Origin of the sequence: Enterobacter sp. WCHEn090032 (genome assembly GCF_003986875.1) — a bacterium.
In the GTDB taxonomy this organism is placed as follows: Bacteria; Pseudomonadota; Gammaproteobacteria; order Enterobacterales; family Enterobacteriaceae; genus Enterobacter; species Enterobacter sichuanensis.
Genome location: NZ_RXRN01000021.1, coordinates 1 through 57671, shown reverse-complemented (window position 1 = coordinate 57671; position 57671 = coordinate 1). Strand labels below are relative to the sequence as shown.

The 57671-nt window shown below is 50.4% G+C and carries 49 protein-coding genes (1 of these 49 running past the window's edge); 3 read left to right on the top strand and 46 right to left on the bottom strand.

Features of this window, described 5'->3' with window-relative positions; genetic code table 11:
* From rfbA to EKN83_RS16845, 42 genes are all read right to left on the bottom strand, one after another.
* Nucleotides 1-343 carry the 5' portion of a glucose-1-phosphate thymidylyltransferase RfbA gene (gene rfbA, locus EKN83_RS17050; RefSeq protein WP_126801340.1) on the bottom strand. The gene continues 539 nt to the left of window position 1, outside the view, so 343 of the gene's 882 nt are visible here — the first part of the coding sequence; it begins with the start codon at nt 341-343; its stop codon lies off the left edge, out of view.
* A complete protein-coding gene (gene rfbB, locus EKN83_RS17045; protein WP_126801339.1) occupies nt 343-1428 on the bottom strand; it encodes a dTDP-glucose 4,6-dehydratase in 1086 nt (361 codons plus the stop codon). The genes rfbA and rfbB overlap by 1 nt, the downstream gene beginning before the upstream one ends.
* Nucleotides 1429-1522: 94 nt before the next feature.
* Entirely contained in the window at nt 1523-2929 is a 1407-nt protein-coding gene (gene gndA, locus EKN83_RS17040; RefSeq protein ID WP_025759323.1) for an NADP-dependent phosphogluconate dehydrogenase, read from the bottom strand.
* Nucleotides 2930-3042: 113 nt separating this feature from the next.
* Entirely contained in the window at nt 3043-3441 is a 399-nt protein-coding gene (locus EKN83_RS17035) for a WbuC family cupin fold metalloprotein (protein ID WP_126801338.1), read from the bottom strand.
* On the bottom strand, nt 3428-4639 hold the full coding sequence (locus EKN83_RS17030; RefSeq protein ID WP_126801337.1) for a glycosyltransferase family 4 protein: 1212 nt from the start codon (nt 4637-4639) through the stop codon (nt 3428-3430). Before EKN83_RS17030 ends, EKN83_RS17035 begins: the two co-directional genes overlap by 14 nt.
* A complete protein-coding gene (gene wecB / locus EKN83_RS17025; RefSeq protein ID WP_126801336.1) occupies nt 4639-5769 on the bottom strand; it encodes a non-hydrolyzing UDP-N-acetylglucosamine 2-epimerase in 1131 nt (376 codons plus the stop codon). The genes EKN83_RS17030 and wecB overlap by 1 nt, the downstream gene beginning before the upstream one ends.
* Nucleotides 5769-6872 carry a UDP-2-acetamido-2,6-beta-L-arabino-hexul-4-ose reductase gene (wbjC, locus tag EKN83_RS17020; protein WP_126801335.1) on the bottom strand — a complete coding sequence of 368 codons (1104 nt, stop codon included), beginning with the start codon at nt 6870-6872 and terminating at the stop codon, nt 5769-5771. The genes wecB and wbjC overlap by 1 nt, the downstream gene beginning before the upstream one ends.
* Before the next feature lies 1 nt (nt 6873).
* A complete protein-coding gene (gene fnlA / locus EKN83_RS17015; protein WP_126801334.1) occupies nt 6874-7908 on the bottom strand; it encodes a UDP-N-acetylglucosamine 4,6-dehydratase/5-epimerase in 1035 nt (344 codons plus the stop codon).
* A gap of 20 nt (nt 7909-7928) precedes the next feature.
* Entirely contained in the window at nt 7929-9029 is a 1101-nt protein-coding gene (locus tag EKN83_RS17010; RefSeq protein WP_126801333.1) for a glycosyltransferase, read from the bottom strand.
* 53 nt (nt 9030-9082) lie between these two features.
* Entirely contained in the window at nt 9083-10339 is a 1257-nt protein-coding gene (locus EKN83_RS17005) for an O-antigen polymerase (RefSeq protein ID WP_126801332.1), read from the bottom strand.
* 19 nt (nt 10340-10358) lie between these two features.
* The gene (locus tag EKN83_RS17000) at nt 10359-11561 is read right to left on the bottom strand and encodes a lipopolysaccharide biosynthesis protein (protein ID WP_126801331.1); all 1203 of its coding nucleotides are present in this window, start codon (nt 11559-11561) and stop codon (nt 10359-10361) included.
* Complete coding sequence (locus EKN83_RS16995) at nt 11554-13143, bottom strand: hypothetical protein (RefSeq protein ID WP_126801330.1); 1590 nt, start codon at nt 13141-13143, stop codon at nt 11554-11556. Before EKN83_RS16995 ends, EKN83_RS17000 begins: the two co-directional genes overlap by 8 nt.
* Nucleotides 13144-13238: 95 nt before the next feature.
* Complete coding sequence (locus EKN83_RS16990; RefSeq protein ID WP_126801329.1) at nt 13239-14006, bottom strand: oxidoreductase; 768 nt, start codon at nt 14004-14006, stop codon at nt 13239-13241.
* Between the two features lies 1 nt (nt 14007).
* Complete coding sequence (locus EKN83_RS16985; protein ID WP_126801328.1) at nt 14008-14709, bottom strand: cytidylyltransferase domain-containing protein; 702 nt, start codon at nt 14707-14709, stop codon at nt 14008-14010.
* 1 nt (nt 14710) lies between these two features.
* Entirely contained in the window at nt 14711-15673 is a 963-nt protein-coding gene (locus tag EKN83_RS16980) for a Gfo/Idh/MocA family protein (protein WP_126801327.1), read from the bottom strand.
* The gene (locus EKN83_RS16975) at nt 15673-16731 is read right to left on the bottom strand and encodes a nucleotidyltransferase family protein (protein WP_126801326.1); all 1059 of its coding nucleotides are present in this window, start codon (nt 16729-16731) and stop codon (nt 15673-15675) included. The genes EKN83_RS16980 and EKN83_RS16975 overlap by 1 nt, the downstream gene beginning before the upstream one ends.
* Before the next feature lie 20 nt (nt 16732-16751).
* Nucleotides 16752-17387 carry an acetyltransferase gene (locus EKN83_RS16970; RefSeq protein WP_126801325.1) on the bottom strand — a complete coding sequence of 212 codons (636 nt, stop codon included), beginning with the start codon at nt 17385-17387 and terminating at the stop codon, nt 16752-16754.
* The gene (gene neuB, locus EKN83_RS16965) at nt 17380-18453 is read right to left on the bottom strand and encodes an N-acetylneuraminate synthase (protein WP_126801324.1); all 1074 of its coding nucleotides are present in this window, start codon (nt 18451-18453) and stop codon (nt 17380-17382) included. Before neuB ends, EKN83_RS16970 begins: the two co-directional genes overlap by 8 nt.
* 6 nt (nt 18454-18459) lie before the next feature.
* A complete protein-coding gene (gene neuC, locus EKN83_RS16960) occupies nt 18460-19623 on the bottom strand; it encodes a UDP-N-acetylglucosamine 2-epimerase (protein ID WP_126801323.1) in 1164 nt (387 codons plus the stop codon).
* Nucleotides 19624-19628: 5 nt separating this feature from the next.
* A complete protein-coding gene (locus EKN83_RS16955) occupies nt 19629-20771 on the bottom strand; it encodes a LegC family aminotransferase (RefSeq protein ID WP_126801322.1) in 1143 nt (380 codons plus the stop codon).
* Between the two features lie 15 nt (nt 20772-20786).
* Complete coding sequence (locus EKN83_RS16950) at nt 20787-21977, bottom strand: UDP-N-acetylglucosamine 4,6-dehydratase (RefSeq protein WP_126801321.1); 1191 nt, start codon at nt 21975-21977, stop codon at nt 20787-20789.
* Between the two features lie 432 nt (nt 21978-22409).
* On the bottom strand, nt 22410-23306 hold the full coding sequence (galF, locus tag EKN83_RS16945; RefSeq protein WP_013097865.1) for a GalU regulator GalF: 897 nt from the start codon (nt 23304-23306) through the stop codon (nt 22410-22412).
* Nucleotides 23307-23482: 176 nt separating this feature from the next.
* Nucleotides 23483-24874 (bottom strand): colanic acid biosynthesis protein WcaM, encoded by a 1392-nt coding sequence (gene wcaM / locus EKN83_RS16940; RefSeq protein WP_025758743.1) that lies wholly within the window; start codon nt 24872-24874, stop codon nt 23483-23485.
* 12 nt (nt 24875-24886) lie between these two features.
* Nucleotides 24887-26107, bottom strand: coding sequence for a colanic acid biosynthesis glycosyltransferase WcaL (gene wcaL, locus EKN83_RS16935; protein ID WP_094919006.1), 1221 nt, complete (start codon nt 26105-26107; stop codon nt 24887-24889).
* Complete coding sequence (wcaK, locus tag EKN83_RS16930; RefSeq protein ID WP_126801320.1) at nt 26104-27384, bottom strand: colanic acid biosynthesis pyruvyl transferase WcaK; 1281 nt, start codon at nt 27382-27384, stop codon at nt 26104-26106. Before wcaK ends, wcaL begins: the two co-directional genes overlap by 4 nt.
* Before the next feature lie 17 nt (nt 27385-27401).
* A complete protein-coding gene (wzxC, locus tag EKN83_RS16925; protein WP_045285625.1) occupies nt 27402-28880 on the bottom strand; it encodes a colanic acid undecaprenyl disphosphate flippase WzxC in 1479 nt (492 codons plus the stop codon).
* Between the two features lies 1 nt (nt 28881).
* Entirely contained in the window at nt 28882-30276 is a 1395-nt protein-coding gene (gene wcaJ / locus EKN83_RS16920) for an undecaprenyl-phosphate glucose phosphotransferase (RefSeq protein WP_025758738.1), read from the bottom strand.
* A gap of 123 nt (nt 30277-30399) precedes the next feature.
* Nucleotides 30400-31770 (bottom strand): colanic acid biosynthesis phosphomannomutase CpsG, encoded by a 1371-nt coding sequence (gene cpsG / locus EKN83_RS16915; protein ID WP_045285624.1) that lies wholly within the window; start codon nt 31768-31770, stop codon nt 30400-30402.
* 109 nt (nt 31771-31879) lie between these two features.
* On the bottom strand, nt 31880-33316 hold the full coding sequence (cpsB, locus tag EKN83_RS16910) for a mannose-1-phosphate guanyltransferase (protein ID WP_126801319.1): 1437 nt from the start codon (nt 33314-33316) through the stop codon (nt 31880-31882).
* 3 nt (nt 33317-33319) lie between these two features.
* Complete coding sequence (gene wcaI, locus EKN83_RS16905) at nt 33320-34543, bottom strand: colanic acid biosynthesis fucosyltransferase WcaI (protein WP_025758734.1); 1224 nt, start codon at nt 34541-34543, stop codon at nt 33320-33322.
* Entirely contained in the window at nt 34540-35019 is a 480-nt protein-coding gene (locus tag EKN83_RS16900; protein WP_126801346.1) for a GDP-mannose mannosyl hydrolase, read from the bottom strand. Before EKN83_RS16900 ends, wcaI begins: the two co-directional genes overlap by 4 nt.
* A gap of 2 nt (nt 35020-35021) precedes the next feature.
* Entirely contained in the window at nt 35022-35987 is a 966-nt protein-coding gene (locus EKN83_RS16895) for a GDP-L-fucose synthase family protein (RefSeq protein ID WP_025758731.1), read from the bottom strand.
* A gap of 2 nt (nt 35988-35989) precedes the next feature.
* Complete coding sequence (gmd, locus tag EKN83_RS16890) at nt 35990-37111, bottom strand: GDP-mannose 4,6-dehydratase (protein WP_095450367.1); 1122 nt, start codon at nt 37109-37111, stop codon at nt 35990-35992.
* Between the two features lie 21 nt (nt 37112-37132).
* Nucleotides 37133-37687, bottom strand: coding sequence for a colanic acid biosynthesis acetyltransferase WcaF (gene wcaF / locus EKN83_RS16885; protein ID WP_126801318.1), 555 nt, complete (start codon nt 37685-37687; stop codon nt 37133-37135).
* Between the two features lie 15 nt (nt 37688-37702).
* Nucleotides 37703-38449, bottom strand: coding sequence for a colanic acid biosynthesis glycosyltransferase WcaE (gene wcaE / locus EKN83_RS16880; RefSeq protein ID WP_025758727.1), 747 nt, complete (start codon nt 38447-38449; stop codon nt 37703-37705).
* Between the two features lie 12 nt (nt 38450-38461).
* Nucleotides 38462-39682, bottom strand: coding sequence for a colanic acid polymerase WcaD (gene wcaD, locus EKN83_RS16875; protein WP_025758726.1), 1221 nt, complete (start codon nt 39680-39682; stop codon nt 38462-38464).
* The gene (gene wcaC / locus EKN83_RS16870) at nt 39657-40874 is read right to left on the bottom strand and encodes a colanic acid biosynthesis glycosyltransferase WcaC (protein WP_126801317.1); all 1218 of its coding nucleotides are present in this window, start codon (nt 40872-40874) and stop codon (nt 39657-39659) included. The genes wcaD and wcaC overlap by 26 nt, the downstream gene beginning before the upstream one ends.
* Complete coding sequence (gene wcaB, locus EKN83_RS16865) at nt 40871-41362, bottom strand: colanic acid biosynthesis acetyltransferase WcaB (RefSeq protein WP_014170825.1); 492 nt, start codon at nt 41360-41362, stop codon at nt 40871-40873. Before wcaB ends, wcaC begins: the two co-directional genes overlap by 4 nt.
* The gene (gene wcaA / locus EKN83_RS16860; RefSeq protein WP_095450370.1) at nt 41362-42204 is read right to left on the bottom strand and encodes a colanic acid biosynthesis glycosyltransferase WcaA; all 843 of its coding nucleotides are present in this window, start codon (nt 42202-42204) and stop codon (nt 41362-41364) included. Before wcaA ends, wcaB begins: the two co-directional genes overlap by 1 nt.
* A gap of 127 nt (nt 42205-42331) precedes the next feature.
* Nucleotides 42332-44494 (bottom strand): tyrosine-protein kinase Wzc, encoded by a 2163-nt coding sequence (wzc, locus tag EKN83_RS16855; protein ID WP_126801316.1) that lies wholly within the window; start codon nt 44492-44494, stop codon nt 42332-42334.
* A gap of 2 nt (nt 44495-44496) precedes the next feature.
* On the bottom strand, nt 44497-44940 hold the full coding sequence (wzb, locus tag EKN83_RS16850; RefSeq protein WP_025758721.1) for a low molecular weight protein-tyrosine-phosphatase Wzb: 444 nt from the start codon (nt 44938-44940) through the stop codon (nt 44497-44499).
* Between the two features lie 6 nt (nt 44941-44946).
* Nucleotides 44947-46086 (bottom strand): polysaccharide export protein, encoded by a 1140-nt coding sequence (locus EKN83_RS16845; protein ID WP_014170829.1) that lies wholly within the window; start codon nt 46084-46086, stop codon nt 44947-44949.
* A 692-nt stretch (nt 46087-46778) separates the two neighbouring features.
* Between EKN83_RS16845 and EKN83_RS16840 the strand changes: the two genes are divergently transcribed.
* Nucleotides 46779-48362: a TerC family protein gene (locus EKN83_RS16840; RefSeq protein ID WP_025758720.1), complete on the top strand. Its 1584-nt coding sequence runs from the start codon at nt 46779-46781 to the stop codon at nt 48360-48362.
* Nucleotides 48363-48489: 127 nt separating this feature from the next.
* On the opposite strand, the gene asmA is transcribed toward EKN83_RS16840, so the two are convergent.
* The 3 genes from asmA to udk form a co-directional block, all read right to left on the bottom strand.
* Complete coding sequence (gene asmA / locus EKN83_RS16835; protein WP_126801315.1) at nt 48490-50337, bottom strand: outer membrane assembly protein AsmA; 1848 nt, start codon at nt 50335-50337, stop codon at nt 48490-48492.
* 22 nt (nt 50338-50359) lie between these two features.
* Nucleotides 50360-50941, bottom strand: a complete 582-nt coding sequence (dcd, locus tag EKN83_RS16830) for a dCTP deaminase (protein WP_020883257.1) — start codon at nt 50939-50941, stop codon at nt 50360-50362.
* A 91-nt stretch (nt 50942-51032) separates the two neighbouring features.
* Complete coding sequence (gene udk / locus EKN83_RS16825; RefSeq protein WP_008500855.1) at nt 51033-51674, bottom strand: uridine kinase; 642 nt, start codon at nt 51672-51674, stop codon at nt 51033-51035.
* Nucleotides 51675-52017: 343 nt separating this feature from the next.
* Here udk and EKN83_RS16820 point away from each other — a divergent pair, with 343 nt between their 5' ends.
* On the top strand, nt 52018-55347 hold the full coding sequence (locus tag EKN83_RS16820; RefSeq protein WP_126801314.1) for a diguanylate cyclase: 3330 nt from the start codon (nt 52018-52020) through the stop codon (nt 55345-55347).
* On the opposite strand, the gene alkA is transcribed toward EKN83_RS16820, so the two are convergent.
* Nucleotides 55312-56184 (bottom strand): DNA-3-methyladenine glycosylase 2, encoded by an 873-nt coding sequence (alkA, locus tag EKN83_RS16815; protein WP_126801313.1) that lies wholly within the window; start codon nt 56182-56184, stop codon nt 55312-55314. The genes EKN83_RS16820 and alkA overlap by 36 nt on opposite strands.
* 129 nt (nt 56185-56313) lie before the next feature.
* Between alkA and yegD the strand changes: the two genes are divergently transcribed.
* Nucleotides 56314-57666 carry a molecular chaperone gene (gene yegD, locus EKN83_RS16810; protein ID WP_045285615.1) on the top strand — a complete coding sequence of 451 codons (1353 nt, stop codon included), beginning with the start codon at nt 56314-56316 and terminating at the stop codon, nt 57664-57666.
* Nucleotides 57667-57671 lie beyond the last annotated feature (5 nt).

Here is a 57671-nt window from a genome sequence, read left to right as displayed (position 1 = left end):
AGAAAATATTGTCGCCTAAAACCAGCGCACAATTGTCCTCGCCGATAAACTCTTCGCCAAGAATAAACGCCTGAGCTAAACCGTCCGGACTCGGCTGTATCTTATATTGCAGGTGTAACCCCCACTGGCTGCCATCACCCAGAAGTTGCTCAAAACGAGGGGTATCCTGCGGTGTACTAATGATAAGAATATCTTTGATACCAGCGAGCATCAGCGTTGAAAGCGGATAGTAGATCATCGGCTTGTCATAGATGGGCAACAACTGCTTACTCACTGCCATTGTGACGGGATAAAGACGAGTGCCCGAGCCACCCGCTAAGATAATACCTTTACGCTTCGCCATTACTTGCGCTCCCCATAATTCTGTTCAATCCAGCTCTTATAGGCGCCACTTTTAACATTCGAGACCCATTCCGAATTGTTTAAATACCATTCAACCGTTTTACGTATACCGCTTTCAAATGTTTCCCTGGGTGTCCAGCCCAGTTCACGGCTAATTTTATGCGCATCTATAGCGTAACGGCGGTCGTGCCCAGGCCGGTCTGCGACATAGGTTATCTGCTCGCGATATGATTTTTCCTTCGGAACGATTTCATCCAGCAAATCGCAAATAGTGTGTACAACCTCAATATTTTTCTTCTCGTTGTGACCACCGATATTATACGTTTCGCCAGGTTTACCAGTTGTCAGAACGGTATAAAGCGCACGGGCATGATCTTCCACATATAACCAGTCGCGAATCTGATCGCCCTTCCCGTAAATCGGTAACGATTTGTTCTCAATGGCATTAAGAATAACCAGCGGGATTAATTTTTCCGGGAAGTGGAAAGGTCCATAGTTATTTGAGCAGTTAGTGACTATTGCTGGCAAGCCGTAAGTACGGATCCACGCCCGGACTAAATGATCGCTGGATGCTTTGGAGGCGGAGTAAGGGCTACTCGGTGCGTATGACGTGGTTTCTGTAAAAAGCGGTAATGGCGCAGAATCAGTTTGCTCATCAGGATGAGGTAAATCACCATACACTTCATCCGTTGAAATATGATGAAAACGGAAGGCTGCTTTTGCCGCGTTATCCAGTGAAGACCAGTAAGCGCGGCAGGTTTCCAGCAGGACGTAGGTACCGACAATATTGGTTTCAATAAACGCCGCCGGCCCGGTTATAGAACGATCGACATGGCTTTCCGCCGCCAGATGCATTACAGCATCCGGCTGATGAGCGGCAAAAATGCGCTCCATGGCAACTTTGTCACAGATATCAGCATGTTCAAATACGTAACGTGCGTTATCGCTGACTTCTCGCAAGGATTCCAGGTTACCGGCATAGGTCAATTTATCAACGTTAACTACGCTATCCCGAGTATTGCGAATAATGTGTCGGATAACCGCGGAGCCAATAAAACCGGCCCCACCAGTAACAAGAATTTTCACGCGATCTATTCCGTTAAAAAGTGAGTGGATTGGGCGGGATAAAAAAGCCCGGTATCGCTACCGGGCTTGATAGAATGGCAACAACTAATTCAGATTAATCCAGCCATTCGGTGTGGAACACACCTTCTTTATCAGTGCGTTTGTAGGTATGCGCACCGAAGTAGTCACGCTGAGCCTGAATCAGGTTGGCAGGCAGAACGGCAGCACGGTAGCTGTCGTAATAGGCCACTGCAGCGGAGAAGGTTGGAACCGGAATACCGTTCTGCACAGCGTAGGCAACCACGTCACGCAGCGCCTGCTGGTATTCGTCCGCAATTTTCTTGAAGTATGGTGCCAGCAGCAGGTTCGCGATACCTGCGTTTTCCGCATAGGCATCAGTGATTTTCTGCAGGAACTGCGCACGAATGATGCAGCCCGCACGGAAAATCTTCGCGATTTCACCGTAGTTCAGATCCCAGTTGTTTTCGTCTGATGCCGCACGCAGCTGAGAGAAGCCCTGTGCGTAAGAAACGATTTTGCCCAGGTACAGTGCACGACGCACCTTCTCAACGAACTCAGCTTTATCGCCGGCTGGTTTAGCCTGCGGGCCAGACAGCACTTTGGATGCCGCCACGCGCTGCTCTTTCAGAGAAGAGATGTAACGCGCGAATACGGATTCGGTGATCAGAGACAGCGGTTCACCCAGATCCAGAGAGCTCTGGCTGGTCCATTTACCGGTACCTTTGTTTGCTGCTTCATCCAGAATCACATCAACCAGGTATTTACCTTCTTCATCTTTCTTGGTGAAGATATCTTTGGTGATGTCGATCAGGTAGCTATTCAGCTCGCCTTTGTTCCACTCGCTGAAGGTCTCGGCAAGTTCTTCGTTAGAGAGGTTCAGGCCGCCCTTCAGCAGCGAATACGCTTCAGCGATCAGCTGCATGTCGCCGTATTCGATACCGTTGTGAACCATCTTCACGTAATGGCCTGCACCGTCTGCGCCGATATAGGTCACACACGGTTCGCCATCTTCCGCGACAGCGGCGATTTTAGTCAGGATAGGAGCGACCAGCTCGTACGCTTCTTTCTGGCCACCAGGCATGATGGATGGGCCTTTCAGTGCCCCCTCTTCACCACCGGAAACACCAGTACCGATGAAGTTAAAGCCCTCGGCAGACAGTTCACGGTTACGACGGATGGTGTCCTGGAAGAAGGTGTTACCGCCATCAATGATGATGTCGCCTTTGTCCAGGTAAGGTTTCAGGGAGTCGATAGCAGCATCGGTACCTGCACCCGCTTTCACCATTAACAGGATACGACGAGGCGTTTCCAGGGACTCAACAAACTCTTTAACCGTATAGAAAGGAACCAGTTTCTTACCTGGGTTCTCAGCGATGACTTCTTCGGTCTTATCACGGGAGCGGTTGAAAACGGAGACGGTATAACCACGGCTTTCGATGTTGAGCGCCAGGTTGCGCCCCATCACTGCCATACCGACAACGCCGATCTGTTGCTTGGACATTACATACTCCTGTCAGGTGTGGTCACCGCGACTGTGCGCGGCTTGAAATGTGGCTTAGATGTTAACTCAGGTTGAGCCTGAGTAGATAGCGGAAGATGCGATTCAGCAGGGCTTTAGATGAACGCCTTAGCAAAGGAGGGGTTAAATGGCCCCTCTTTGACTTCCATCATAAGCGCTCTCGGAGACATACATTCGACACTGTGTATGTCACCTGGAGAAAACTCGACCACGTTTATTCCAGTATTCTCTCCGGCAACAAATTGATTAATCACTTTGCCATCTTTGCCATACAAGCAGACCTGAACCTGCCCCTGCATAACGATAAACATCTCCCATTGATGAGGTAGCTCATGGTAATGCGGGTCGACATAGCTACCCTGAACCAAGGCAATGAGCAGACGTTGCACTTTCTCCTGGTGCGAATTGTGCAATAAGAGATGAGCGCGCAAGCGTGCAGATTTTCCGGCTTGTTCGTATAAAGCTTCAAGCTGGCGAGTATCAATGAGTCGCATTACATGCCTCTAACCTCATTTCTATAGTCTGTGCCGCAGACTCAACGGAGAACTGTTCTCTCAATAATGCATTCGCGCCTAAGCCGAATTGACGTCGCGCAACAACATCCTTAAGCATTAACAGTGCGGACTCATGAAGCTTGTCATCCTCACCATTGATATGAATTAATCCGGCATTATTTTGATTGACAACATCAAGCAAATCATTACCAGCATTCACACTGCCTAGTATAGGTAAGGACTGAACCATATACCCTAGCAATTTACCCGGGAAATTATGCGAAGAATGTCTGGCGGAAAGTGAAAACAAGCCAATATCCATTTCCGAGAGGATAAATTTAAATTCATCCTGATTGACAGAGGCCAAATACGTGAAGTTGGGCAATGACCACTCGGCAGCCAAAGAATTGATTAACTCAACTTCATCCCCCTGCCCGATAAATAAAAAATGGGCTTGCGGATACTCAGCCATTTTTCGGGCAAGACGCATCAGATTCCCCATATCCTGCGCATGACCGATATTCCCTCCATAGAAGAAAATAACTTTATCATCAAGGCCAAGACGCTGACGCAATGGGATATAACCCTGGGGTGGTACCGTCGGTGTGAGAGAAGCCCAGTTACGCAAAACCTCACAAGGATAACCTTTGTTGTTCACCCGAAAGACCTCAAGATTCTTCTCTGACATCAGCCCGATACGGTTTGCCTGGCGATAAGATGATCTTTCGAAAACGCGGAAATAGCGTTCGATGAGGGAACCGGCTTTTAACATGCCAGCGTCTATCACCCATTGCGGGAACATATCTCTCAAAATCAGGTAAGCCGGACACTGGCAACGGGATTTAATTTTCTTGACTAAGTGCCCCCAGAAAATGGAGGGTGAGTAATAAACTACCCCATCAAAAGTCTCTTTTTTTATCTGGCTTTTAATGGAATTCCAGGCACGATAGGATAGAAGTGTTTCATTGATGGCTCGTTGAATTTTGCTCACATCCTTGAGAGGCCCACTTTTGAAACGCCATGTCTTGACCCCCTGGAAGGTGCTAAAGGACACATCTTCCTGGAGACAGTTGTCAGGTGTAATTACCGTAACATCATGCCCACGGCGAATAAATTCCTGAGCCAATTCATGAAACATTTTTGCACCAACTCGCGTACTATTGGGCAGGTAATCATCTATGATTAAAGCAAGTTTCATCAGTATTCTTTCCAGACGACTCGCTTGACATAATCTGTATAAGAATGAACGATTCTGACGACTTTATCTGACACATTAGGCATGCTGTAGTCACTGACTTGTCGTAAAAGACGGGTTTCGCCGCGAGGCTGTGTTGCCAGAATATCCAGTGCCTGTAGAACACGTTCACACTCCAGACCCACCATCATGACAGAGGCTTCTTCAAAGCCCTCTGGACGCTCATGTGCTTCCCGAATATTTACCGCCGGGAAATTCATAATGGAAGATTCTTCAGTGATCGTTCCACTGTCAGACAGCACAGCACGTGAGTTTTTCTGCAAATGGTTGTAATCATGGAAACCTAATGGTTTCAGCAAATTAATATTTGGGTGGAACTCAATCCCTTGCTCGTTAATACGATTACGTGTCCGCGGATGCGTGGATACAATAACCGGCAAATCATATTTTTCAGCAATAGTATTCAGAATGGTCGCAAGCTTTACAAGCTGTTTGGGCGAATCAACATTCTCTTCCCGATGCGCGCTGACGACGAAAAATTCACCTGGACGCAATTTCAGACGCGCAAGTACATCCGAATTATCAATTTGCGGCATGTAATGCGTAAGTACCTCAAACATTGGGCTACCGGTTTTAATAATTCGGTCCGCCGGGAGGCCTTCAGCAAGAAGGTATTCACGTGCAATATCGCTGTAGGTCATATTGATGTCAGCGGTATGGTCTACAATGCGCCGATTAGTCTCTTCCGGGACGCGCTGATCGAAACAACGGTTGCCAGCTTCCATATGGAAGATAGGCACTTTACGGCGCTTGGCCGGGATAGCAGAAATACAGGAGTTAGTATCACCCAGCACCAACATTGCTTCAGGCTTTTCGGATTCAAGTACCTCATCAACTTTGATGATAACCTGACCGATAGTTTCTGCAGCATTTTTCCCTGCAGCATTTAAAAAGTAGTCGGGTTTTCGTACACCAAGGTCATTAAAGAACACTTCGTTTAGCTCATAATCATAATTTTGACCAGTATGGACAAGAATATGTTCGCAGTGTTCATCAAGCTTAGCGAGAACGCGTGACAGGCGGATAATCTCAGGACGCGTACCAACAACAGACATAATTTTTAATTTTTTCATTATAGAGGTCTCGCAATAGTATCAGGCTCATCACGATTGAAAATTTCGTTTGCCCAGAGCATGACTATCAATTCATCAGTTCCAATGTTAGTTACATCATGTGTCCAGCCAGGGACTGTCTCAACGATTTTGAACTCATCTGAGGAAACATTTAGTTCATATCGTGCACCGGTAATCACATGTTCAAACTTGAAGCATGCCTGGCCGCGAATGACCAGAAACTTCTCATTTTTGGTGTGATGATAATGACCACCACGTGTAATGCCGGGATGCGCTGTAAAAAATGAAAACTGCCCCGCCGAAGGAGTTTTTAACATCTCACAAAAGACCCCTCGGGCGTCTCCGTAAGAGGGAACTGAATACGCAAACATATCAGCTGGTAGATAACTTAACCACGTCGAATACAGCGCGCGGATGAACCCTGTACCCACAGCTTCGGTGACAAGAGTGGAACGGCTTTCTTTGAAGCGATAAAGTAAATCCGCAACCTCACCTACTGTCGTCGAATATACTGGCTTAACTGTTTTGTACCCGCTTTCAACCTTTCCAGACAAGAGCTTTATCGCATCAGAACAGACATCATCAATGTAAACAAGATTAACAGGCGCGAAAGAGTCATTGATCGTAATATCTATATTGTTGGCAATATTATGGCAGAAGGTCGCTACGAACGAATTATAATTAGGCTTACACCACTTACCAAAAACATTCGGATAACGATAAATAAAATAAGCTGCACCGCTTTCAGCTGCATAGCGTTCAATATGTTTTTCTGCTGCAGCTTTACTTTGACCATAAGCATTATCCAGTTCAGCCTGAATGGAAGAGCTGATCATAATAGGTATGCTTTTATGCTTGGCTAAAAGAGAATCCACAATCTGTTGAGTCAGATTGCTATTCCCCTCGGCAAATTCATCGACATTTTTAGGTCGATTGATGCCCGCGAGATGATAGACAAAATCAGCATCTTGAAGGCCAGTTTCCAGATCAGCCGCACTTGAACCGCGGTCAATCTTAACAAGGTCACAGTACCCTGCTTCCTGAAGGCGTAAGCACAGGTTACGTCCGATAAAGCCATCAGCTCCAGTAATCAGGATTTTCATGTCACGCGTCCAGATCATAATGTTCACCCGCGCGCAGTGCGCGAATAAAAGGTAATTTCAGAAGAAGTGTTTTCATCCCTTCAACATCAAGTCTCTGTGTATTGTGTGAGTTATAATCTTCTACAACAGAGATACGGCTGTCCCCTTGTTCTACGTATTTTCCATAGTTTAGATCGCGCAGATCTGGTGGAACACGGTAGTAATCCCCCATGTCGATGGCGGCGATCATCTCTTCACGGCTAAGCAGCGCTTCATAAAGTTTCTCACCATGGCGCGTTCCGATAACATTAACAGGATGTTGCTCAACGTTAAGAAGTTCTTTGAGAGCAATGGCTAATGTTTCAATCGTTGCAGCAGGCGCTTTTTGGACAAATATATCGCCATTATTACCATGTTCAAACGCATATAGGACCAGATCGACAGCATCTTCAAGCGTCATCATAAAACGGGTCATATTTGGGTCAGTGATCGTCAGCGCTTTGCCCGCTTTGATCAGATCAACGAATAAGGGAATAACGGAACCACGTGAAGCCATCACGTTGCCGTAGCGAGTACCGCAAATCACAGTTTTGTCGCTATTAACATTACGTGATTTTGCGACCATCACTTTTTCCATCATTGCTTTGGAAATACCCATGGCATTGATAGGATAAACTGCTTTATCAGTACTTAAGCAAACAACACGTTTTACTTCGTTGGCAATCGCAGCTTCGAGAACATTTTCAGTGCCGAGGACGTTAGTTTTAACAGCCTCCATCGGATGGAACTCGCATGATGGCACTTGTTTAAGTGCTGCTGCGTGATAGATGAAGTCAACCCCACGACTGGCATTAAGAATGCTACGATAATCCCTAACATCGCCTATGTAAAATTTAAGTTTCTCGCTATTATATTTCTTACGCATATCGTCTTGCTTTTTTTCATCGCGCGAGAAAACACGAATCTCCTTAATGTCGGTATTAAGAAATCGTTTTAATACCGCATTGCCAAATGAACCTGTACCACCAGTAATCAAAAGTACTTTATCTGAAAACATTTAACACCTCTTATGAAATCTTACAATTTGTCAATGCTGTGCATATACATCAAGGTCCTTTCCCTCGCCGTTGGAAGCTGGCTAAAAAGCTGATCGGCCTTTTTTTGTTTCATCGCTCTTTCCTGCACATTCTCCATCCCGGAAATGATTTTATCGCTGATATCGTTAACACTATAGGGATCGAAATAGAATGCGCTATCATGGCATACAGTATGAGCAAACGATAAATCGGATGTAAAGATAGTTTTTTTGAAATACATTGCCTCTACATAACTGGCACTAAAGCATTCCAATAACGTAGGTAAAAAGAGTGCATCACAATAATGATATAACGCCGGGCATTGATTAACAGTGATAGGTCCGATGTTAATTATACGATGCCGATGTTGCTCTGGAATATTTTCCACTTGGCTATTTAATGTAATTATAAATTTATAATTATCGGGTAACCTGCCGAGTAATTTAGGAATAACACTCAAATTTTTGTGTGGATAATCATGTGAAATTGTCAAAAGATAAACATCGCCGTCTTCCTTTGCCGGCAATGAACTTACGATGCTATTATCATACAATGTGGAGTCTTGAAGAATCGCATTTATCGTATTTGAAACAGTGATTACATGACTTTGCGGAAATTGATACCGCTCAATAAGTTTATTTTTAGCATCCTCGGTTTCAACAAAGATAAGATCTGCATTTTTTTTATAAAAATAAGGCTGTAACCACATTAATAAAATTTTCTTTGCTTTTTCAGAAAAAGTTAATTTAGAAAATACTCGACGCGTATCATAAATCAACCATGGCAAAGCAAAGCCTACTGCATGTTTAACGCCTTTAGGGTTCCAGTAACTGGGGCCAAAAATAGTGAATACTTTACGGATGTTATTATCTGTCACTATTTTATCTAAGGCTCTTCTTGATTCAAAGTTAAAAACATTAGATGGTGTCTTGTCAATGATCCGACAATTTATTAATGTTTCTTCCGAAAGCTGTCTCGCAACCAAGGGGGAAACCGCTGCAATAAATTGTCGCTTAGAATTAGTTAATTCTTCTAATACAGAAACTGCAACCTGAACGCCACCACCTACATACAGGTTCGATGCATTAATCAGCAAACTCATCAATATATCCTTTTACTTTGATAGCTTAGACACACTCCTGGAATAAATATTCTTTAATTTTTGTCGGAGTAATTAGAGATAAGTTTCACCTCTGTCTTTCTAAGTTCAACTTTCGGAATAAGTAGCAAAAGGAACAGTATAATACCATAAGGAATAATTAACACAAACTCTCCAAAAAAATAATTACCAAATAACATGAAAACTACAGCTTTCATAAAGCATGCCTGTAAAAGACAGTACTTAACATTGCAAACCATTTTGTTATAAATCACCTGAAGTAAAAGGCCAATTATAAACGAATAGATCATTACCCCTGCCAAACCCAGGTCGTTATAAAAATAATAGATAAACGTTTTGGCATTAAAAAAACTAACTTCATAATCCGAGAAGCCCATTGCATTACTATCATAATAAGCACCGAAAAATGGTTTAAGTAAAAACTTAAGTCCTCCCCATATATACGTCGGTTCGAAAGATGAATTAACAAGCAAATTCAGATTCTGAAAGTTCATTGCCACATAAGTATAAATTTGGCTGAAAATCGAATTCGCTACCCCCTCACCAAACTGAGTTGATGCGCGGCTAGTTTCAGAAATTCGCAATGCACCAATATATAAGAGCAGCGCCATCGGCAGCATTACCAACATTAATTGCTTGAATCCTAAGCTAATTTTTCGTGGAATCAAAAGTATATAAATAGCTCCCATCATAAACACTAAAAACTCGCCTCTGGAAGCTTTATATATTAAAGCAGCAACAATAGTGAAAATGACAAAGAAAATAAGTAAAATCCTTCGTCCACGCCTTAAACGATATGAATACTTGAGTTCGAAAAGAGCAGTCAAAGCTATGTACGGCATAGACACATCGATAAAATTTAACAACGGGGGTGCATTAGGAACCAAAGATTTCAAATCACTACCGGCACCAGACAGGAGTGGTGGGTGAGTTAGCATCGAACCAAATCGCATTAAAAATGTGATTAGAGTTAAAAGGACAATAAAGTTAAATACTAAGCGATAGAAAAAGTTAAAATCGAACCGTTGATAACTAAAAATAGTTTTGTCTATTTTTTTTGAGAATAAAAAAGGAAGCGTAAAGAACAAGCCAGCAAGAAAAATAGCCGCAAGGGTCTCAAAACTTAACTCTGACTGCAACTGTGGATCATAAAACACATCAATTGTCGAGAGAGATGCAGAAAAAAACCAAAAGATGATCCCAATACCTATGGGATGAATAATATCTTTTGTTTTAAACACTATTAGTGAATAAATGGTTAGGGCTAATACGAAAAAAGCAATTGAGATCATATGAAATTCTACCAAGAATTTATTTATTATGATGCGTACCAATTTTTACACGCAAAATAAAAAAAACATAGCCAAGCAATACTAACCATCCTGTCGCCAGCTTCGCATACAAGTAATCATGAAGCTCAAATTTCACATGAGTGAACACAGGAATACAATAATAAACAAATAAAATAAGACAAACCGCAGCACTGACTGCTACCATTTGCTTGCGAAGATCTAATCCATTCATTACATGATAGTAAATTGCTGTAAACGCGAAGGGAATTACAGCAAGAGTGGCTAAATGTAATTCAGGAACAAGATATCCATATCTTGTGAAATTATCAATGAAAAATTTCATTACTACATTCGCAACTATTACACCCAACATAGTGACAGCGAACATAATAAAACATTCTTTGATGAATAAACATCTTCCCGTTTGACTACATTGCTTAATAACTTTGACGAAAAGCAACTCAGCACATGTTGAAGGTATAATCATAAGTGCGCTGAAAGCGAATATGATAACACTAAAATTGCCCAACTGATCACGACCGCCTGTGCCATCAATAAAAAATCTATCCATAACAAGATATAGGAACGTGAATATTGCGTTTAAAAACAATAAAAGAGAGGGTTTAAATAAGAATATCAATCTTTTAGATAATAATTTCAGGTTAAAATAATTTTTTAAGCTCCTTTCAATCCGATATAATCTTATTATTGCTAATCCATAACATCCTAAACTTGAATACAAATAAAATTCAAAACTATGCGTAAAGAGATATATAATTAGCGGAAGCAGAGCTGGCAGAAGTTGTGAATATATCACAAGCCATAACATTTCATCGATGCGATTAGTTGCACGATAATATGCTTTGATGATATTACTAATCGAAATAAATACTCCACAGAGAGTAAGAATAACCACAGTAATATTGGAATAATTAAAAACTAATGCAACTATTAATACTGCTAGTGCCCCGATAATATTCGTTAGCAATACTGATGTAACTAATAACTTCTTTTCTCTATTTTTGCTTAATGGTATAAAGCGGTCCAAAGAAAAACGAGAACCGAGGTGTGAATAATCGACGAACTGCTGCCATGTTCTTGCGAGTGTAAGATCGCCAAGCTGGGCAGTTGTGAGATATTTCATCATGACCAAGCTAAGAAATATATTGATAAATTGAATGGCATAATTTACCAGTATATATAATAAGCCCTTTTTAAACATGATTCTTCACCACATCCCTAACAATCTCCTCATAGAATTCATCACGCATTGGGATTTCACATTCAATATTAGCAATAATTTCTTTGTATTTTTCGAGATATATCTCGTTATAATTTTCATGTGGCATGATGTGCTGTTTAGGTAAAATTGCAGAATGTCTCCTGCTTAACGAAACCATATAAAGCAATACCATGGCTCGTTGTCGAGTTTCGTCACTAAGATTTACCAGATCCGATATCGAGTCTAAAATATCATAATATGACTGAACAGATTCAGGTTCAAGGGTAATACCAAACCCAGCATAATAACCCTTCCCAGCAGTTACAGCGGGGATTCCTAGGCATGAAAATTCCAGACCAGCAGTCCCTTTAGCAGTCACGATACTGTCAGCAAAATCCGCAATAGAATTGGTATTCAAGTCAACTGGCATCATATGGATATGATCCAATTTATTTGCCTCAATCAAACTTTCAACACCTCCTTTTTCATTCCACATATAAGAACTGGGATGTGCCTTTACAAAACAATTTATATTAGTATTTTTATTTAGTCGAATTAATGTTTTCTCAAGGAAATCATAATAGTCATTGAATAGGAGTCCCTCACCGACATGTGGAGAATCTGAAAATGCATGGGACATAACCACAACATTTTTCTTTTCAGTATCAATAGTTGGGTAGATCGCTTTCAATTGTTCTATGCTATATTTCTTTTTATTTTTAAAAGCATTTTTTACATCTATTTGATCGACATTACCTGCAAGCCGATCATGAAAATATTTATGCGCATTATTGACATATTCACTCGATTTAAGATTTTGTAAAAAATCATCATAATCTGGCTTAAGAAAGTGCTCTTTGACATTAATTTGAGTACCATAACACTTATAAGCATAAATATCCTTGAGGAATATAACCCCATTGTTATGATGTCTTATCTGACGTGGCAACATGCCAAATTCAGCATATACATTGTGGCTAGTCACAAGATATTTGGGATTGTATTTAGCCAACATAAGTTCGTTATTGTGAAATGTCAAAAATGATCTAAAAATCAATCTCAGATGCTTAAATTGTATTTTTTTTACTGTATATTCATTTGGCCGAAATCGAATTAAAGTATCGTAGATAAGGTCTCCAATATCCACGCCTCGATAGTTCAGATTGATCAATGCCTCTCCAGATCTAGGTCCTAGCATTATTTTTGAAGTAGCTACTATAGCTGGGATAAAGACTTTCGGATGGAAGAACCCACGCCACCAGCAATAAAATTGATTAATATTAAAGGATTGATATATATGACTTACATTACTCCCAGCAATATTAAAGCCGCGAACAAAGACGACAGGCTCAGAGCCTGTTTCTTGCTGTATAGCCTTTGCTATCCTTGCTTTGTCCATAATACTGGCCGGGCAAGCAATAATCCCCTCAACCAGACAAAATGATTTATCATCGGAATTTTTCTGGGTTGTTAATGGTTTTGCCTTCCATAAATTTCTGTTCAACTCCACAAACTTGTTTTCAACAACATCTGGCTGATAGGGTGTAAAATAGCGAAGAATCGCTTTTATTTTAGAAAACATTAAATTTAATTACCCTTGTAATTTCTACATTTAAAAACAAAATTAAAAACAGATGGAAAAAGCAGACTCAGTATCAAGTATAAACATTATTATTGTTAGAGTGAAAAACCATCATCAACGATAATATTTTGACCTGTGACATATCTTGATTGTTCTGAAAGAAGGAAAACAATGGCTCCAGTCATTTCACTAACATCCAGCATCCCCGCTCCATGAGTATTCTTTCTGTATGCTTCACAAAATGCGGCTGGCTGATTGTCGTAAATGCCACCAGGACTAACAGAATTAATTCGGAAGTCACTGTTATTAATATAGGAAACTATATATTTATTCAAATGCAATAATGCTGATTTGATCGCAGCATATTCTACTGGCATTGTCATTTGTGTATTATCGTAAATATTAAATTTAGGAGCAATAACACCATATATTGACGATATATTGACCATTGAGAGTGGAGATTTAAGACGTAAGAATAGTTTTGCAGCTTGTTGGCTAATTAAAAATGAGCTTCCCAAATGTAAAGATAAATTTTCATTAAAACTAGCGACAGTCACATCAAATAACTTGCTACCATAAGTTTTATTCCTTGGATAGGTAGCATTGACAATCCCGTCAATATTAACGATACGGTTAAAAAAGTCCATGACAGATTGTTCATTAGTAACATCAACCTCAGCATAAGTGAGATTGTTCTCAGAAGAAGTTACTATGCCCTGGGCCTGTAATTTGGTCTTAATGTGATTAATATTTAGATCAACAGCGATAACCTTAGCGCCATTTTCGATACATGCTTTCGTTAAACAAGCCCCTAACAACCCACCGGCACCAAAAACAATAATCTCTTTATTTTTTAGTAACATTTTATTGCTTCTCTTTTTTCATTTTTAAAATGGTTTCAGCCATATAAAAATCATAAATATCATCTATATCCACAGCTCTTTCTTTGGGTACTTCTATCGAAGCGACCACCCCTGAGAATAACCCAACATTATTGAGGATGAATTGTGGTGTAGAAACGTAAACAACCGTAGTGATATCGAATACATGGGGGCAGTCCTGACGTCTAGTCACATCCCCTTCAGGGCTTATAACAAGTTCGTTCATGCCTTCGTGGTTTATCTTAACCATATTAAAATAGGGACTGCGTGATGCTGGCGTTACTGCAATACAAATGTCTGCCTTTGTTTGGACACGTTTTGCAATAGCTCGTTCTACATCTTGCACTTCACGCAGAGGACTTGTCGCAGGAAGGCTGATAAATTGATCAAATTCTCCATAATGCTCATTTACCCAGCCAATTGCGTGTCGCCATGCAAACCATTCAGGACTTTTATCTCCAGACAGGTCATCAGGCCTGTCAATGACAACTACGTCTTTTAATTCTAATGCTTTTTCTTTTATATCTGCATCATCTGTTGAGACGAATACCTTATCGATGGATGGAGACTGTTGAGCAATATCAAGCGCATAATGCAACAACGGTTTACCAAACAATTCTTTAATGTTTTTGCCTGGAAGGCCTTTAGAACCACCGCGAGCGAATATAAATGCATAGTTTTTCATTTTATTCTGCCGTTCCTTTAATCTTATTAATCAATGCTAAAGTTTTAATCGCATCTGCCAAAGTTATACATTGATTATCACGACCATGCACATAATTTTCAAAATCCTTCAGCATATCTAAATACATTTTATTTTTATCATATTGAGGTTCATTATAAACCACGCACTCATCTGATTTATAAATTATCTTAACTTGGTTGTTAATCAGATCCCATTCAATACGTCCATCCGTACCTAAAAATTTGCACTTTCGGAATGCTTTTCTTTGCAGAAAATCAAGATGGATATTAATAATAATGTTATCTTTAGTGAAGGTTACAATGTCAGCAATCTCTTCAGCATCAATGCCTAATGCACCATAATTACGAACTGATGCATGCAGAACATCTAACTCCCCAAAAAGCCAACGCGTATAATCAAATTCATGACTTAACTCGAGGAGTGCTCCACCACCAAGAGTTTTACTCGCTGAGACGCTGTCTTTATAGTTTTTACTTGCGCGCCAGTCTGGAAGGTACTGGCCTATCTCAACAAATGCATTGAATATCGTGCCTGCTTTTTTCTCTTCTAATAGCTTTTTTACAGAAAGTGCAGAGGGTAAATATCGCAAGCAATATCCCACCGCAATGACTGTATTAAAACGCTTTGCAGCATCCAACAGTACTTCTGCGTCAGAGACCGAGACTGCAACTGGCTTCTCAATTAAAACAGGTATACCTGCTTTGATAAAGGGTAAGGCGTGTTCAGTGTGCAGGGGCGCGGGTGATGCGATGATGGCCATATCTACGGCGTTTAAGAGTTCAGGTAAAGCATTCACAACCTGATCGCAATTATCTATTACATTTTGAACTTTACGGCCAGAAGCAGACATCGCATAAACTTTTATACCTGGATAAAGTGATTTAAGATTGCGACGATGCCTATCTGCAATATTACCTAATCCTATTACCGCTGCTGCTTTCATCAATCTAAACCTAAGGTAAAGTAATCAACCTGAGCTTTTTTGAAATCATCCATTCGCCCAATATCCAGCCAGTATTCATGTATTGGAAACATAAGAATGTTTTTGTTGTTATCCATATGCTGTTCAAGCAGAGTTGGCATATCAACACGATGGTTTTTCGGAACAGTTTTAAAAATATTTGGTGAAACTACATAAATACCTGCATTGACAAAAAATCTTTGTATTGGTTTCTCTTCCATTGATATGATTTTATTACCCTCTCCTTTTATGACACCGTAAGGAATTTGGTAGTCGTACTCTCGCACACACATTGTTGCATCCGCTTTGCTTTCAATGTGGAATTTGATCAGACGCTCATAATCGACATTGGTCAAGACGTCCCCGTTAATCATAATTAGAGGATGCTCATTAGATAAATCTTCAGGCAGCAAGCCTAATGCACCACCTGTGCCTAAGGGATTCTCCTCATAAACATAATTAATTTTGGAATCAAAACGCTCACCATCACCAAAATGTTCTTTAATAGTTTCAGGCATATAGTGAGTAGAAATATAGAAATTATTGAATCCAGCCTTAACGAAACTACGAACAACAGTTTCTAATATTGGCTTCCCGCCTATGCACAACATAGGTTTTGGGCAGGTATCAGTTAAAGGTTTCAGCCTTGTTCCAAAACCACCAGCCATAATGAAGACAGGGTTTGGATATTTTTTCTTGTCATTTACTGACTGGATAGTTTCCAGGCCAACAACTTTACCATCATTAAGGATGGGTATAGACAAAATCCCTTTTGCTTTCATCAGTGAATTTAATTCAGCTGAAGAAACGCTACTTGCCGCTGTAATAGGCTGAGTATTCATTACTAACTCGGCTTTTGCTGACAGGTCCAGATTATTCAGCAGTCCTCTTCTGATGTCGCCATCAGTGATAACACCTAACAGCTGGTTATTATTGTCAATAACTAATGCGATGCGTAGAGCCTCACGGTTAATAATTTCTAGAGCTTCACGCAGTGTACTGTCCGGTCGGATCAGCACATTTTTCCAATGCTGCATCATGAATTACCTTTTGTAAGACACTATTTGATTACCGACCTTGCCGGATAACAAATTTGCCCATTTTCTAATGATTGTACCAATACGGCACCTGCCCCCACTATAGAACTATTACCTAGTTTCATTCCTGGAACTATTGTGGAACCCGCGCCAACAAACACTGATTCGCCAGTATTTACCTGTCCACATAGCACCGCACCGGGACCAATAAAACAGTAGTCACCTAAATGACAATCGTGCTCAATAACAGCTCGGGTATTTATTATTGAATGACAACCTATAGTAGACCCTGCGTTTACTATCGCACCGGAAAGAATCTGCACGCCATCTGTTAGAATGGCGTGTGTTGATATCAATGCATCTGGCGCAATAACGCTTGCAAACCGGTATCCATGAGAAACATAGAATTCTGAGACATTCTTTCTGAGTGACGATCGCGGAATCAAACCAATGCCGTTTACTAATTCAATTTCTTCACTTGAATACATGAATATGTCGTCATCTGAGTGAAGTACTCTCATTCCTGCGAAGATAGACCGTTCTGAAACGTCATGTGGGCTCACGACGGCAATAACATTACGCTTATTTGAACGCAGTATATCAAGCAGTACACTGGCATGCCCACCACCGCCTATTAGAACGACAGGTTTGTTATTCAATAATCAAGTCTCCCGGTAAATACTCTTTTGTCGATAGTTTCTCCAGTATATCCCAGTAGCTATAAGGCGACATACCGTTTCCAGGTCTTTTGATCGTAATATTTGTTGATGTGAAAGGTTCGCCCTCACTGATCTTCTTTGCGGCTACCAGACTTTTTCTTGCAACCGACTTGTTTTTTATTTCTGAAACAGTTGGTGTTTTAACTTTGTTTCCTAACGCAACTTCAATCTGCCGGATAGCTTTCACCATTGATGCCAACTCGTCTGGCTCCAGTGAGGCTTTATGATCAGGACCTTCCATGTTTTTGTCTAAGGTGAAATGTTTCTCAACGATCACCGCGCCTCGTGCAACTGCTGCGATAGGAATAGTTATACCTTCACTGTGATCGGAATAACCAGCAGGCAGGTCGAAAGCTTCTCTTAAGGAATCCATTACCCTAAGGTTAATCTCGTTCATTGGCGCAGGATATTCAGTTGTGCAGTGAAGGATAGTTACCTTCTCTTTCAGAGCCTTCTGTCCTTCGAGGCTTGCATATGCACTTTCAAAAGCAGTCGTACAAGGAATATCACTTTCTTTACTGGTATATCCAAAAGCGATCACGCCCAATGCAGCTTCTATTTCAGAAAGTGTGGCCATACCCGTTGATACGATAATGTCACACCCAGTCCTGGCATGCTCAAGCACCAGAGGGGCATTGGTGAGTTCACCCGAAGGTAATTTTAAGCGTTTGATCCCCAGTTCATTGACCAAAAAATTCAGGCTTTCTGAGTCAAAGGCCGTAGAGAGGAATTCTATTCCCAATTTGTTACAATGCTTAATCAATGCATGATGCGTTTCCCAGGACAACTCGAGGCGGCTCAACATGTCTAGCTGCGATTCCTGCCGTCGAGTATTCGCAACCTGATAATCGGCCTGCTTCGCCTGTTCAGTCACAAGGTTTTTCGCTTTGAATGTCTGGAATTTAACAATATCGGCCCCAGCTTTATGAGCAGCATCAACAAGTTCAAAAGCCAGTTTTTCGTCGCCGTTATGATTAACACCGGCTTCAGCAATGATAAGCGTCATAGAGTTTCACTTAATATCGTAAAAGGTCTTACCGGGAACAAAATGCATGGACTTTATCATTTCAATGATTTTTGAACTTGCATCCCCCTGGCCATATGGATTCACAATGTCTTCGTCGCAATTTTTGTAACTGCGCGAGACAGCAACATGTAACGCTTGGGTTATCGATTCTTTCGTCGCGGCACAATTCAATACACTAAGGGCAGCCAATCGACCTTTTTGCCTGTCACCAACGTTCACAGTTGGAACGTCAAACGCAGGAACTTCAATAATCCCGCTGGAGGAGTTACCCACCACAGCGGCAGCGTGCTTCACGGCACTTAGATAACGCACCTGACCCAGCGAGGGAATCGCAAGCACACGCTCAGGTTGTTTAGCCGCGTAGGCTTCCAGCAATGGAATGATCTTTCTCCCACCGTCATCAGCATTGGGATAGGTTAAAATGACCTGATGGTCTGAGAACTCATCAAGTGCAGCTAATACCGCATTAAAACTCGCTTCTGCTGGTTCTTCACCCAGCGTGACAGGATGATACGTCACCAACAGGAATGGCTTTTTAAGCTGAAAATTCAGCGAGTCGCCTAATTCATCTACGGACATAAAATGCCCGCGTTTAAGATGATCCAGCCCTATTGCACCAACATTGACAACACGCGATGGATGTTCACCAAGCTGAATAACGCGTTTCCGGTACACCTCTGTTGAGGTCCCATGTAAATAGCTAAGTTTTGTGATCGCATGTCGGATCGCATCATCGTATGCACCTTCAGTAATTTCGCCACCATGCAGGTGTAAAATTGGTATACGGAGGATCATAGCCGTTTGCGCTGCAGCAAGAGCTTCAAAACGATCCCCTAGTATGACCAAAATATCAGGCTTTAATCTGTTCAATGCATCAGCAAAACCCAACACCCCTATCCCCATACTTTTTGCAGTACCTACTGGTGTATCTGAAGAAAGTAGAATTTCGATCTTTTCATCAATCGAAAAACCGTCCTTCTCGATCTGTTGCCATGTATTTCCAAACTCGGGTGAGAGATGCATACCACTCACGAGAAGCTGAAGCTCCAGCTCGTTGTCGTCCTGAATATCTTTCAATAGCCAGTAGAGCAAGCCATATTCAGCACGCGTACCAGTGAATACCGCTACTTTGAGTTTTGCTGATCCCATTTATGTTAATCCATCGGAGAGCTTGGGATATTGATCAAACGAGCTTCGATCTGTTCAGAATTTTTGAGGTCATCACGCATTGCCTTTTCAAACATTGGCAGGCGATGCATTAATTTCCAGATTGGACGGACCATGACTTTTGCGTCATTCATTTGTGCCAGCATTGCGTCACGCGCATCCAGGTTTTCACATACGACAGCATTCAACCAATAGTTAGATTGCGCATAGTCCGGTTCTTTAACAAAATTGAATTCTGAACCCTTAAAGAATGTTTCATAACGCTGTGCCAAATCGCGCTTCTGTTTCAGGAAAGAATCAAGACGTTCCATCTGTCCACAGCCAAGCGCAGCGTTAAGATTAGGCATTCGATAGTTAAAACCCGGTTCATCGTGATAAAACTCATAAGGATGCGGCACCTTTGCAGTCGTTGTGACATGCTTAGCACGTACACCCGCTTCTGGCGAACGACAGAACACCATACCGCCACCACCGGTGGTAATAATTTTATTGCCATTAAAACTTAGCGCACCATACTGGCCTAGCGTACCCGTATGTTTCCCCTTGTAAAATGATCCCAGACTTTCTGCAGCATCCTCAACAAGAACAATGTGCCACTTCTCACACACCACAATAAGCTCATCAAGCTCAACCGGATGACCGAAGGTATGCATAGGCACCACAGCACGCACAACCTGCCGCGTTTTACGGTGCAGGCAACCTTGTTCTGTTAGCTCAGTATTTGCAGATAACCAGTTCTCAAGCGCGACAGGACAAAGGCCTAAGCTCACCGGGGAAACATCGGTAAACACTGGTTCCGCGCCAAGATGATAAAGAGCATTGCAGGTTGCGACAAAAGTCAATGCCTGGGTGATAACAAGATCGCTCCGCTTAACACCCGCCAGGTAGAGCGCGGCACTCAGCGCGGCCGTTCCGTTAACCGTTGCAACGGCTCGCGCCGTTCCGGTATAAGACTCCATCTTTCGCTCGAAATCATCAACATATTTGCCGACGCTCGATACGAATGTACTGTCTAAAGTATCCAGGACATATTTTTTTTCGTTGCCATTAAATACTGGCGCATGCAAAGGAATAAATTCATCCGTTTTATATATGTCACGAACAAATTCGACAATCATTTTGATATTCATTCGGGGATGCCTTGCTTACATTTTGCTATCGAGATATTTACCTGTTTCTTTATGTCCAAAATCAGGGATCATTTCAAAGAACAGTTTAACTATATCGTCTTTATTCCACTCCAAAGAAGTAATCATCTCTTCGATGCGTTCTTCAAAGTGGGACAATAAAGCTGGGTCATATAACGGTTCATTCTTTATGATACCCAGATTGTTAAAACGCTGCATGTCCAGCGTCTCATTTTCGGTGAAAAACTCCTCAAAATCTTTCTCACCAGTTGTATCACTTGAAGTAAACAAGCACGGCCACTTTCCTTGAGCTGGCAACGTCTTCGCAAGCTCGCGAGCCTCATCTTCATTTTCACAAAGATAAGGCTCGTAGCCACGTTGCTTAAGATAAAGGACAGCAATATCGGCGAAAGAGATGAGGTGTAGTGCTTCACTCAGTTTTGGGAAGAAGATATCGCGATTTTCTCCAAAAATGCATGACATCAGACAGAGCTCACCTGATTCCTGAGGAGTAACAAAATAACGCTTGATATCATTTGGCGCCACCAACGGCTGCTGCTTCTGCAGGCGTTGATTAAACCCGTGCAGAAGAGATCCATCAGAAAAGGCAACGTTCGCGAAACGTGCAGTTGAAATAGCGATTTGCTCACTTTTACGCATCAGGAACATTTCCATAATACGCTTTGAAGCCCCCATCATATTGACTGGGTTCGCGGCCTTGTCGGTCGATACGCAGAAGAATTTTTTAACACCCGAGGCAATAGACTGTTCAATGGTTTTATCAGTGTTGAGGATATTGACCTCAATCATACGCATCAAGGTAAAGGGATCTTTCTCACTTCGAACATGTTTAAGAGCAGATAAATTCAGCACGTAGTCATATTTACCATCAGCTTTGATGAACGCGTCATACTCCACAGATCCGATATCAAGAGCAAAGGTCTGGAAATCACCTTCAATATAACCAAATGAGCTGCGGATATCACGAACCAATTCAACCATATTATTTTCGCTGATATCAACCACGTGTAGCTTTTTTGGGTTACGTTTAAATATTTCTTTGGTAACAGCCTGACCAATTGAACCCGCGCCACCCAGTACCAAAAAACGAGATTCGGAAACAATTCGTTTCAATTCTATTTCATTTCCAGAGACATCTTCACTGAACAATGCTTTATTACGTCCAATGAGTTGGAGAATATTATCCATTTTTTAATCCAGTTGATTGCGAGTTATTACATTAAAAACCGCTGAATCAGAATGACCAGACTCAAGCCGCCTAAATAGATCTCATGATATTTTTATGCACAAAAGGGGATTTTGCGAAAGCATGCGTTTACAAATATGCACGCTACCGCCCCTGGCTTAACAGCTACCAGTGCACTGAACGAGGGTGAAATGTTCCATTTGTTGAAGTCCGACACCGAACTCTACTGGCGCTGGACAACTGCAAAACTGGCGTTAATTGTCGTCCTAAACGACCTCAGAAACAAGCACAAATCGTTACAAATCTGGAGAGATTTGAATCAGATAAATCCATGTTATTATTAGAATTAATAACAAAAAACGGCAGTTATCATTTTGGTTATGTTGCCACATACCCAATGATAACTGCCGTTTACTTAAATCAGTTACGAAATATCAGTCGTTTGCCAGCAGCTTCTCAATCCGGCTTCTGAACTTCGCCCCTTCCTTCAGGTTACGCAGCCCGTAGTTCACAAACGCCTGCATATAGCCCAGCTTCTTACCGCAGTCGTAGCTCTCACCGGTCATCAGCATCGCGTCAACAGACTGCTTCTTCGCCAGCTCGGCAATCGCGTCGGTGAGCTGAATACGGTCCCAGGCACCTGGCTCGGTTTTCTCCAGCTCGGCCCAGATATCCGCGTTCAGAACATAACGGCCAACCGCCATCAGGTCTGAGTCCAGCGTCTGTGGCTGATCCGGTTTTTCGATGAATTCCACAATGCGGCTCACCTGCCCTTCCGTCTCCAGCGCTTCTTTGGTCTGGATAACAGAGTACTCGGAGAGATCGCCTTTCATGCGTTTCGCCAGCACCTGGCTACGACCCGTTTCATTGAAACGCGCCACCATGGCCGCCAGGTTGTAACGCAGCGGATCCGCAGAAGCGGTATCAATAATGATATCCGGCAGAACCACAATGAACGGGTTATCACCCACAACCGGACGCGCACAGAGAATAGAGTGACCCAGACCCAGCGGCTGTGCCTGGCGCACGTTCATTATGGTCACGCCAGGAGGACAAATAGACTGTACTTCCGCCAGCAGCTGGCGTTTGACGCGCTGCTCAAGCAACGCTTCGAGTTCGTAAGAGGTGTCGAAATGGTTTTCTACCGCATTCTTTGAAGAATGGGTAACCAGGACGATTTCTTTGATCCCTGCAGCAACAATCTCGTCGACAATGTACTGAATCATTGGCTTGTCGACGATCGGCAGCATCTCTTTTGGAATGGCTTTTGTGGCTGGCAGCATATGCATGCCCAGGCCTGCTACCGGAATGACTGCTTTCAAATTAATCATTATATCTTCCACCTTAAAATGGTTGACGAATTATAGCTCTTAAACCTGTTTTCGCCAGCATGATTTGCCGTAATTCTCGGGTAATGTTACGCCCTGACCACACTAATTTCTGTAGTTGTAATCTGATTCGATCACAATTTCGTACCAGGAATAGTCTCAAAACTGACGCTTGTCGATTATCTGTGCGGAAGCGCAAAATTCAGCCGTTCGGTATTCACTACCTGCTGATCGACCCGGTCAATATCCACCGAACTTTGTCCTTTCTCATTCACTGCTTTAATGTTCGCCAGTGACAGCAGCGTCTCGTCTCTCGCCATAAATTTCCCCCGCACGTCCTTACGCAGGTCGAAATTGATCTTCAGGGCCGGGCCTACTGCGGCTTCCTGCATCACATTGATATTACGCATAAAAAGATGCTGGGGCTTATTGTGCAGCTCCAGGGTAGCGCGCTGCATCTCAACGTTGGTAATCGCCACAAACGACGTCGCGTTACCGGATGAAATTTGTATTCCGCGCAGCTTATAGGCAAGCTGGCGATTATCGAGATGGATATTGTTGAGTTTGAAGTTCTGCGGAATGGACAAATAATCGCCCTTTATCACCCCATAACCGATTAACATGCCGGCGCTATTGACCATGTCGACATTATCAATAATGAAATTATCACAGCCATAAATCGCTACCGTAGCGTTATCAATTCCCGCCTTTTTACTGAAGTCAGGGGTAATATTTTTGGCCTTTATATTGCGGATAACAAAATGTTTTCCGTTTTCGACGTGCACCAGCTGACGACAGTTGCTGCCAGTGATGTTGGCCACCACGAAGTTCTTAACGGTTTGCTTCTCAGGATAGTCGTTATCGTAGGTACTTCCGGCAAGACCAATGCCAATGCCCCAGTTGATCTTGCCGTTGGTGCAGTTGATGTTGTCGATCACATGGTCGGAAATCAGGATATTGCGGTCGTTGATGGCGACGTTCCACTCGATCGCATCGCCCTGCAGGTGGCTAAATTTGCTGTTGGTGATGCGGGCGCCGTCCACCTGGTTATGGAAACCCTGGCGCAGAATGGCATAGTTGGCCTGGCTCACGCGGATGTTATCAATCACCAGATTGCGCATCACGCTGGGCTTCTTACCGCCGATGTAGATCTGCGTCACCGGACCAAACCCGCTCATCGCGAGTCCTTTGATTGCACAGTCAGAGCCGCGAACGTCCAGGGTGATATTTTCCGTGCGTCCCTCGCCCTCGCCAATAACCTTACTGCCCTCCTGCAGGACAAAGCGGCCCCGTCCGTTGCCGGTTAACGCCCCGCGGATCAGCAGCGTTTTCCCGTCAGGAATGAAAATGCCGGTATTGATGTTTTCGCAGGTCAGCCCTGCGGGGACCACAACCGTATCCCCTTCGGTAAACGCCTGCTTAAAGGCGGCGATCCAGTCGTTGTTATTGTACTGATTAACAGAAACCGTTCTTCCGCCTGCCGCCCGCGCAAGGCGGGAGGAGAGCAGCGGCGTGGCCGCCAGCGCGGAGAGAGAAGAGACAAAAGTGCGTCGGGTAATCTTTTTCAGCATACAACCTCGGCGTTACAACGTTTGCAGCAGGCTCGCTAACTGACGATTAATCACCTGCTGGTTAAAATCTGCCTCGACTTTTTGTCGGGCATTGTGGAGCACGGGCTCCAGCGCCTGCTGGTCGATGTCGCTGAAAGCGGCTAAGCGGTCGGCCAGCGCCATGGCGTTATTTTCCGGCACCAGCCAGCCGGAATAGTCAGACTGGATAAGCTCCGGGATCCCGCTGTGCAGGGTCGATACCACCGGAATGCCGACGGCCATCGCCTCCATTAACGCCACCGGGATGCCTTCCATGTCGCCATCGGTGCCCGTTACGGACGGCAGCAGGAAGACGTCCGCCTCATCGAGCATCGCCTTGACCTCGTGGCTCGGCTTGAAGCCCGGCATCTCGACAACATCTTCAAGCTGATATTGTTCGATAAGCGTGCGCAGACGACGCTCCCACGGGCCAATCCCGAGTATGCGATAGTGGAAATCCACCCCGCGCGCCTTCAGCTGGCGGCAGGCTTCAATCGCCACATGCAGCCCTTTCTTCTCGGTCAGGCGAGCGACGGAGATGATCTGCAGCGGTTTGCCCGGCACCTTCACCGGACGGCGGGTAAAGCGCGTGAGATCCACGCCCATGCGCGAAACGGCAATTTTCTCTCCCGGGCAGCCCATGTTTTTAAGGCGTCCGGCCCACAGTTCGCTGATGGGCAGCATCATGTCGCCGCGGCGGAAAAGCTGCTGATACTCCGGCGTGTAGTGGTTCAGCACTTCACGGCTGGAGATGTCAATGCCATGGAAAATGGTCGCGATTTTCCCGTCGATCACCCCCAGTTCGCGCAGTTTCGCGGCGGTGACCCCCGCCGGGCCAAAGTGGGCGATAAACACATCCGCACGATACGGCTGCGCCGTTTGCCCGCAGATGGCCGACAGGATCAGATTGCGCGACTCCGCGCCATAGCGGGAAATATTCAGCGCTCGCCAGGTCGACGGGCGATGGATCCCGCGTAAGGTCTGGCTGGCCCGGTGGCGCAGTTTGCTCAGCTTCCCGGACGGCTCATCCTGCAGCCAGCGGGTTTTCGCCTCCAGCCCGTACTGGGTATACGCCGCATGGGTGTTTTGGGTATCGCCCTTTTGCAGGGCGATGATCTCCACGTCATATCCCATATCGATAAACGCGGTGATTTGGTTCAGAACAAACGTTTCAGACGACAGCGGAAATTTCAGTAAGAAGAAACCAACCTTCATTTCCCCTCCCGGACGCGATCGAGTACCGATTTCACCATCCCCATCCCCTTCTCGCGCTCGGCTTTCACCGCCACGGCCAGGCGTTCATTAATGGCAGGCAACTGACCCAGCGTGTCCCCGACCATCGCACCGAGCGAGCCATCCAGCAGATGACGAATATCCACGGCCATTTCCGGCATACCGAGCTGCTGCATGATCCCGGCGGACTTGTGCTCATAGTTAATGGCAATCGCCGGCGTACCGAAGTTCATGGAGATAATCGCCGAGTGCAGACGAGTGCCCACCGTCAGGTCGCAGGCGGAGAGCAGCTTGCCCATCTCGAGGTCATTCAGTTCGTCCATCACCACGTGATAGCGGGACGGGTCATTCACCAGGCTGCGCAGGTTGAGCGCCACCATGCGGTCGTCTTTGTTATAGCTGTCGATACCGGTGCAGGTGGAGAGCGCCAGCACCTGATAACCGCTGTCCAGCACGCAGTTCACCACGTCGGCGAACGCTTGCTCATACGCCGCCTGCGTGGTACCTAAACGTTTATCGAAGGGGGCCAGCTCGCGCAGGGTAATCGCGACGGTTTTCTGTTTCGCCGCCACGTCCAGCCAGTGCTGCACCGCGTAGCTCGCCTGGAAGCTCTCTTCCTGATGATCCACCAGCCAGGCGGTGTCCACGCCGTGCTCCACTTTCGAGGTGTCGATCTCGCTGCGCTTCATCATTTCAAGACTGACCGACTCACGCAGGATCAGGGCATCGCAGTGGCCGAAAACGTAGTTTGCCAGTTGGTTAAACTGTTGATCCTGGAACGGCCCCACGCTGTGACCAATCATAAACAGCGGCTTTTTCGCCATGAACGTACAAAGCGCATGTTCAAACTGCGGCACGCCGTACAGATCGACGAAGAACGACCCGCCGACCTGAATAATCGCGTCATAGCCCGACAGCAGACGAACGAAATCGGTAAATCCCTGGGCGATAGCGATGTTGCGCAGCTTGCCGGTATCGGTCACCCGGGAAAGCAGCACCTGGTGCTGGTAGCGACGACGCAGCACTTTCTTTACGCGCCCCATCACGCCCGCGGCGTTGTTATGCTGTTTCATCTGGCTGTAGAGCGGGTCGCCCATTACCGGGCGATTGAGTAACCAGGATGAGCTGACCGGATAACGGCTCATCACGTCCACTTCGGTCTCAGGCTTAAGGGTGTTTATCGCATCCAGTAAACCGCGCAGGATGGCGCTGTCGCCACGGTTGCCGCAGGTATGGTTGCCAAGAATTAATAATTTCATAATGGCCTCTTAAATAACTAGCCTGCGCGAAGCAGCGTTTTCATTTTTTCGTTACGGCAAAACTGGCGCTTCATCTCCACCACCAGCGCATTGCGTGACAGCACAATCATCACGACGAATGCCAGCGCGCCCGCGGCAACCTGCACCGCCAGCAGCGCCGCCAGCGGCAGATGACCGGTCAGGATCATGCCCAGGCCGTAGCTCACCGCCAGGGTCGGCAGGGAGAGATAGAACGGCAGCCACAGGCTCAGGATGTACTGGCGGTAGCTGGAGCCCAGCACCGGCTTGATCATGATGAAGTAGCTCAGCACGGTGTTGACGACCTGCACCAGCAGGAAGCCAAGCGTGACGCCGATGGCGCCCGCCATGTGTCCACCGACGATGATTGCCGGAATAAACAGGAAGGTTTTAAAGACGTTGAACTTAAAGCTGATATCCACGCGCGCTTTTGCCATCAGCAGAGAACCGATCGGATTCCCCACGGAGCGCAGCAGCCCCACCACGCACAGCAGCTGCAGGATCGGGATAATGCCGTTCCATTTTTCACCAAACACCAGCGGCACGAAATTGCTGGAAACCACCATCAGCCCGAGCAAAACCGGGAAGTTGATAATCCCGACCACGGAGAGCAGCTTGTAGAAATTGACCCGCAGCTTCTCGGTGTCGTCCTGAATCTTGGCGAACGCCGGGAACAGCACGCGGGTAATAATCGGGTTCAGCTTCATCGGCGGGACGACCGCAACGTTGTAGGCCAGGTTGTAGCCCCCCGCGACGCTCGCCCCGAGAATACGGGCCAGCACCAGCGTGGAGAGATTGGTGTTCACATAGTTAATGATGCTGTCCGCCGTCAGCCATGCGCCAAAACGCAGGTTGGAGGAGACGGACGCCAGTGAAAAATGCAGCCCCGGACGGTAAATCTTGCGGCCAAAATAGCCGAACAGCAGCGTGCGCACGGCAGAGTTAACCAGATACCCCAGAATGGCGGTCATGGCCAGCGGCCAGAAATGGGCGCTCACTACGGTGAAGGTAAAGCCCGCCAGCACGGCGCTGGTCTCGATCATGCCGATTTTGTTGAACTCCAGCTCTTTCTGCATCAGCGCGCGGAACTGCTGCCCGTGGGGGATCACCACGAAAGCAAACGACAGCGTACGCATCAGCGGTGCCAGATCCGGGTTGTGCAGCACGCTGGCGATGGTATCGCTCAGCAGGAACACCAGCACAAACACGAAAATCCCCAGCCCGACGTTCAGCCAGTAGAGCGTGGTCAGCTCCAGATGGCTAATCTCTTTGCGCTGGATAATCGAATTGGCGATACCAAAATCAGACAGCGTATCGGCCAGCGCGATAATCACCAGCGAAACGGTCAGCAGGCCGAACTGGTGGTTATCGATAATGCGCGCCAGCACGGTCATCTGCACCAGGCCGAGGCCAATGATGACGATGGTCGCCATCGCTGACCACTTGGCGCCGCTGATGGTTTTTTCACGTAAGCTCATCTTAGTACGCCGCTTTGTTCACGAAACCTTTAAAGATGGTCAGAAAAACGATCTTGATATCAAACCAGAGGCTCCACTCACGGATGTACTCCAGGTCGAATTCAATGCGTTTTTCCATTTTTTCCAGCGTGTCGGTTTCACCGCGCCAGCCGTTGATCTGCGCCCAACCGGTGATGCCTGGCTTCACCTTATGGCGCAGCATGTAGCCTTCAATCAGCGAGCGGTACTGTTCGTTGTGGGCAACCGCATGGGGACGAGGTCCGACAATCGACATGCCGCCGGTAAAGACGTTGATAAACTGCGGGAGTTCATCCAGCGAGGTACGGCGCAGGAAGTTCCCCACGCGGGTCACGCGCGGATCGTTCTGCGTGGCCTGGGTCACCACTTTGTCGTTTTCCATCACCTTCATGGAGCGGAATTTCCACACCATAATGGGCTTACCGTCCATGCCGTAGCGGGTCTGGCGGAAGATAACCGGACCGGGAGAGCTCAGCTTCACCGCCAGGGCAATGCAGCACAGCACCGGGGAGATCAGCAGGAGGATCAGTGAAGAGAGCACGATATCTTCCAGACGCTTCAGCACGCGGTTAATCCCTGACAGCGGCGTGTCGTACAGCGGTACCACCGGCACGCCGTTCACCTCTTCAATGCGGGAGTGAAGGATGTTGAAGGTAAACACATCCGGGATCAGGATCACCGAGCAGGTGGTATCCGCCAGCTCGCGCATCAGTTGCTTAATGCGGGATTCGTCTTTCATCTGCATGGCGATGTAAACGTTGTGAATTTTGCCCGCTTTGGCATCGTCAATCAGCTGTTCGTAGTTGCCCGCCCAGTCCGCAGGCACGCCGCCCGGCTTCGCGTCGTGATAAATCCCGACCACTTCAAACCCTAACCACGGCTCTTTGCGGAAGCTGTCGAGCAGCACCTGCCCGACCGGCAAATCCCCTGCTACGGCAACGAAGCGACGGTTATAGCCCCGGTTACGCAGCCAGCCCGCGCCGAAGCGGATCAGGGAGCGACAAACCACCATGCCGACGCTGGTCACCAGATACCAGCAGAGATAGGTCACCAGACGATTATCAAAATCATGGCTGAACGCCACCAGGCCCGCGCTGAAGATCAGGCTTAAGGTCCAGTTCTGCAGCAACAGCATCAGTTCGGTGGTCATTTTGACGCCACGCCACGAACGATAGAAATCCGTCATCCCGCCGATCATCTGAAACACAACCAGCGCAATCAGTGCCATCAGCAGATGCATGTATAAGAACGATTGCCCGCTGATCCGACACACCGCCCACAATCCACCGACCATGATGGTGATATCAGAAAAACGCTGCACCATAGAGATTAACGATGCATTCGTTCTCGCTCGTTCGCGTTTTTTTAGATTCGTCATCGTTGTTCCTTTATTCAACCCACACTTCCCCCCTCACCCCGGCCCTCTCCCCAAAGGGGAGAGGGTGTTCAAGTTCCCTCTTCCCTTTGGGGAGAGGGTTAGGGTGAGGGGTAAGGTTTCGTATTACTGATTCAACAGCGCCAGAATGTCCTTCGTTCGGGCTTCCATCAGCGCGGTGTCGGCGCGGGATTCCACGTTCAGGCGCACCACCGGCTCGGTATTGGACGAGCGCAGGTTAAAGCGCCACTGCGGGAACGCCATGCTGATGCCGTCGGTACGGTCAATTTCCAGCGCGTGAATGGCAAAGTGCTGCTCCACGCGGGCAATGGCCTCGGCAGGCTGCGCCAGCTTGCTGTTGATCTCTCCGCTCGCCGGGAACGCGGCCATACGGTCGCGTACCAGCTCGCCGAGGGTTTTCCCCTTCAGGCACAGTAGCTCGGTCACCAGCAGCCATGGGATCATCCCGCTGTCGCAGTAGGCGAAATCACGGAAGTAGTGGTGGGCGCTCATCTCGCCGCCGTAGATGGCGTCTTCTTCGCGCATGCGTTCTTTAATAAAGGCGTGGCCGGTTTTGGACATCACCGGCGTGCCGCCTGCGGCAGAGACCACGTCCACGGTATTCCAGGACAGACGCGGGTCATGAATGATTTTCGCGCCAGGGTTTTTCTCAAGGAACGCTTCCGCCAGCAGGCCGACAATGTAGTAGCCTTCGATGAACTGGCCTTTCTCGTCGAACAGGAAGCAGCGGTCGAAATCGCCGTCAAAGGCGATGCCCATATCTGCGCCATGCTCAATGACCGCGTTACGGGTGTCGTCGCGGCACTCCGGCAGCAGCGGGTTAGGAATACCGTTCGGGAAGTTGCCATCCGGTGTGTTGTGGACTTTCACGAACGTCACCGGCACGTTAAGCGCTTTAAAGCGGGCTTCCAGGGCATCCACCACCGGGCCGGCCGCGCCGTTACCGGAGTTAATCACCAGCTTCAGCGGCTTCAGGTTTGCCACGTTGATGTAGCCCAGCAGGTGGTCGATGTACTCTTTCTGCAGGTTGATTTTTTTGTAGCTACCGCGCTTCGCCTCGTTCACCGGCGGGAAATCGTTAGCTTCCGCCAGACGCTGCACGTCGCGCAGTCCGGTGTCGCCGCTGATGGGACGCGCACCCTTGCGTACCAGCTTCATGCCGTTGTAATCCATCGGGTTATGGCTGGCGGTGACTTCGATCCCGCCGTCCACGCCGAGGTGGAAGGTGGCAAAATAGATCTCTTCGGTCCCGGACAGGCCGATGTCCAGCACGTCCACCCCCGCGTCCTGCAGCCCTTTCGCCAGGGCCAGCTTCAGGGATTCACTGGTCAGACGCACGTCGCCGCCCAGCACGATGGTTTTTGGCTTCAGATATTCGCCGTACGCGCGGCCAATGCGCCACGCAATGTCTTCATTCAGCTCTTCGCCCAGCTTGCCGCGAATATCGTAGGCTTTAAAACAGGTTAACTTTTCCATGATGACCCCTTTTTCAGGCAACAGTTGGCCCGCCCGATTAACAGGCAAAATTGTTTTTATTCATTCGTAGGCCGGATAAGCGAAGCGCCATCCGGCGTTAAAGACGGTGCTAGACCCGGCCGTAGCGGTCCTGGAAGCGCACGATATCGTCCTCTTCCAGATACGAGCCGGAGCGCACCTCAATTAAGTCGAGAGGAATTTTCCCCGGGTTCTCCAGACAGTGCGTCGCCCCCAGCGGAATATAGATGGACTCATTTTCGCCCAGCAGTTTCACTTCACCGTCGATGGTGACTTTCGCCGTACCTGCCACCACCACCCAGTGCTCCGCGCGGTGGTGGTGCATCTGCACCGACAACCCCTCGCCCGGTTTCACGGTGATGCGCTTCACCTGATAACGCTCGCCCGCATCGATGGAGTCGTATTTGCCCCACGGACGGTACACTTCGCGGTGGATGTGGTGCTCGTGTCGGCCATCCGCCTTGATCTTCTCAACCACTTTTTTAACGTCCTGCACGGCGTTACGGTCGGCAATCAGCACGGCGTCTTTCGTCTGGACCACCACCAGATCTTTCACCCCGACCGTAGTGACCAGGCCGGATTCGGCGTAGACGTAGCTGTTCTCGGTTTTGTGGCTAATTACATCACCGTGATGGACGTTACCCTCCGGGGTATGGGCGCTGATCTCCCACAGAGAGGACCAGGAGCCCACATCGCTCCAGCCCGCATCCATCGGCACCACCACGGCGTCTGCCGTGCGCTCCATCACCGCGTAGTCAATAGACTCTTCCGGGCAGGCGAGGAAAGCCGCTTCATCGACGCGGATAAAATCGAGATCCGGATCCACCACGTTCATGGCTTTTTCGCAGGCGCTCAGGATATCCGGACGGTATTTCTGCAACTCTTCCAGATAGCGACCGGCGCGGAACAGGAACATGCCGCTGTTCCAGTAATATTCCCCGCTGGCGACGTAGGCCTGCGCGGTTTCCAGATTCGGTTTCTCAACGAACTGCGCCACGTCAAACGCCACGCTGTCGCCTTCGCCCGGCGTTACGTTGCCGCGACGAATATAGCCATAGCCGGTTTCCGGCAGATCCGGCACGATGCCGAAGGTCACCAGTTTGCCGCTTTCCGCGTAAGGAATGGCCGCGCGAACCGCGTCGCGGAAGGCCTCTTCCTGCTGAATAACATGGTCTGCCGCCAGCACCAGCACCAGCGGATCACAATCCGGGCTGCTGCGTTTTGCCGCCAGCGCCGCCAGGGCGATCGCGGGTGCGGTGTTGCGTCCGGCAGGCTCCAGAATGATATTTTCTGTGAGTTTGTTCAGCTGGCGCAGCTGCTCGGCAACAATAAAACGGTGCTGTTCGTTACAAATCACCACCGGGCTTTCACACTCCACGCCCTGCAGACGGTTTACCGTCGTCTGCAGCATGGTGAGATCCCCTTTCAGGCAGAGGAACTGTTTTGGATAGAGCACGCGGGACAGCGGCCACAACCGGCTACCAGAGCCACCAGCCATCACAACCGGATACAAAGTGGTTTGACTCATGATTTATCCCCGTATATCTGCAATAAATTGGCTCAGCACGTTCTCTTTATCGAGCGTGCGTTCGGCATATTCACGTGCCACCGTGTTTACTTTTGGCATGGCAAGTGCCTGTTCAATGCCGGAGACCAGCGCCGGGACCGATTCCGGCTCCACGCACACCGCAATCCCCGGGTAGCTGTCACACAGCTGGCCTAATTCGGTTTCGGCTTCGGCCGTAATCACTGCGTTACCGCCCACTGCCAGAATGTTGGTCAGCTTGGACGGCAGCACCGCATCCGCCGCGCCGCGTTTTTGCACCACCAGATGGCAGTCGCCCATCTTCAGCAGCGCAGGCAGTGCCTCGTAGGACTGAAGCGGGAAGAACTTCACGTTGGACAGGCCGCGCTCGCTCGCCATCTTCTCCAGCCGCGCTTTCCCACCGCCCTGCCCGACAATCACAAACATCCATGGATGCTGGCTCAGCTGCTGAGCCGCTTCAATCACGTTCTCCAGCCCCTGCTTTTCGCCGATGTTGCCTGAGTAAAGAATGATTTTTTGATCATCAGGCAAACCGAGCTCTGCACGTAACGTCTGGGCGTCTTGCTCAGTCACGTCGCGAAAACGCGCCACTTCGGACCAGTTCGGGAAGAAGATCACCTTCTGGGCCGGGACGCCCTTCTCCTGCGCCTTGTTCATCATTGAGCGCGAAATGGTCGAGACATAATCGACGTTATGCAGGCCGCTGCGCTCAAACGCGCTGGCGAGCTTCGCCACCTTGCCGCCTTTGCTTTTGCCTGCCATCCCCAGGCCCAGCATGGCGTCGACTTCATAATCCTGAATGTGCAGCAGGGTGCGGGCGCCGGAGAGTTTGCCCAGCAGGCGCATGCCCGGCGTGCAAAACAGCGTCGGCACCACGCCGATGATGCGATCCGGCTTCCAGCGACGCTGCGCCATCAGCGGGAAGAAGCTGCTCAGCGCAAAGCTGCCGAGATGAATCAGCCGTTTCAGCGTCGAGGGCTGCTTTGGCACATACAGCGGACAGCGCCAGACGGTCGCCGCGCCCTCTTCGCGACGGTAGCGCCAGCTTGAGTAGCGCTCCCCCACTTTCCATTCCGGGTAGTACGGCGGCGCGGTAATGACCCGCACGTCATGTCCCTGGCTCGCCATCCACTCGACCATCTCGCCGGTATATTTCCCGATACCGGTCAGCTCCGGCGAGTAGTTGATTCCATACACCAATATTTTCATAAGCCCGGCACCTCAGACTGACGATCGGCAAGGAAATAGGCACGGCTGTTGTCGTGCACATTGTCGCTCGCCAGCAGCGCCTCTGGCGTCTGCCAGCGGTAGTCGTCATGCTGAGAATCAGGCAGACGCAGGTCTGCCTCACTCACCTTCAGGCGGAACCCCAGCACGATGTAGTGCGTGGAGAACCCGGTACCTGAAAAGTTATCGTCATAGAAGTGCTGCCAGACCCCGTAAAACTGGCCCGCTGCCATCGGCAGCTTCAGGCCCAGTTCCGCCAGAGTGAGACGCTCAAACGCATCGCTCAACGTCTCATCCTTCTGCACGCGCCCGCCGGGCACGAACCAGAAGCCCTGTGCAGGACGGTTGGTTCGTTTCCCCAGCAAGAACTCGCCGCGTTCGTTTTCCACGATCAAATCAATTGAGATGAGCGGAGTGGAACGCACCACCGTGGCAAAATCTTCCTGACTTAAAAACATCATTACCCCCGGAAGCGATGCTGGTTTTCCAGGAACCACTGGTAGGTACTGGCCAGCCCCTGCTCCAGTGACACCTCGTGATACCAGCCCAGCTGATGCAGTCGGGTCACGTCCAGCAGTTTGCGCGGCGTGCCGTCCGGCTTGGTGGCGTCAAACACCACGCGGCCTTTGTAGCCCACCACCTGCGCGATGGTTTGCGCCAGCTCGCGAATGGTGCAGTCCACGCCGGTGCCCACGTTGATATGCGACAGCATCGGCTCGGTGTTCTCCTGCCACACTTCGCGATCCAGCTCCATCACGTGAATGCTGGCGGCAGCCATGTCGTCCACGTGCAGGAATTCCCGCATCGGCGTGCCGCTGCCCCACACCACCACGTCCGGTGCGTTCTCGGCGGTCGCCTCGTGGAAACGACGCAGCAGCGCCGGGATCACGTGCGAGTTGCTCGGGTGGAAGTTGTCGTGCGGTCCGTACAGGTTGGTCGGCATCACCGAACGATAGTCACGGTTGTACTGACGGTTGTAGGACTCGCACAGCTTGATCCCGGCAATCTTGGCAATCGCGTAAGGCTCGTTGGTCGCTTCCAGGGTACCCTGCAGCAGCTCGCTTTCGGCGATCGGCTGCTTCGCCATTTTCGGGTAAATACAGGATGAGCCGAGGAACAGCAGCTTATTCACGTTGTGCAGATGCGCCGCGTGAATGATGTTGCTCTCAATCATCATGTTTTCGTAGATGAAATCCGCCGGGTAGGTGTTGTTGGCAACAATGCCACCCACCTTCGCCGCCGCCAGATACACCTGGTCAATGCGTTCGCTGGCAAAGAAGTCCTGTACCGCACGGCTGTCGAGCAGGTTCAGCTCGTCACGCGTGCGGACAATCACCTCGACGTCACCGCGCTGTTCCAGCTGTCGAACAATCGCGGAACCCACCATTCCGCGATGACCGGCGACAAAAATACGTTGTTTTGTCATTCTCAGGACTCCAGCGCGATGGCAACCTCGTAGCCATGAGACTTGAGCAGAGAGTGTTTTTTCGCTGCTTCAAGATCTTTGGCCACCATCTCAGAGACCATCTCCTGCAGAGTGGTTTCTGGTTTCCAGCCCAGTTTCTCGTGCGCTTTGGTTGGGTCGCCCAGCAGGGTTTCCACTTCAGCAGGACGGAAGTAGCGCGGGTCAACCTGGACAATTACGTCGCCTGGCTTCACGCCCGGCGCGTCGTGACCGGTCACGGACACCACGATGCCCTTCTCTTCCACGCCGGTACCTTCAAAGCGCAGTTTGATACCCAGCTGCGCGGCAGCCATTTCCACGAACTGACGTACGGAGTACTGCACGCCGGTGGCAATCACGAAGTCTTCCGGTTGGTCCTGCTGCAGCATCATCCACTGCATTTTCACGTAGTCTTTGGCATGGCCCCAGTCACGCAGGGAGTCCATGTTGCCGAGGTGCAGGCATGATTCCAGACCCTGCGCGATGTTGGCGATAGCGCGGGTGATTTTACGGGTCACGAAGGTTTCGCCGCGGCGCGGTGATTCGTGGTTGAACAGAATGCCGTTACAGGCGTACATGCCGTAGGATTCACGGTAGTTCACGGTGATCCAGTAGGCGTACAGTTTTGCTACCGCGTACGGAGAACGTGGGTAGAACGGCGTGGTCTCTTTCTGCGGGATTTCCTGCACCAGGCCGTACAGCTCAGAGGTGGATGCCTGGTAGAAACGGGTTTTCTTCTCCAGACCCAGGAAGCGAATGGCTTCCAGCAGACGCAGGGTACCCATGGCGTCCACGTCAGCGGTGTATTCCGGGGATTCGAAGGAGACCGCAACGTGGCTCATCGCGCCCAGGTTGTAGACTTCATCCGGCTGCACTTCCTGCAGGATACGGGTCAGGTTGGAGGTATCGGTCAGGTCGCCGTAGTGCAGGTGGAATTTCGGGTTCGCCGCGTGCGGATCCTGGTAAATATGATCGACACGTTCGGTGTTGAAAGAAGATGCACGACGTTTAATACCGTGTACTTCATAACCTTTTTCCAGCAGTAACTCTGCCAGGTAAGAACCATCCTGCCCGGTAACGCCGGTGATGAGAGCGACTTTAGACATGTTTATATTCCTCTGTACTTATCAAAGTTTTTCAGTTTCAACGCGTTCGCGTATCACCACTGCGGGGTTGCCACGGCAAACTGTATTTGCCGGTAGCGATTTAAAAACGCTGCTGCGGGCACCGACTACCGTGCCATCACCAACAGAAACACCCGGTGCAACAAAAACATCCGTTGCCAGCCAGCATTTTTCGCCAATCACAACAGGCGAAGCGGTAATATCAAAATGCTGACTCATAAAGTCATGGCTGCCGGTGCACAAATAACATTTCTGTGACACCACCGAATGCGCGCCAATCGTAATCTCGCCCAGGGTATATAACACCGCGTCATCCCCTACCCATGCGTAATCCCCGAGCGTTAATTTCCAGGGGTAGGTAATTTTTACCGAAGGCCGAATGACTACGTTTTTTCCGATTTTTGCGCCAAACAGGCGCAATAAAAATGCTCGCCAGCGGTACAATATTTGCGGTGACCAGGCAAATAACGTTGCCTGAACGGCCCACCACAGTTGCACTTTAATACCGCTCCCGCCCCGAAAACCTTTCGGCACGGAGAAACCGCTCAGATCCTGCATAGCGTTTCCTTATATTCAGGCTTTGTTATATAAGGTTTTCGTTTTACCTGTCGTACGCAGGCGTAATAAATAAGATAATTCCGCCCAGAACCCCGGCACGCGTAATATTTTACGCTGCACGTTTTTGGCATCCTGGCACAATTCCAGATTATTAGACGTTGACACGCCGCCCATTGAAAATTCCGACACCAGACCTTTCAGGCGACGGAACGGGTAGCCGGATTTATACAGACTGGCGGCCAGCGCATAATCCGAAGAGACTTTATATTGCAAATCGTAAGGCTGTTTTTTCAGACCCTTAACCGGGAAGAAAATGGCCTGATGGCTGGCTGGCAAGCTGTGGTAGATATACCAGCCTGGCTTCGCGCTCCGGCATATTTTATGTCCGTCGCCAAAATCGAGCAGCGCGTCGCCAATATACATGGCATCCTCTTTCTGGCGCGCCAGCTGACGGGCAAACAGCGCTACATCGTCATGGAAAACATCACCGGAATTGAGGAAGATGGCATAGCGCCCTTGCGCCATGTTGATGCCTTTGTTCATTGCATCGTAGATGCCTTTATCTTTCTCGCTGACGTAGCGTAAGTTGAACTCACCGTTGAGTTTTTCGAGAAACTCTGCCGTGCCATCGTTCGAGCCACCGTCGACCACAATCCACTCAAAGGTGAGGCTTGGGTCGCGCGCCAGGTTACGCAGCGAGCGCCAGGTTTTTACCACCCCTTCGTAATTACGAAAAGCGACAGTAATGACGCTAAGAAACATAAGACCACCTCGTCATGAATTCGTAATATTAAGCGCTTTACGCAAAATAAACGGACAAACAATTAAGAACGCATATTCCGGGCTAAATATTGACCCGGTAAAAAACAGCGACACCGGTGTGAACAGATAAAGCTGCACGCGAAAGTTCTGGTTATCCCCAAACGCGTTAATCATCATTTTGAAAACTTTAAACAGATACCACAGCGTCAACAGTACGGCGAACCACGAAAAATAAATAATTAACAGATACAGACCATTGTCTATGGTTTTACCGACATCCGCACCGTTAAAGATTCCGAATGATGCAACATATTCGTAAAGTGAGCCGAATCTTACTACGCCATCAATATGGGTTAAGGAATAACCCACCATCACCAGTGGACCAATAATGCGATAATAGGACGAAGACCCTTCCGTTCCCAAGTCACCCAGACGTTCTGAGATGTACGGGAATGCAAATATCACGCCTACCAAAAATACCGTCAGGGAGATAATCGCCAGCGGCAGTTTTTTCTTAATCGCCTCTTTGTTCAGGTACTGGAACGCCCACTCCAGCAGGTAAAACAGGATAAATGTCATTACCCCTGAGAACGATCCAGACAGAACAATTCCTGCAAGAATCATAGCATCGGTCTTAGGCGTTTTGATACCAAACTGTTTGATGCTGAGCCAAATTGAGATTAATGCCAGAGCAAAAAAAGCCGGTTCAAAATAGAGCGCGGTGGTACGTTTCCCGCCAAACTTAATGAAGTTCAATACATAGCTGTTGCTGTAAATGAGATATTTCGAAATTATCTCCATCAGGCTGCTGCCACCGGTGAGAATAATTTGCGCCATCTCCATGGCAGCAAGCATAACAATTAACGCAACGGCAATATAAAAGAACCTAAGGATTTTCCGATAATTGTGCGGAGAAATAGTTTTAAACCGAATACTCCAGACCATACCGATAATAATGACAATATAAACAAACAGCATGGTCGAGGTGACGTATTTACTGGCATCCAGCGACTGGCCAAAGATGTAGTTAAACAGCGTCAGGCCCGTGCCCAACCCTAAGGCAATCATCAGCTTCTTCAGATTGATTTTATCGACATACAACAGAAGCAGAACGGGCAAGAAGGTGACGATGGTTATCGGGAAGCTTTCGCCGAGCTGGGCAATCTTGACGTTGACCAGCAGGTAGATCAGCGGCAGCAGCAGATAACTACAGATTCTGATAGAACGAGACATACTCCTCCAGCATCTGTTGTCCGCTGTACGCCTTGCGGCTGCGGTTGCGGAACGATTCCAGGTCAGTGCCAAAAACAGTCCGGGCAATCTGCGCCTTCGGCAATTGAACCAGCGGCAAAATTTCCTGTTCCGCGAAGGTTTTCCCGCCGGATTTCTCCAGCACTTCTCGCGCCGCGTCGCTGTGGGTGGCAAGTACCGGTACACCAATGGAGAGCGCTTCACAGAGGATCAGCGGATAGTTATCCACGCGGGAGCTGAACACCAGCGCATCCATTTCATTCAGCGCGCTCATCAGTTTGCGTTTGTCGGTTTCAAACCCGTGGTTCACCACGTTGGCCCCTTCGAACGGCGAGAATTTGCCGAAGGTGTGCAGTTCAATTTTGTCACCCAGCGCCATCATGTCGCGCACCAGCTGCTGGTTGGTTTTGCCGTCGTAGCGCAGGTCATGGGCAACGATAGCGATTTTCGGTTTGCCTGTGGTTTCCGCCACCGGCGTCAGTTCGGCAAGAATGGCCTCCGTCGCCACGTCGATGCCGTTGTTGATAATCTGGCAGCGCCCTGCCCCGTACAGGCTGTTGAAGGCATCGGCCACGTGCTGGCTCGGGGAGATAAACGTACAGCCGAGCGAGAGCATGTCGCGAAACAGCTGACGCTTTCCTTCCACCAGCTGGTGGGCGCGGTCCACTTTCACCGGCGGGTAGTTGCTCAGGGTCGGGCATTTCTGACAGTTATTTTTCCAGCCTTCACAGCCGTCGGTAAACGCGCAGCGGCCGGTCACGCTCCAGTGATCGTGCAGCGTCCAGACAAAGCGGGTATCAGGCTTGTGGGCCTTCACCTTCTGGCAAAACGCCACCACCTCTTCCAGATTCAGCCAGTAGCTGTGCAGCACGTGAAAATGGAGAACAACCGGGCCGGTGGTGCGCGTCACCGTGCGATAGATGGAATTCAGGTTGCCAAACAGATCGCGGTTAAACAGACGGAACAGCGCAATGTTGGCAATCGACGTCAGGCGCGGCGTGTGCTTCTGCACCTGCGGGAAGTTATCGTGACTAACGCTTTTCTTGCCGCCTTTGCCATAGCCGTAAATAAACCGGGACTGAAGTCCTTTTTGCAGGGCGCGCTGATGCAGATCCAGCGCCACGCCTGCTGCTCCGCCTTCTGCGAGGCGTACGTTAAATTGCAGAATGTTCATTTAATCACCTTCACGCGGGCTTTTTCTCCCACCACCAGCGCGTTATCCGGAATGCTGTCCAGCACCACGCTGCCAGCACCAATCGTGACGTTGTTACCAATCGTGATGTCACCAATGATCACTACGTTCGCGCCCAGCTCAACGTTATTGCCGATGACCGGGCAGGCCAGGCTGTCTGGCCCGCGGTTGCCAATGGTGACCGCATGACGAATGGTGAAATCATCCCCGGCGACCACAAACTTGTTGATCACCACCGCATAGCCGTGGTGGATGGTGAAGCGGCGGCCAATGGTGGCAGCAGCCTGAATCTCATAGCCAAAAAAGCATTCCGTGATGATGCGGTACAACACCAGAACCGGTGCCGCCCAGAGATTGTTCAGCACGTTTTTCTTGCGCCACACCGAGCAGAAATGGGCGATGCGGTACGCCAGAACCATGCAGCACGGGCGCAGGCTCCAGCTGTTTGCGCGGCAATCTTCCAGAAACATTATTTCCCCCGAAGTCCATCAGCCAGGCGCTTGCCGTTACGTACGGAAAGCAGCGTCAGCAGCGTGCGCCAGTTCATGCGCTTATTGCGGATCTGATAGAGGGTAAAGAGCTGATATTTACGGCTGGCACGGTCAAACTTGTCCTTGTGCTTGCGGTAAAAATGGAAGTAGCCAGAGAATTTCTTCGGCGAGGAGGTGATTTGCATCTCCCCGTGGTTGATGTGCAGGATCTGCGTGGCCTCTTCCACTTTCCACGGCTCGCCATACTCCACCACCATGCGCAGGAAGATGTCGTAATCCTGCGCGGCCTTCAGTTCGGTATCGAACAGGCACTCTTTAAAGCGCCACGCCCAGGTAAAGACCTGATTACCGATAATGTTGCGCTTGTAGAACAGGCGACGGGAATACGGTGATTTCGGATACAGCGGAAGACTGGCCGGCTGCGAGTACACCTCGCCCTGGCAGACATAGTCGTTGGCATACAGGAATGCGTGCGTGACCAGCTGTTCTTTGTGCGAGAGGAAGACAGACAGGCGGTTTGGTGTCCATTCGTCATCGTCGTCGATCCCGGTCAGATACTGCCCTTTGGCCTGCATAATCGCCTGATTACGCACCGCGCAGGCACCGGAGTTAATCGCGTTGTGCGTATAGACCACCCGCGGATCGTTGAGGTCAGTTACAAATTTTTGCAGCTGTTCATACGAGGAGGAACAGTCATCCACGATGATCAGTTCCCAGTTTTCATAATCCTGACGTAGTACCGACTTAATTGCGCGGATCGCCAGCTGCTGACGATTCCATGTCGGCATATAAATTGAAATCAAAGGGCTATATGTACTCATCATTTCCCCTTACCCCTCACCCCGGCCCTCTCCCCGGAGGGGAGAGGGAGAAAAACTGCACCGAGCCGTCCCCTCTCCCCTCCGGGGAGAGGGTTAGGGTGAGGGGGGTTGTGTTTATATTTTTTGCTTATTTACTGTCAGACTTATATTCGTACTCGTAATACCCATAATCCTGATACCCGCTCGCGCGGCGGAAGATGGAGTTCAGGATCACCCCTTTCACCTCAATACCGTTTTGTTCGAAGCGGCTCAGGCTGGTTTCCACCTCTTTCAGGGTGTTCACCGCATAGCGCGCTACCATCAGGGTGGTCCCCGCCAGGCGCCCTACCACGGCGGCATCGGTTACGGCCAGAATTGGCGGCGTATCGATCAGCACCAGGTCATAGTTTTTGCTCGCCCACTCCACCAGCTCGGTGAACCGTTCGCTCATCAGCAGTTCAGAGGGGTTTGGCGGCACCTGACCACGCGGGATGAGATCGAATTTCGGGATGGTGGTCGGTTTCGCGCTCTGGCTAATGTCACCTTTACCAAGCAGGATCTCCGACAGACCGTTGACGTTATTGGTACCCAGCAGCTCGTGGGTATAGCCCTTACGCATATCGCAGTCGATCAGCAGCACACGCTTGTTGGTCTGGCTGACCACCGCCGCCAGGTTGGCGCAGACAAAGGTTTTGCCGATTGACGGGCTGACGCCGGTCAGCATCAGAACGTTGTTTTTGGCCTGCATCATGGCGAAGTGCAGGCTGGTACGCAGGCTACGTATCGCTTCGATGGCGAGGTCGGTTGGGTTACCCACCGCCAGCAGCTGGCTCTGCTTGTAACGCTTGACGCCTTTGATGGTTTTGACGCTGTCGCGGGATTTTTGCCACTCCGACAGCGGAATGCTGGCATAGACGTTGATACCGCTCTCTTCCAGCACCTGCGTGCTTTCGATGCCGCGGTTGAACAGCGAGCGCAGCAGCACACCCACGATGGAAAGCATCAGGCCGAGAATAATGCTGCCGAGAATGATCAGCGCTTTTTTCGGCTTCAGCACGCCAGGCTGGGTGATCGCCGGGTCGACGATGCGCACGTCACCGACGGTACTGGCCTCGGTGATTTTCAGCTCCTGCTGTTTATTCAGCAGCTGCATGTAAACCTGCTGGCCGGACTCCACGTCACGGGTCAGACGTACAATTTCCTGCTGGGTTTTCGGCATCGCGGTGACGCGGTCATTGAGCTTCGCCTTCTCCTCTTCCAGGGTGCGGCGTTTCTCCAGCAGCGTGCGGTAGGCCGGGTGGCGTTTGGTATACAGCTTGGAAATCTCCGCCTCTTTGAAGGTCAGCTCGTTGAGCTGGGCATCGATGTTGACCATCGAATCGAGGACCGATTTCGCCTCCAGCGGCAGGTCGACAGAGTCTTTATCCTGACGATAGGCATTCAGCTTGTTCTCGGCTTCATCCAGGCGGGCGCGCACTTCCGGCAGCTGTTTTGACAGGAACGCCAGGCTTTTCGCCGCTTCAGCCGACTTACGCTCAACGTTCTGCTCAAGATAGTTGCGGGTAATGCTGTTCAGGATGTCGCGGATTTGATCCTTATCTTCACCGGTAAAGGTCATGCTCAGCACGCCGGTGTCCTTACCGTTTTCGGTCACAGTAAGGTTGTTTTGCAGGTTATTAATCATCCCCAGCGTGGAGAATTTGGTGACGGTAAACTCCCCGCCTTCCTGGGCGTTGATCGCGCTGACCATCATGCTGACGCCATCTTTGGTCAGCATCTGCCCCACTTCTCCGCGTGCGCTAAAGCCCGCATCGCTGGTTAACTGGTACTGTTTCGGACCGAGCACCGTCAGGGTAAAGGTCTGATCGGCGGCCCCTTTCGGCAGCACGAAGTCCGTCACTTTCACCGTGTCGTTATTTCTGCCCATCAGCCGATCCCAACCGGCCCCAAAGATCGGGAAGGTGTTTTTGGTGACGGAGATATCAAGCCCGAGGTCGTGAACCGTTTTGCCCAACACCAGACGTGACTGGATAAGCTGAATTTCAGCCTCGGATGCCGGTGGCTTGTTCGCCAGCGCAGAGCCAATGTCCTGCACCAGCGAGTTGCCGGTGTTCTGCTCGATCTGCACCAGCGCGTCGGCGCTGTAGATAGGGGTGGCGAACAGCGTGTAGACGACGGCCGCAGCGGCAAACACGGCGGTAACGCCCAGCACCCACCACTTTGCCTCGACAACCGTGCCGACCAGACGCCCAATATCAATTTCATCACTGCCCGAAGTCGGGGCGGCAGAAGATCGTGTTTTTTCTGTCATTGTTATCCCTGCTGAGCTTTCAGTGCCTGCGCCCACTGCTGGGCAGACTGATCAAGTAAGGTGTAAACCGCCTCGAAGGCCTCAAGGCTTTTGCGATACGGATCGGGGATTTCGCGTTCATTGTCCCAGTGACCAAACAGCATCACTTTGCCGCGCATCTCCGGCGCGATATCGCACAGCGCATGGATATGGCGTTTCTCCATCGCCAGGATCAGGTCGTACTCCCGGCACATGCGGCTGGTGACCTGACGGGCAACGTGACCATCAAGGGAAAGGTTATGATCCCGTGCGACGCTCGTTGCCCGCTCATCGGCACCTTTACCGACCAGCGCACCCAGCCCTGCGGAATCAACGGTCAGTTCGGGCTGGTAGTGTTTCAACAACCGTTCAGCCGTGGGGGAACGGCAGATGTTCCCCACGCATACCACCAGAATTTTGTTAAACATCGCGAATTACCAGGTATGAATGTCGCGCGCCGTATCCGTCATGTAGCGAACGCCACTGATGGTTGGCAGCAACTGGTTGATCAGACGGTTCCAGCGGGCAACCGGCGCGGTAGTGACATACACCACATCGTATGGCTGGAGACGGAACTCCGTCGCCATCACCAGAGAGGTCGCATCGGACATATCCAGCTGGTAGATGTTGGCAATCTTGCCTTTCGCACTGCCTTCACCCTTCAGCGGACGGATGACGAAGATACCGGTCGCGTTAGAGGTCGTCAGATCGATACCTTCAGCATTGCCCAGCGCTTCGGTCAGGGTCATACCGCTGAAGTCCATTTTGAGGGTGCTCTGTTTCTTCACTTCACCCATCACGAAGACTTTCAGATCGTCGTTGCGTGGTACGTAGAGAATGTCGCCCGGATAGAGCAGGCGGTTCTGGGTCAGATCGCCGTTTTGCATCAGCGCCTGCAGCGAAATGCGCTGCTCTTTCCCGTTATGGGTCAGCACCACGTTGCGCCAGTCGGCACCGTCGGTTAAGCCGCCCGCGGCGTTAATGGCATCCAGCACGGTCAGCGGCACGTTGGTAATAGCCTGCTGGCCGGATTTATTCACCTGGCCGGAGATATAGGCTTTTTGCGAGCGGAATGCGGCGATATTAACGTCCACCTGCGGATCGGCGATGTACTGCGCTAAGCGGCCGGTAATATCACTACGGATCTCGGCAAGCGTTTTGCCGGCGACATGGACCTTACCAATATAGGGATAGAACATGGTGCCATCTGACTGCACCCAGTTACCGGTGTCGCTTGAGCTGCGGTACTGGCCCGCGGGTGTGGTCAGTTCAGGGTGGTCCCAGACGGTCACGTTAATCACGTCACCTGGCCCCACGCGGTACTGATAAGAGGCAATTTCCTGGTCCAGCGACATATTCGGCTGGGCAACATTCGGACGTGGACGTAATTGTTCGACCAGTCGAGGCGTAAGTGGATAAACATTCACCATTTTGTCGAGATCAAAATCGGCATCCTGTTGCTTGATCACATCCTTACCCATTGTTGACATATTGCTGCCGGGAAAGACCGTGCAACCACTCATCAAGGTCACAGACACCAATAATGGCATCAATTTCATTTTGGATTTCATCATTGATTATTTATCACTTTGGCAGAGTAATTATCCTGTGCAATTTAAATAAGCTCGGGTCGTATTGGGTTTCAGCATGCAGTTAATCAAATAGAAATATAACTGGCATCAGTCCTAAAAAAAGCTTATTCATCCATTGGCTATTGACAGAATAATCGAGGCTGATTCACACGCTTTCAGGCACGCTACCGCCCTTGGCTTTCAGTTACCAATCCACTGACTAAACAATGTGTTATGGATAGACACCCTCTTGAGCAAGGTCTTCTGGAAATATATCACCCGCTGGCGATGCCCGACGGATAATGAATAACCATCCATGAAGACCGAACAATAATAGCAACACTGAGATTTAACATTTGATGCTGGGAGAATTGTTGCAGCTAACCTAATAGCAGGCAAGGAGACAACTGTCCTAATATCGGTTTTTAAGATTAATATTAAGAGCAAACTTTTGACCTTTTAGGATTTTCTTTATATTGACAAAAAGAGAGCTAAAACCATCACCTGCGATATATCCTAAAATGATATTCCGGTAATAAAAGAGACGTATTTTCCTTATTTACAGGGTCAGCAGAACAGGCTCTTTTTAGCGAGACGTATTAAGAGAAATCTCAGCCCGGCATTGCAATTTCCCCCGGCTTTATCCATGATCGAAGTGTGACATTCGTCATATAACAGAAGGTATTGCTATTACTATGGAATGGATTGCCGATCCCTCAATCTGGGCCGGGCTGGTTACGCTGGTCGTCATCGAGCTTGTGCTCGGGATTGATAATCTGGTCTTTATCGCCATCCTCGCTGAAAAACTGCCCCCTTCCCAGCGCGACCGCGCGCGCGTGACGGGTCTGCTGCTGGCGATGGTGATGCGCTTACTGCTGCTGGCCTCTATCTCCTGGCTGGTGACCCTGACTCAGCCGCTGTTCGCCATCCACGGCCTGAGCTTTAGCGCCCGCGATTTGATCATGCTCTTCGGCGGGTTATTCCTGTTGTTTAAAGCCACCGTAGAACTCAACGAGCGGCTCGAAGGTAAAGACAGTGAGAACCCGACCCAGCGCCGCGGAGCGAAATTCTGGCCGGTGGTGGCACAAATTGTGGTGCTGGATGCGGTCTTCTCCCTCGACTCGGTGATCACCGCCGTCGGGATGGTGGACCACCTTGCGGTGATGATGGCGGCAGTGATTATCGCCATTACGCTGATGGTGATGGCCAGCAAGGCGCTGACCCGGTTTGTGAACAGTCACCCGACCATCGTTATCCTCTGTCTGAGCTTCCTGCTGATGATTGGCTTTAGCCTGGTGGCCGACGGTTTTGGGTTCCATATTCCGAAAGGCTATCTGTACGCCGCCATTGGCTTCTCCGTGATGATTGAGGCGCTTAACCAGCTGGCGATATTTAACCGCCGCCGCTTCCTTTCCGCGAATCAGACCCTGCGTCAGCGCACGGCCGACACGGTCATGCGCCTGCTGAGCGGTAAGAAAGAGGATGCGGAGCTGGACGCCGAATCCTCCGCCATGCTGGCCGATCACAGCGAAGGGCAAATCTTTAACCCGCAGGAGCGGCTGATGATTGAGCGGGTGCTCAATCTCAACCAGCGCACGGTCAGCAGCATCATGACCTCGCGCCATGACATTGAGCATATCGACCTGACGGCCCCGGAAGCGCAAATCCGCGCCCTGCTGGATAAAAACCAGCACACCCGGGTGGTGGTGACCGGCGGTGAAGAGGAAGAGGAGCTGCTGGGGGTGGTGCACGTTATCGACCTGCTGCAACAGCAGTTGCACGGCGAGGCGCTTAATCTCCGCGCTCTGGTACGCCAGCCGCTGGTGTTCCCGGAGGGGCTACCACTGCTCTCCGCCCTGGAGCAGTTCCGCAACGCGCGCACGCATTTTGCCTTTGTGGTGGATGAGTTTGGATCGGTTGAAGGGCTGGTCACGCTCAGCGACGTGATGGAAACCATCGCCGGTAATTTACCTAACGAGGTGGATGAGATTGATGCCCGCCATGACATCCAGAAAAACGCCGACGGCTCCTGGACGGCCAACGGCCATATGCCGCTTGAAGACCTGGTGCAATATGTGCCCTTGCCGCTGGATGAAAAACGGGAATATCACACCATTGCCGGCCTGCTGATGGAGTATTTGCAGCGTATCCCGCAGCCGGGGGAAGAGGTTCAGGTGGGAGACTATCTGCTGAAAACACTGCAGATTGAAAACCATCGCGTACAGAAGGTTCAGCTCATCCCGTTGCGGGACGAGGAAGAACTCGATTTTGAGGTGTAGGTAAAACAAAACGGCAACCCGGTTGCCGTTTTAGGATTTGCTCCCTCTCCCGTGGGAGAGGGATGGGGTGAGGGCATCAGGCCGCACTGGCAGCCGGGTGGCGCTTCGCTTACCCGGCACAACGGTATCACAGCTTATCGAGCAGCTTTTTCACATCCTTACCGGTCTGCGAATCTTTATTCCGATCCGCCCAGCTGTTCAGCAGTCGTTTGGCTTCATCCTGCAGATGCTTACGCAGGATCTGATCCACCTGCAGGCTGTAATTCAGCGCCTGCCATTTGCCATAAACGTTCAGCGGGATCGGCGTCTCTTTCAGGAAGTCGATGAGCTTACCCTGGCCCTGCCAGCCGGAGAGCACCCGGACGTTAAAGTGCGTGTCCGCCGTCTCTTTTACCAGATCCAGCGAACCCTCCCCCGTCAGCGACAGCATGGAAGAGGTTCCCTGCATGTCGGCCAGCGTCAGCTGTCCGTTATCCAGCGTCAGGTCCGTGGAGAAGCTGTCGAGGCGCGTGGCGCTGTCGTAGTTCTCCTGCGCTTTCACATCGCTGCTGCGCTCCACCGCCTGCTGGACCAGCTGCTGGAAGTTAAGCCCTTCCATACGGGAGTCTTTTAAATCAATGTGCGCTTGTCCCTGCCAGTCGCGGCGGAAAGCATCAGCATCAATTTTGGTACCCGAGAAGTCACCGGCCAGCGTCAACTGCCCTGTCAGAGCGATCGGATAGTTAAACGCTTTCAGGATGGTGCCGATCTCAACGTTGTCGAGACGCGGCTGGAACTCGGCGCTGCCGACGTCTTTGCGGACATCCAGCGTACCGGGCAGTGAGAGGTGCCCAGCGCCCATCTTGCCGCTCAGTTCGGAGATCACCAGCAAGCCATTATGGTTGAACATCTGGCTGCTCACGTCGGTAAAATCCATGCCACGCCAGCGCAGGCTATTGGCTTTCAGCAGAATATCCGCCGTGAATCCGCGCAGGGCGTTGTAGTCAGGTTGATCAAGATTTGACGAGATAACCGGACGAGAGACCGGCATCTGGCTTTGCCCCGTTTGTGCGGCATCGCTGTCCGTTGCGCTGGCGGGCGGCGGCAGTAAGTTTTCCAGATTGAGCTTGTCGAACTGCAGATTGAGCACCCACTTCGGTTTCTCTTCGAGCGTGACGCTCGCCTGCCCTTTCAGGCTACTGTCATTCGCCTGCAGGCTGAGATTATCCAGCTCAATCTGCTTTTGTTCTTCACGCCACACGGCCTGCAACGTCCCCTGCCCGGTAATTCCCTGAGCAGGAAGATCGGCCCCCGTCAACTGCCAGTTCAGCTGCTGGATGTCGGCCGTGAGCTGATGCGGATAGTCAGACGCATTGACGCTGGCATTCAGCGACAGGGTGAGATCGCGCTGATCGCGGTTCACGCGCCCGCTAAATTCCACGGCGGCAAGATGATTAGCATCCTGTTCCATCTGCAGATTAATGTTGCGAACGGTAACCTGCTCTTCGTCCTCATGCTGGAAAACCAGCACGCTGTCGGCCACTTTCAGTTTGCCAATATCAAAAGACCAGCCGGTATCAGACGGCTCATCAGGCAGGGTATTTTCATGCGGCGCCACCGGCGCATTCGCATCACGCACGGCTTCGGTTTGCGGGGTGAGCTGAATCACCGCGCCTTTCAACATCACCTGTTTAACCTGCAGCTGATGGGAAATAAGCGGGATCAGCGACACATCAAGGCGCATGTTGTCTGCGGAAACCAGCGGCTGGGAGGCCCCCGGCGCCGTGAGCGACATGCGGCCAGAGAGAATGCTGAGCTGCGGCCAGACGTGCCAGCGCAGCGGTCCATCAAGTTTCAGTTGATAACCACTGCGTGCCTCGACCTGCCGCACCATGTACGCGCGGAAATCATTAGGGTTAACCAGCAGAACCAACGCCGAAAGGCCAGCAACCAGCACCACCAGCAAAATCATCAGCGTTGTCAGAACTCTTCTCATGGCATCCTCAATGGACTCGCGTTCAGTCTTTATCAATACGGCTGGCGACCGCGCCCTGCTGGTCGCGGTACTTTGCGTCCTGACGACGGTTATAAGGACGATCGGCCGGGCCCGTCAGCGGTTCAAAGCTTAACGCACCGATCATCATGCCGGGACGCAGCGCCAGAGGCAGTTTACCGGCATTGAAGAACTCCAGCACGATACGCCCTGACCAGCCGGGATCGATACGGTGCGCGGTCACGTGCACCATCAGCCCCAGTCGCGCCAGGGAAGAACGGCCATCAAGCCAGCCGACGAGGTCAGCAGGCAGGGTAACGGATTCATACGTCACCGCCAGCGCCAGTTCACCCGGATGCAGATAAAAGGCCTCACCTTCGTCAATAACGATTTCGTCACTCATCACGCGATCGAGCGCGGCGCTCACTTCGTCCTTCGGCCCGCTAAGGTCAATGAACGGCGCGGTATGGCCGCTAAAGGTGCGGAATTTATTCCCCAACCGTACATCAACGGTCACCCCATTGATACGCTCCACGGGTGGACGTGGGGTAATAGACAAACGGCCTTCATCCAGCCAGGCTTCAATATCGCGATCACAAAGACGCATGGCACTCTCTCCTTTCATGCATCGTACCCTGAGGCACTAAGCACTCAGGGTAAAACCAGGTTATCTCTGAACGGTACACAATTCGCGCGGCTTATTCAAAAAACTGGCTGATTTTCGCTTTTAAGATATCAATCGCAATGCGGTTTTTGCCCCCGCGCGGCACGATGATATCGGCGTATTGTTTGGAGGGTTCAATAAATTGCAGGAACATCGGGCGGACCGTTTTCTGGTATTGCGCCATCACGGAATCCATCGAACGGCCACGTTCATTGACGTCACGCTTGATGCGGCGCATCAGGCAGATATCCAGGGGGGTATCAACGAAAATGGAGAAGTTCATGGATTCCCGCAGGCGGGCGTCGGTCAGCAGCAGGATGCCTTCCAGGATAATGACCTTTTTCGGTTCAATGCGGATCGTTTCCTGAGTGCGGGTGTGTTCGACATAACTGTAAACGGGCAGCTCGATCGCCTGGCCGCTCTTAAGCGCTTCTAAATGCTGGAACAGCAAGCTGTGGTCCATGGCATTGGGGTGGTCATAGTTGGTTTTGACGCGCTCTTCCATCGACAGATGGGATTGATCTTTGTAATAGCTGTCTTCGGGAATGACGCCGATATGCTCATCACCTACTTGTTCACGCAGTTCGCGGTAAAGCGTACTGGCAATAAGACTTTTACCTGAAGCCGATGCGCCGGCGATACCTATAATGACGCACTGATGAGACTTATCAGTCATAAATTTAGCGACCTGATTAACCTGGATGTTAAGGAAGGACGACGCCGGAGCGTCAAACGCGGCAATTATAGGGATTTCGCCGGCGTGATACCAGTCGAATGCACAGGTTCTGCGAGACTGCCCGAAAAGTGGCGCATTACGCCCTGAGTGAAATTTAAATGAACGTTTTTTCGGCGTTTAACCGTTTTTTTTCACAGAGCTTCTATTTAATAAGTCTGTGGTGTCAAATTCTGAACAGTCACCATATGAATTGTAAATTGTTTGTACTAGCATAAACCAAATTATCAAATTCACGCATTCGGACATCTTCCCTGACGGCATGGCGTCTCTGGATAAAGCGGTAATGAATAAACAATACCAGCGGGTTTTGGTTACCACCCCACATCCTTTATTACGACTTGTCTGTCTGGGCCTGGTCACCTTTATCTTTACCTTGTTTTCGCTGGAGCTCACCCGCTTCGGTACCCTGCTGGCCCCGCTCTGGTTTCCCACTGCCATCATGATGGTGGCGTTTTACCGTCATGCCGGAAAAATGTGGCCAGGAATTGCGCTGGCCTGTTCGTTTGGCAATATTCTGGCCTCATGGATGCTGTTTTCCTGGGGATCGGTAAGCCTGATCTACCCCACCATCAACGTGATTGAGGCCGTTATCGGCGCGTTGTTCCTGCGCAAATGGCTCCCGTGGTACAACCCGCTGCAGAATCTGAATGACTGGATCCGCGTAGCCGTTGGCAGCGCGCTGGTGCCGCCGCTGGTGGGCGGCGTTCTGGTGTCTCTGCTGGCACCCGGTGCTGAGCCCGTGCGCAATTTCTTCGTGTGGGTGTTGTCCGAAGCCATCGGCGCGCTGGCGCTGGTGCCGCTGGGCCTGTTATTTAAACCCCATTATCTGCTGCGCCACCGTGACCCGCGACTGCTGCTGGAGACGCTGACCACGCTGGCCATAACGTTAGCCCTCAGTTGGGCGGCCATCACCTGGCTTCCGTGGCCCTTTACCTGTGTGATCGTTCTGCTGATGTGGAGCGCCGTGCGCCTGCCGCGGATGGAGGCGTTCATGGTGTTTCTGGTCACCGTGATGGTCGTGTCGCTGATGATTGCCCGTAACCCTCTGGCGCTCACCACCCAGCATGCCGGGCCGATGCTGAACGCGCCGTGGCTGCCGTTCCTGATGCTGCTCCTGCCTGCCAACGTGATGACCATGGTGATGTATGCCTTCCGGGCCGAACGCAAGCACATCACCGAAAGCGAAGCGCGTTTTCGTAATGCGATGGAGTATTCCGCCATCGGTATGGCGCTGGTCAGCATTGAGGGCAAATGGCTGCAGGCCAACAAGGCGCTGTGCAACTTCCTCGGTTACAGCCAGACGGAGCTGCAGTCGCTGACCTTCCAGCAGCTGACCTGGCCGGAAGATCTCGATACCGACCTGGAGCAGCTGGAACAGCTGGTCAACGGCGAGATCAATACCTACACCCTCGAGAAGCGTTACTACACCCGTAACGGAGAGGTGGTCTGGGCGCTTCTTGCCGTCTCCGTCGTGCGTCATACCGACGGTTCACCGCTCTATTTTATCGCTCAGATTGAAGATATTAACGACCTGAAGCAGACCGAATGGGTCAATAAACGTCTGATGGAGCGCATTACGCTGGCTAACGAAGCGGGCGGAATTGGCATCTGGGAGTGGGATCTGGAGCCAGACATTATTAGCTGGGATAAGCGGATGTTTGAGCTGTATGAAATTCCGCCGCACATCAAACCCACCTGGCAGCTCTGGCACGACACGATGCTGCCGGAAGATCGCGCCCATGCAGAGAAGGTCCTGCGAGACTCCCTTATCTCCCGTCTGCCGTTTAAGCTGGAATTTCGCATTCGCGTGAAGGAAGGCGTGCGCCATATTCGCTCTCTGGCGAACCGGGTGCTGAATAAACAGGGCGAAGTCGAACGACTGCTCGGCATCAACATGGACATGACCGAGGTGAAGCAGCTTAACGAGGCCCTCTTCCAGGAAAAAGAGCGCCTGCATATTACCCTCGACTCCATCGGTGAAGCGGTGCTGTGTACCGATATCAACATGAACGTCACCTTTATGAACCCGGTCGCCGAGAAAATGAGCGGCTGGCTGCAAACCGAGGCGATAGGCCAGCCGATCCTGAAGGTGTTGCACATCACCTTTGGGGAACAAGGGCCGCCGATGGAGAATATCCACAGCGGCGATATGTCCCGTTCCGATATCGATCAGGATGTGGTGCTGAACTGCCGTACCGGCGGAAGCTTCGATATTCATTACAGTATTACGCCGCTCAGCACGCTGGATGGACAGAGTATTGGCTCCGTGATCGTCATTCAGGACGTGACCGAGTCGCGCAAAATGCTGCGTCAGCTGAGCTACAGCGCTTCCCACGATGCCCTGACCCACCTGGCAAACCGGGTCAGCTTCGAAAACCATCTCAAACGCCTCCTGCAGACCGTGCGCGAGACGCGCCAGCGGCATGCGCTGGTGTTTATCGATCTCGATCGCTTTAAAGCGGTCAACGATACGGCTGGCCATGCCGCCGGCGATGCCCTGCTGCGGGAACTCTCTTCCTTAATGCTGACCATGCTCCGCTCCAGTGACGTACTGGCCCGTCTGGGCGGGGATGAGTTCGGGTTACTGTTACCCGACTGCAACATTGAAAGCGCACGCTATATTGCCGGTCGCCTGATTCAGACGATCAATGACTATCACTTTATGTGGGAAGGACGCCTGCACCGGATCGGCGCCAGCGCGGGTATTACGCTGATTGATGAAAATAACCATCAGGCGTCAGAGGTCATGTCGCAGGCGGATATTGCCTGCTATGCCTCGAAAAACGGCGGGCGTGGCAGGGTGACGGTTTACGAACCCCAGCAGGAGCGGGACCACAGCACGCGCAGCATGATGTCGCTTGATGAGCAGTGGCACATGATTAAAGACAACCATCTGATGATGATTGCCCGCAGCGTCGCCTCCCCGCGCATCCCGGAAAGCAGCAACTTCTGGCTGATTTCGTTACGCCTGTGGACCAGCCAGGGTGAAGTCCAGGAAGAGCACGCCTTCCGATCGGGCCTGGCGGAGCCAGAGCTGTTGCACGCCCTCGACAGACGGATTTTCAGCGAGTTCTTCCGCACCTCCGCCGCTCAGATCGCCAGTAAAGGGATGGGTGTCGCACTGCCGCTGTCTGAGGCCGGTTTAGCCAGCGTGACGCTGGTTGATGAACTGCTCGACCTGCTGGATAAAAGCCCTATGCCGGGTCGCCTGCTGCATCTGGTCATCTCTGCCGATGTGGTCTGTAACCCGAATAAAAACCTGGAGCAGGGTCTGCAGAAGCTTCGCGAGGCAGGCTGTCGCGTGATCTTCAGCCAGGTGGGACGCGACATGAACGTCTTCACGCACCTGAGCGCAAATATGGCCGACTATCTGCTGCTGGACGCCGAAGTGGTGAGCAACGTATATGGCAATCTGATGGATGAAATGATGGTCACCATCATCCAGGGTCATGCCCAGCGTCTGGGTATGAAGACCATCGCGGGTCCCTGCAATCAGCCGATTATGATGGATACGCTCTCCGGCATCGGCATTGATTTTATCTATGGTGACACCATCGCCGAGCCGCAGCCGCTGGATCTACTTCTCAATACCAGCTACTTCGCCATCAACTGACGGTGCCCAGCCGTCGGTATACCAGATGTGCAGCAGCGCGTACGAGCGCCACGGCTGCCAGCGCTCGGCATAACGCCGAATTTGCGCGGGCGTCATCCCGGCAAAGCGTTGCTTAATCAAATAATCATCCGGCAGAAACACATCTTTTGCCTGCCAGCCGCGCAGGGCCAGATAATTTGCCGTCCAGCGGCCAATTCCCGGCCGCTGCTGTAACGCTTTCATCCCCGCCTCAATGTTAGCGGGCGGGAAAAGCGGAAACGTCCCGTCAATGACCGACTGCGCCAGATGAATCAGCGACTCCGCGCGCTTTACCGGCATGCCCAGCGCTTTCAGTGCCAGCGGGTCCGTGGACGCCAGCGCCTGCGGCGTGGGGAAGCAGAGATAGCCGGGGCAATCCGCCACGGGTTCCCCGCACAGCGCCACCACGCGTGATGCCAGCTTCGCCGCCATCGCCACACTCACCAGCTGCCCGAGGATAGCCCGGACACCCTGCTCGTACGCATCCATCGCCCCCGGCAAACGCAGGCCCGGCCGCGCGGCGCCGAGATCGCCCAGCGTGTCTGCAATTTGCTGCGGGTTACAGCGGAGATCGAACAGGCGGGCGATACGTTCAAGACAGGTCTGCGCCACCGGAATAAGACCCGGGCTCAACGTCACGTTCAGCGTAGAGGTGGCGAGGTCCGGCGTAACGCGAAAGACTCCCTGATGTCCTTCGCAGGCAAAACTGCGTTCATAGTAGTCGCAGGTGACGGTTTCAATACCCGTCACCGCACGGGCGGCAAGAAAGCCAAACATCCATTGCCAGTCGTAAGGGGGAAGCCAGGTCAGGGTATACATCGTTGCTCCTTTTTTGTCTTATTAGCATAAACGTAAAGACCTTGTATTGCCTTGCTTTCATATTCCTGTTGTCGCCGGACGGGCATTCCGCTAAAGTCTCGCCCCTTCTCACTGGCATGGGGATTTATCGTGTTTATTGGATTTGACTACGGTACGGCAAACTGCTCGGTTGCGATTATGCAAAACGGGCAACCACAGCTCCTGAAAATGGAAAAAGAGAGCACGCTGCTGCCGTCAATGCTCTGCGCACCCACCCGCGAAGCGGTCAGCGAATGGCTGTTCCGCCACCATCAGGTTCCGGCCACGGCGGCGGAAAGCCAGGCCTTGCTGCGCCGGGCGGTCAGCTTCAACCGCGAGGAAGATATTGACGTCACGCCATCCAGCGTGCAGTTTGGCCTTGCCTCGCTCGGGCACTACATTGAAGACCCGGAAGAGGTCTACTTCGTAAAATCACCGAAATCCTTCCTCGGCGCCAGCGGATTAAAGCCGCAGCAGGTCGCGATGTTTGAAGATCTGGTCTGCGCGATGATGCTGCACATCCGCAATCAGGCGCAGATGCAGGTTCCTGATGCGATTACCCAGGCGGTGATTGGCCGTCCGATCAACTTCCAGGGGCTGGGCGGTGATGAGGCCAACCAGCAGGCACAGGGGATCCTGGAGCGCGCCGCGCACCGCGCCGGCTTCCGCGACGTGGTGTTCCAGTACGAGCCGGTTGCGGCGGGGCTGGACTTTGAAGCCACGCTGTCGGAAGAGAAGCGCGTGCTGGTGGTCGATATCGGCGGCGGAACGACGGACTGCTCGCTGCTGCTGATGGGGCCGCAGTGGCATCATCGCCGTGACCGGGAAAACAGCCTGCTGGGGCACAGCGGCTGTCGCGTGGGCGGTAACGACCTCGATATCGCGCTGGCCTTTAAGAGCCTGATGCCGCTGCTGGGCATGGGCGGGCAAACGGAGAAAGGGATCGCCCTGCCGATCCTGCCCTGGTGGAACGCTATCGCCATCAACGACGTGCCTGCGCAGAGCGATTTTTACAGCACCGCGAATGGCCGCTTCCTGAACGACCTGGTGCGCGATGCCCAGGACGCCGAAAAAGTCGCCCTGCTGTATAAAGTGTGGCGTCAACGCCTCAGCTACCGCGTGGTACGTACCGCGGAAGAGAGCAAAATCGCCCTCTCCGATCGCCCGGAACATGCGGTCTCCCTGCCGTTTATCAGCGACGATCTGGCAACCGCCATCTCTCAGGAGGGGCTGGAGACGGCGCTCGCTCAACCGCTGCAGCGCATTCTGGAACAGGTGCAGCTGGCGCTGGATAACGGCAAAGAGAAGCCAGACGTGATATACCTGACCGGGGGAAGCGCCCGTTCACCGCTGATTAAAAAAGCGCTGGCAGAGCAACTGCCAGGGATCCCGATTGCCGGTGGGGATGACTTTGGATCCGTCACGGCGGGTCTTGCGCGCTGGGCGCAGGTGATGTTTAGGTAATATTG

Bases quoted from the DNA above. Each gene is read 5' to 3' on its own strand.
- wcaF (WP_126801318.1), bottom strand. From the start codon at position 37,687: ATGCAGGATCTGAGCGGTTTCTCCGTGCCGAAAGGTTTTCGGGGCGGG.
- wcaM (WP_025758743.1), bottom strand. From the start codon at position 24,874: ATGCTGAAAAAGATTACCCGACGCACTTTTGTCTCTTCTCTCTCCGCG.
- udk (WP_008500855.1), bottom strand. From the start codon at position 51,674: ATGACTGATAAGTCTCATCAGTGCGTCATTATAGGTATCGCCGGCGCA.
- wzb (WP_025758721.1), bottom strand. From the start codon at position 44,940: ATGTTTAACAAAATTCTGGTGGTATGCGTGGGGAACATCTGCCGTTCC.
- EKN83_RS16820 (WP_126801314.1), top strand. From the start codon at position 52,018: ATGAATAAACAATACCAGCGGGTTTTGGTTACCACCCCACATCCTTTA.
- wcaC (WP_126801317.1), bottom strand. From the start codon at position 40,874: ATGAACATTCTGCAATTTAACGTACGCCTCGCAGAAGGCGGAGCAGCA.
- neuB (WP_126801324.1), bottom strand. From the start codon at position 18,453: ATGACGCTTATCATTGCTGAAGCCGGTGTTAATCATAACGGCGACGAA.
- EKN83_RS17030 (WP_126801337.1), bottom strand. From the start codon at position 4,639: ATGAAACTTGCTTTAATCATAGATGATTACCTGCCCAATAGTACGCGA.
- wcaB (WP_014170825.1), bottom strand. From the start codon at position 41,362: ATGTTTCTGGAAGATTGCCGCGCAAACAGCTGGAGCCTGCGCCCGTGC.
- galF (WP_013097865.1), bottom strand. From the start codon at position 23,306: ATGATTAATTTGAAAGCAGTCATTCCGGTAGCAGGCCTGGGCATGCAT.
- wcaL (WP_094919006.1), bottom strand. From the start codon at position 26,107: ATGAAGGTTGGTTTCTTCTTACTGAAATTTCCGCTGTCGTCTGAAACG.
- wcaA (WP_095450370.1), bottom strand. From the start codon at position 42,204: ATGAGTACATATAGCCCTTTGATTTCAATTTATATGCCGACATGGAAT.
- cpsG (WP_045285624.1), bottom strand. From the start codon at position 31,770: ATGGAAAAGTTAACCTGTTTTAAAGCCTACGATATTCGCGGCAAGCTG.
- EKN83_RS16895 (WP_025758731.1), bottom strand. From the start codon at position 35,987: ATGACAAAACAACGTATTTTTGTCGCCGGTCATCGCGGAATGGTGGGT.
- EKN83_RS17010 (WP_126801333.1), bottom strand. From the start codon at position 9,029: ATGAGTTTGCTGATTAATGCATCGAACCTGTATGTAGGTGGTGGCGTT.
- gmd (WP_095450367.1), bottom strand. From the start codon at position 37,111: ATGTCTAAAGTCGCTCTCATCACCGGCGTTACCGGGCAGGATGGTTCT.
- wcaJ (WP_025758738.1), bottom strand. From the start codon at position 30,276: ATGACGAATCTAAAAAAACGCGAACGAGCGAGAACGAATGCATCGTTA.
- wcaI (WP_025758734.1), bottom strand. From the start codon at position 34,543: ATGAAAATATTGGTGTATGGAATCAACTACTCGCCGGAGCTGACCGGT.
- dcd (WP_020883257.1), bottom strand. From the start codon at position 50,941: ATGCGTCTTTGTGATCGCGATATTGAAGCCTGGCTGGATGAAGGCCGT.
- alkA (WP_126801313.1), bottom strand. From the start codon at position 56,184: ATGTATACCCTGACCTGGCTTCCCCCTTACGACTGGCAATGGATGTTT.
- neuC (WP_126801323.1), bottom strand. From the start codon at position 19,623: ATGGGATCAGCAAAACTCAAAGTAGCGGTATTCACTGGTACGCGTGCT.
- EKN83_RS17035 (WP_126801338.1), bottom strand. From the start codon at position 3,441: ATGCGACTCATTGATACTCGCCAGCTTGAAGCTTTATACGAACAAGCC.
- EKN83_RS16840 (WP_025758720.1), top strand. From the start codon at position 46,779: ATGGAATGGATTGCCGATCCCTCAATCTGGGCCGGGCTGGTTACGCTG.
- cpsB (WP_126801319.1), bottom strand. From the start codon at position 33,316: ATGAGTCAAACCACTTTGTATCCGGTTGTGATGGCTGGTGGCTCTGGT.
- EKN83_RS16950 (WP_126801321.1), bottom strand. From the start codon at position 21,977: ATGGATAATATTCTCCAACTCATTGGACGTAATAAAGCATTGTTCAGT.
- fnlA (WP_126801334.1), bottom strand. From the start codon at position 7,908: ATGTTTTCAGATAAAGTACTTTTGATTACTGGTGGTACAGGTTCATTT.
- wcaK (WP_126801320.1), bottom strand. From the start codon at position 27,384: ATGAAATTATTAATTCTTGGCAACCATACCTGCGGCAACCGTGGCGAC.
- wzxC (WP_045285625.1), bottom strand. From the start codon at position 28,880: ATGAGCTTACGTGAAAAAACCATCAGCGGCGCCAAGTGGTCAGCGATG.
- wzc (WP_126801316.1), bottom strand. From the start codon at position 44,494: ATGACAGAAAAAACACGATCTTCTGCCGCCCCGACTTCGGGCAGTGAT.
- EKN83_RS17000 (WP_126801331.1), bottom strand. From the start codon at position 11,561: ATGTTTAAAAAGGGCTTATTATATATACTGGTAAATTATGCCATTCAA.
- EKN83_RS16980 (WP_126801327.1), bottom strand. From the start codon at position 15,673: ATGAAAGCAGCAGCGGTAATAGGATTAGGTAATATTGCAGATAGGCAT.
- EKN83_RS16985 (WP_126801328.1), bottom strand. From the start codon at position 14,709: ATGAAAAACTATGCATTTATATTCGCTCGCGGTGGTTCTAAAGGCCTT.
- EKN83_RS16975 (WP_126801326.1), bottom strand. From the start codon at position 16,731: ATGATGCAGCATTGGAAAAATGTGCTGATCCGACCGGACAGTACACTG.
- EKN83_RS16990 (WP_126801329.1), bottom strand. From the start codon at position 14,006: ATGTTACTAAAAAATAAAGAGATTATTGTTTTTGGTGCCGGTGGGTTG.
- wecB (WP_126801336.1), bottom strand. From the start codon at position 5,769: ATGAAAAAATTAAAAATTATGTCTGTTGTTGGTACGCGTCCTGAGATT.
- EKN83_RS16955 (WP_126801322.1), bottom strand. From the start codon at position 20,771: ATGAATATCAAAATGATTGTCGAATTTGTTCGTGACATATATAAAACG.
- wbjC (WP_126801335.1), bottom strand. From the start codon at position 6,872: ATGAAAATCCTGATTACTGGAGCTGATGGCTTTATCGGACGTAACCTG.
- EKN83_RS16845 (WP_014170829.1), bottom strand. From the start codon at position 46,086: ATGATGAAATCCAAAATGAAATTGATGCCATTATTGGTGTCTGTGACC.
- EKN83_RS16995 (WP_126801330.1), bottom strand. From the start codon at position 13,143: ATGTTTTCTAAAATAAAAGCGATTCTTCGCTATTTTACACCCTATCAG.
- wcaD (WP_025758726.1), bottom strand. From the start codon at position 39,682: ATGTCTCGTTCTATCAGAATCTGTAGTTATCTGCTGCTGCCGCTGATC.
- asmA (WP_126801315.1), bottom strand. From the start codon at position 50,337: ATGAGAAGAGTTCTGACAACGCTGATGATTTTGCTGGTGGTGCTGGTT.
- gndA (WP_025759323.1), bottom strand. From the start codon at position 2,929: ATGTCCAAGCAACAGATCGGCGTTGTCGGTATGGCAGTGATGGGGCGC.
- wcaE (WP_025758727.1), bottom strand. From the start codon at position 38,449: ATGTTTCTTAGCGTCATTACTGTCGCTTTTCGTAATTACGAAGGGGTG.
- EKN83_RS17005 (WP_126801332.1), bottom strand. From the start codon at position 10,339: ATGATCTCAATTGCTTTTTTCGTATTAGCCCTAACCATTTATTCACTA.
- EKN83_RS16900 (WP_126801346.1), bottom strand. From the start codon at position 35,019: ATGTTTTTAAGTCAGGAAGATTTTGCCACGGTGGTGCGTTCCACTCCG.